Origin of the sequence: Acidipila rosea, from assembly GCF_004339725.1 — a bacterium.
In the GTDB taxonomy this organism is placed as follows: domain Bacteria; phylum Acidobacteriota; class Terriglobia; order Terriglobales; family Acidobacteriaceae; genus Acidipila; species Acidipila rosea.
In genome coordinates this window covers 115,343-173,013 of the sequence record NZ_SMGK01000004.1, presented here as the reverse complement: position 1 = coordinate 173,013, position 57,671 = coordinate 115,343, and the positions used below count along the sequence as shown (strand labels likewise).

Below are 57,671 nucleotides of genomic sequence, written 5' to 3'. Positions count from 1 at the left end.
GAATGGTGACAATTGGCGACTGGACGGGACTGGGATGCGGTGAATGGTTGGACAATAATTACTACTCGGATGGGGCACCCCCCTCCTGAATGGTGATTTCATTCACGATTCTCTGCACAAAAACGACGCGGAAATTGATGTGGCTGGCGAGATCCGGAAGGAATTCGGTAATGAGATTGCCAATGGGATCGGTAGCGAGAGCGAGACCGATTCGTGTTCCGCTGGCGCTCCAGCCGTTCTCACGGTAAGGCACGTAGGCATCGCTGACGGCTTCTTCCGCGATAGAACCAACGATCGTTGCGTAATTGAACATAGGCGCACCGTGGTCGCCCTGGGTCCAGGCAATCTGCGTGATCGCATGGAAGAAGCGTCGGCGATACGAGGCATTCGGCATGCGGTGATAATGCGGATCCTGATGCATGAGGGAGGGAATAAGTGCGGTGCCGAAGAATTCACCCGTCGCATTCTGCGTAAAAGCGACGCCACTCAGCTTCCCCCAGCCTTCAAATCCCGGCCCGTATACGGAGTGAGGGTTGGAAGCCGCGGTGATCGCGGAGGTTCCGACGATGGTCAACAGGTTGAAGGGATCGATCGTGTCTCTGCCGGCAAGCTCGAACTTCTCACGAGCCGTAGGTGGGGCTGAGCGCTGGGACTGAAGAAAGGTCGCAAAGGGATGTAGATCCGACTGGCAGCACATCCTGGTTTCAGCGTCGGCCGATTGATAGGGCTGGCAATGAGGGGGCGCTGACGGTACGGTGGCCGTGCGCTGGTGCGGTGTGGCGGGAAAGGACATCTGCCCCCCGCCGTCGAAAGGAGTCATTGCGACGATTGTTTCGTGCATCTCCCATTGCGGCAAGGGAGCGTCAGGCAGCCCTTCCTGCGCATTTAATCGCAGTGGCGCGATGGCGATCATGGATAACCAAATCACGCCCCCGATCGAAAACCTGACTCGAATCGATTCGTCCCCCCAGGTACAGAATGATAACTAATACCATGCTTTGTAAAAGCAGCGCCGGACCTTCAGGAATTAGCGGGGCGTCTTAGGTTCGCCGATCACCGCGCCCGCCTTACGCTCATGGAATTTGTGTAGAACGTCAGGGATAAATTCCAGAAACAAGTTATTCCCGGCCGAGCCTAAAAGAGAAAGCGCGGTGCCCCGAAAGACCGTGCCGCCGTTCGTATCCTGATGGGGATAGTATGTCATCGTGAGCCCCATGGCGAGCAGGTGACCAGTTATGTTGGCGTAATTGATACCGGATCTTCCCGAATCCCGCTGCGAAACAAAAGCGCGGGAAGCGGCGTATAGGCCTCGGGCAGCATACCCGCCATAGGCCTTACGGAAGTATCGAGGATCTTCCCGGAGCAGGGCAGGCATCAGCCCGTCAGAAAGAAAGCGCATGCTGGCCTGGCGAAGGGCGGCTGCTCCCAGCCGCTCTCCGAAGCCGGCTTCGTCGCTCCCATAGTGGGGAGCGTTATCCCAGCCCTGGGAGGTGCCAGCTGACACGAAGAGAGGAATGAGGGATGCAGTGCGGAAATTCTCATGCAACTGGAAGATGAACTTGTCCCTGAAGTCGAGCCTTCGATAAGGAACTTCTGGCTCAACGACCTGAGACCAGACACGCTTTGAGGGCGGTACAGTTGTGGATGGGGCAGCCGGACTGCCCGGCAGCTGGGCCGCACCGGGCAGGGCGATATACAGAATCATCACTGACAGGGAAACTCTAAAGCGGCCAAGCAATCTACGCATCGCTTGTTTGGATGCATACAGGGCTTCTGTCTCGGAGAACGCTATCGTGGGAACTGAAGGCGGAAACAGAAAAGCCCACCGGATGGTGGGCTTTTCTTCATGATAATGCCGGCGATCACCTAATCTCCCACACACTTACGCGTGCAGTACCATCGGCCCAGCGAGGCTTAACTTCCGTGTTCGGGATGGGAACGGGTGGGACCCTCGCAGTATGGTCACCGGCAAACTTGGGAGGCGCTTGGCAGGATGTTCCCCGCAGCCAGGTTTGTCAACGAGCGGTTTCTCTCGGACATAAAACGGCAAACTGGCGCCACACAACCTAATCTTTCACAACGAAATCGATTGGGAATATTACTTTCTATTACGAGGCTTGTTGAATGTCCTTGGCAGCAATTGCTGCGCAGAATTAATTCTATGGACAAGCCGAACGGGCGATTAGTACTGGTAAGCTACACGCATTACTGCGCTTCCACCTCCAGCCTATCAACCAGGTGGTCTTCCTGGACCCTTCATTTCCCTTATGGGTTGGGAGATCTCATCTTAGAGCGTGCTTCCCGCTTATATGCATTCAGCGGTTATCACAACCGAACTTCGCTACCCAGCCGTGCCATTGGCATGACAACTGGAACACAAGAGGTTCGTCCATCCCGGTCCTCTCGTACTAAGGACAGCCCTCTTCAAATCTCCTACGCCCACAGCAGATAGGGACCGAACTGTCTCGCGACGTTCTGAACCCAGCTCACGTACCGCTTTAATAGGCGAACAGCCTAACCCTTGGAACCTTCTACAGCTCCAGGATGCGATGAGCCGACATCGAGGTGCCAAACCGAAGCGTCGATATGAACTCTTGGCTTCGATCAGCCTGTTATCCCCGGCGTACCTTTTATCCGTTGAGCGATGGCCCTTCCATACAGAACCACCGGATCACTAAGGCCTGCTTTCGCATCTGCTCGACTTGTAGGTCTCACAGTTAACCACACTTATGCCTTTGCACTCGACGGCTGATTTCCAAACAGCCTGAGTGTAGCTTCGCGCGCCTCCGTTACAATTTAGGAGGCGACCGCCCCAGTCAAACTACCCGCCTTACTATGTCCCTCTCCCGGATCACGGGAGGAGGTTAGAATCACAACACTCACAGGGTGGTATCTCACCGGTGGCTCCACCAAGCCCAAGAGCCTGGTATCAAAGCCTCCCACCTATCCTGCGCAGTAAGAGTCATAATTCATAGTAAAGGTGTAGTAAAGGTGCACGGGGTCTTTCCGTCTAGCTGCGGGTAACCGGCATCTTCACCGGTACTACAAGTTCGCCGAGCAACTCGTTAAGACAGTCGTACGATCGTTACTCCATTCGTGCAGGTCGGAACTTACCCGACAAGGAATTTCGCTACCTTAGGACCGTTATAGTTACGGCCGCCGTTCACCGGGGCTTCAGTTCAAAGCTTCGGGCTTGCGCCCTAACCTCTCCCTTTAACCTTCCGGCACCGGGCAGGAGTCAGCCCCTATACGTCGTTTTCGACTTAGCAGAGACCTGTGTTTTTGTTAAACAGTCGCCGTACGCGTTTCACTGCGGCCCACCAGAGGTGGGCGACCCTTCTCCCGAAGTTACGGGTCTAATTTGCCGAGTTCCTTAACAAGCTTTCACTCGAGCGCCTTTGGATATTCTCCTCGTCTACCTGTGTCGGTTTGTGGTACGGTTCCCAACGCCTCTCCTTAGAGGATTTTCTTGGCAGCGTGAACTCAGCAGCTTTCGGCCATTCGGCCTACTGTTTTACGTCTCACTGTTAAGCTCGCCCGGATTTGCCTGAGCGAACCAGCTTACACGTATCAAACCCTATAGCCATAGAGGGTCCTGCTTATCCTTCTGCGTCTCCCCATCGTCAAACGAAGGTTGGGAGGTCCGGAATATTAACCGGATGTCCATCAGCTACGCCTTTCGGCCTCACCTTAGGGACCGCCTAACCCTGAGCGGATTAACCTTCCTCAGGAAACCTTAGACTTTCGGCGTGAATGGTTCTCACATTCATTATCGCTACTTATGCCGGCAGGGTCTCTTCGCAACGCTCCACCAGTCTTCTCAGTCTGGCTTCATCGCTGTTGAGAATGCTCTCCTACCACGCACACCATAGGTGTGCATCCGCTGCTTCGGTATACAGTTTTAGCCCCGTTGTATTGTCGGCACCGGACCGCTTGACCAGTGAGCTATTACGCTTTCTTTAAAGGATGGCTGCTTCTAAGCCAACCTCCTGGCTGTCTGGGCGTTCCGACTTCCTTTCCCACTTAACTGTAATTTTGGGACCTTAGCAGGCGGTCTGGGCTGTTTCCCTCTCGACTGTGAAGCTTAGCCCCCACAGTCTGACTCCCGGGCTGGTTGTCACTGGCATTCGAAGTTTGGTTGGATTCAGTAAGCCGGAAAGCCCCCTAGTCCATCCAGTTCTCTACCACCAATGCAAATCACCCGAGGCTAGCCCTAAAGCTATTTCGGAGAGAACGAGCTATCACGGAATTTGATTAGCCTTTCACCCCTACCCTCAGCTCATCCGAGCTTTTTTCAACAAACACCGGTTCGGTCCTCCAGTGAGTGTTACCTCACCTTCAACCTGGCCAAGGGTAGATCATCCCGCTTCGCGTCTATTCCTGCCAACTAAAACGCCCTATTCAGACTCGCTTTCGCTTCGGCTCGCTTACGCTTAACCTTGCTGACAAGAATAACTAGCCGGCTCATTATGCAATAGGCACGCGGTCAGACATTCCCTTGCGGGCATAGTCCTCCCACTGCTTGTAGGCACACGGTTTCAGGTACTTTTCACTCCCCTAACAGGGGTGCTTTTCGCCTTTCCCTCACGGTACTGGTTCACTATCGGTCAGAAACGAGTATTTAGCCTTACGGGATGGTCCCCGTGGATTCAAGCAGGGTTTCACGTGCCCCGCCTTACTCAGGTATCTGCTTCGAGTCTGGATCGCTTTCGTCTACGCGTCTGTCACGCTCTATGGATCCCCCTTCCAGAGGATTCGACTAACGACCAGATTGGTAACTCTACTGTTGCAGACCCTACAACCCCCGATACACCTAGATGCAACGGGTTTGGGCTATTCCGAGTTCGCTCGCCACTACTATCGGAATCGAGGTTTCTTTCTTTTCCTTCAGGTACTGAGATGGTTCACTTCCCTGAGTTCGCTCATTCCTACCTATGTATTCAGTAGGATGTACTATGGTTTTGCCATAGTGGGTTTCCCCATTCGGAAATCTCCGGATCAACGCCTGTGTGCGGCTTCCCGAAGCTTATCGCAGCTTGCCACGTCCTTCATCGCCTGTTTCTGCCAAGGCATTCACCGTGCGCCCTTAGTAGCTTGACCATAGAATTAACTCCACGCAGGAGTTAACCTAATGTATTGCCGCCTCATGCAGTCTCGAAAGACTGCAAAGATTATTCTAAAGACACTCAACCAAACAACCTCCGACACTGTTCTCATCTCTGAGTCCAGGGCCGGGCATTGCTCAGCCTTGTAATATATTTACCCAATCGATTTCGTTGTCAAACATCCAGACATTGGCTTAGCCAATGTTCGCCGTCAGGCGAGTTGAACCTTGCAAGACTTTCGCCTTGCATTGCCCAAAGGTCGATATCTGCAGATTGCAGATGCCCACCTTCAGGCAATCTCATGTAGGAAGTGGTGGAGCTGACCGGGATCGAACCGGTGACCCCCTGCTTGCAAAGCAGGTGCTCTCCCAGCTGAGCTACAGCCCCATCGTGCTGCTGCAGTGTGGTGGGCCTGGGTAGATTCGAACTACCGACCTCACCCTTATCAGGGGTGCGCTCTAACCAACTGAGCTACAGGCCCGGCATCTCATTGCTGCCCAGAGTCATTATCTCACGCTGAGCCCGACTGCTCATCTTCAAACACTACGAGAAGTTTCGAGGACCAGGTTGAACATGCAGCGAGGCTACGCCTCGCATGACCATCGCGATTAATACTAAAGAAGCAGAGATGGCTTGATTCAGGCTCTCTTAACCAGGCCGAGGCCCGATTAAGAGGTACATGGAAACATTTCTTATACCCTACCGTTTCCGGTAGTCCGCAATCGCGGAAGTATAAAAAAGCCATGAAGTTCTCTCTTAGAAAGGAGGTGATCCAGCCGCAGGTTCTCCTACGGCTACCTTGTTACGACTTCACCCCAATCATGAATTACACCTTGGACGGCTGCCTCCTTGCGGTTGGCTCACCGGCTTCTAGTACAACCCACTTTCGTGATGTGACGGGCGGTGTGTACAAGGCCCGGGAACGTATTCACCGCGGCGTTCTGATCCGCGATTACTAGCGATTCCAGCTTCATACAGTCGAGTTGCAGACTGTAATCCGAACTGAGGCCGGCTTTTTCCGATTAGCTCCCCCTCACGGGTTTGCGACGGTTTGTACCGGCCATTGTAGCACGTGTGTAGCCCTGGACATAAAGGCCATGAGGACTTGACGTCATCCCCGCCTTCCTCCCCGTTATCCGAGGCGGTCTCACCAGAGTGCTCAACTAAATGGTAGCAACTGGTAATAAGGGTTGCGCTCGTTGCGGGACTTAACCCAACATCTCACGACACGAGCTGACGACAGCCATGCAGCACCTATATAGCGGCCTATTGCTAGGCGCCGATGTTTCCACCGGATTCCACTACATTTCGAGCCCAGGTAAGGTTCTTCGCGTTGCGTCGAATTAAACCACATGCTCCACCGCTTGTGCGGGCCCCCGTCAATTCCTTTGAGTTTCAGCCTTGCGACCGTACTCCCCAGGCGGATCGCTTAACGCGTTAGCTTCGGCACGGCGGGATTGGGTACCCGTCACACCAAGCGATCATCGTTTAGGGCTAGGACTACCAGGGTATCTAATCCTGTTTGCTCCCCTAGCTTTCGTGCATCAGCGTCAGTTATGGTCCAGTGAGCCGCTTTCGCCACAGGTGTTCCTTCCGATATCTACGCATTTCACCGCTACACCGGAAATTCCACTCACCTCTCCCATACTCAAGCCCGGCAGTTTCTCGTGCAGACTTCGAGTTGAGCCCGAAGATTTCACACAAGACTTACCAAACCGCCTACGCACCCTTTACGCCCAATAATTCCGAACAACGCTCGCCCCCCTCGTATTACCGCGGCTGCTGGCACGAAGTTAGCCGGGGCTTCTTCTTCCGGTACCGTCATTATCGTCCCGGTCGAAAGGAGTTTACGTCCCAAGAGACTTCATCCTCCACGCGGCGTTGCTGCGTCAGGGTTTCCCCCATTGCGCAAAATTCCCCACTGCTGCCTCCCGTAGGAGTCTGGACCGTGTTTCAGTTCCAGTGTGTCCGTGCGCCCTCTCAGGCCGGATATCGATCACAGTCTTGGTAGGCCATTACCCTACCAACTAACTAATCGACCGCGACCCCCTCCTTAAGCGAATTGCTCCTTTGACCCGTAGGTATTATGCGGTATTAGCCTCGGTTTCCCGAAGTTATCCCCCACTCAAGGGTAGGTTAGTCACGTGTTACTCACCCGTGCGCCACTGTACTCAGGACCGAAGTCCCTTTCTCGTTCGACTTGCATGTGTTAGGCACGCCGCCAGCGTTGATTCTGAGCCAGGATCAAACTCTCGTTTGAAACCTGTTGATGACCCTTATCGACGGAGGTCGAAAGGGTTCATCGACCTCGCAGCGCTCGAAAGGCTGCGAAGTTTAAAAATAGTGAGAATGATCAAACCAAACTTCTTTGATTTCTCACGACTGGCATGTTCAACCTGATTGTCAAAGATCCTTAACGGTGACCGCCTAAGCGGGCCGCTTTTGGATCGGGAACGCAGCATTGTTGCTGCGTGTCCTCGAACTTGTTGCACTGCATTCAGCCATCCGCTTTCGCGTTTCGACCGTTTTTAGCGCACTTCCCAACATTATCTGTTCCGCTTCATCTTGTCAACCCCTTTATTTCTTTTCTTTTTCAGGGCGTTGACCGCGAAGCGATTCGAACATGCTGACCGCCACCTTTAGTGGCTCACCAGATATTGGAGCGCGATGCAGTACCAAACTTTTAAAGATCAATCGGAACCGTAAAGCTCCGACGGCCATAAGGCCTGAAGAGGTCTAAACCTCTTATTAAGATCAATGAATTGTTCGCGCTGGAAGGACTTACCTTCTGGGGCCTTTGGGGGCCCGTCGAACATCTTTCTGCTTTAATCAGACTGACAATGCAGTCGGCGCAGAATTCACTGCTTCTTAGTTCTACTTCTTAACTCGTTGTGGCTTTAGCGTTTAGTGGCTGACTTATTGACTCAGCGTCACTGTCCCGCGTCCACAAGATGAATATTAGCAACCTCTGACCAACCTTGCAACTGTTGAAAACCGCGTCCAGCTGTTGAAAAGGTTGCCAGCGAATCAATCACTTCAAAAATTGCAAGTGTACTGCTGTTTCACTGGTGGCGGCGGACAGAATCGAACTGTCGACCTACGGGTTATGAGTCCGTCGCTCTAACCATCTGAGCTACGCCGCCTGTTTCACGATTCTACTATCGAAGGCGGAAAATGTGTTCGCCTGTGGACGTGGAAAATGCAACGATGGCAGGTTCTTCATAAGGCAGCTGGTGTTTCACTTCTACCCTGGGGGCGACTGCCTACAAGGCTGGGCTGCCGATGAATTGCGGAGAGGGGAAATGGGCGCGTCGCTCCTGACTTGCTGTCCATATCTCAAAGTGACATGTTCGCGTGGAGAATTTGCTCATCTTTGCGCCTTTAGGGGCCGAAATTAACTGGTCAGGGAGAAAGAGCTGCCGTATACTCGCTTCCAACGAGGGTTTCGCCCTCGTGGAGAGTGCGTCTTCCGCAGTCAGACTCATCCGCTGACGCTCGACGTTCCGCCATCTGAGACTTCAGCCTGGCGTGCTGTGGTACGCGTGCTTCGAAGTCAGGCAGACGCCTTCAGCTGTGTTCTCTTCCCATCGTTATGCCGTATCTGTCAGGACCCTCTCCTGCTGTTCTCCCGTGTCCCCATCTGCAGTTCCTGCTGGAAGCAACTACCCACACAAACTGAACCATTATGCAGACTATGCGGCGATGCGTTGCAGGGGATTCCGGACGACGCGCTTTGCCGTAATTGCACAATGGCGCCTCCGGAGTTCAGCCGGGCGGTGGCACATGGGGTCTACCGCACGCATCTGCGGGCGATGATTCACCTGCTGAAGTACGACGGAATGCGCCGCTTGGCTGAGCCGCTGGGCAGACTGCTGGCAGCGCAGGTGGCCGCCATGGAGGGATTGCCCGCGGAGATGACGGTGATTCCCGTTCCCCTGTTCGCAAGAAAGTATCGGCAACGGGGATTTAACCAGGCCGAGGTGCTTGCGCGTGCGCTGATCCGGTTGCTGCGGGAGAGCAGACCGGAGTGCAGCTTGCGGCTTGCGGTGAACGCGCTGGAGAGACGGCGCGAAACTGAGAGCCATGCGGGGCTCAACCCGTCCCAGCGCCGGCGCAATGTGCGCGGCGCTTTTTTTGTACCGAAACCGGACGGGATTCGCGACCGGCACATTCTGCTTGTGGACGACATTTACACGACGGGGGCAACGGCGCGGGCCTGTTCGCAGGCGCTGCGGAAGGCGGGTGCGAAGTCGGTGACGGTTGCGACGGTAGCGCGGGCGCAGCTGCAACTGGATGCACTGGCTCCGCACGGCGAGGAATCCCGAATGGAAGAGGATGTGGCGAGATGGGACTCGCCGGCGACCGGAGAGAACGGATTTGCTGCAATGGGGGCGATCTCTGAACGGGAGTCAGATGGACGGGGATTAGACGGGACATGAATTGAACCGGACAGAGTTAGACAGCGGCGGAAGTTGCGCCGCTGGCATGCTGATTGGGCTCGGGCGGCAGCACAGATTGAACGAGGGGGAACGAAATGTCACTGGGGAAAGCCATGATCCACGCACGCAAGCAGAAGTCGCTCGCTAAATGTCACGCGCTCGCCCAGGAGGAGCCACGAGTTGTCTCGGGCGCGACGATGCAGATGCCGGTGCTGGTGCTGAACGCATCCTATGAGCCGATCAACATATGCGGGGCTCGGCGGGCCCTGGTACTGGTGCTCAAAGGCGTAGCGCGAACCGAGGAGGAGCAGGGCTCGACGCTGCACGCGGCACGGGTTCGCATGCCGCTGCCTTCGGTGATCCGGCTGCTGGAGTACCGGCGCATTCCGCATCAGACGAGGGCGCTTTCACGGAAGAATATCCTGCTGCGCGACCGCAACTCCTGCCAGTACTGCGGGGTGGTGCTGCATGCCAATGAGTTGACGCTCGACCATGTGATTCCCCGCTCGCGGGGAGGCCTGTCTACTTGGGAAAACCTGGTGGCATGCTGCCATGCGTGTAACCGGCGCAAGGGAAACCAGCTGCTGCATGAGCTGGAAGACATGAAACTGATGCGCGAGCCGAGGCCTTTTTCGCTCCACACGAGCCGCCACATTATGCGGATGATCGGCCACTCCGACCCGCACTGGCGGAAGTACCTCTACTACTAGGGCCGTGTGGAGATGACTAAAGAAAGCGCCTGAGGCCGGCGCGGTCGGCGTGGGCGGCGATGGCCGCATTGATGTCGAGCGCGAGTTGCAGGGCGCGGGCTCCATCGTGGGCGGTGACTGCGGGGATGGTGCGGTCGCAGACGGACTGAAGGAAGGACTCTATTTCGAGACGGAGCGGCTCGCCGGGGATGACGGCGGGCTTTTCTATTTTGAGGGCCGGGCTGGCTACCGGTTCCGGCGAGACGTCGATCAGCAGGAGATCCTGACGCGCGTAATCGATGGACACATACTGATGCGGCTGAAAGAAGCGAAGCTTGCGGACGCGCTCCGTGCTGACGCGGCTGGCGGTGAAGTTGGCAACACAGCCGGACTCGAACTCGATGCGCACATTTGCGATATCAGACTTCTGAGAGAGCACGGGCAGACCCACTGCATGGATGCTCTGCACCGGAGACTGAACGAAGCTGAGCACGATATCGAGATCGTGGATCATGAGATCGAGCACAACATCGACATCGAGGGAACGGGGACTGAAGATGCTGAGGCGATGCGCCTCAAAAAACATGGGGTGGTTGAGAAAAGGCCGGATGGCGGTTACGGCAGGATTGAAACGTTCAAGGTGACCAGGCTGCAGGATTCGCTGATGAGCCTTCGCCAAAAGAACAAGCTCGGAAGCCTCCTCTGCTGTAGCCGCAATGGGCTTCTCGACGAGCACGTCGACGCCGGAGAGAAGCAGCGCCTGAGCGACTGCATGATGAGCCGATGTGGGCACGCAAACGGACGCGGCGTCGAGATGTTGTGTGACGTGGAGGCACTCGGCCACAGAACCAAAGACCGGAACCTGCCACTCGAGATGCAGAGCATCCGCTGCGGAAGGGTTTGACTCCACGATCGCCGCAAGAGTGATGGGCGCACCGGAACGCATGAGTTCACGGTAGATGCGGAGATGGTTCTGACCAAAGGCGCCAGCCCCGCAGACTGCAACGTTGAGATGGCGCGTGAGGTGCAAAGGGCAGGAGCGCTAGCGCGCTTCTCCTTTGCCCTCGATGGTGCGCAGACAGCGGGAGTAAAGATCCAGCAACTGAGTGACGTGCTCTTCCGGCCGGGGCGCAGCCGCAGCGGTGAAGCCTGTCGAAGGCGTAGTGGCACGTCCCATGCCTGCTGTGGCAGAGACGAACTTGAGCAGATCGAGAGCGATATCTTCATTCCGGCGCGCTGCGGAAGTTGCAGGGTTTGATGGCTGTTCCATAGGCTTCCTCCGCTGAGATGCTAACAGAGTCGGGGGTCCCGTTGCAGGACAAGTCACAGCTCGGACACGGCGGCACAGACACGTCCGATGATGTGAACCGACAAGGGCTCAGCAGGCGAGAGAGGAATGGCCCTGAGTTCTGCATCGACCGCATGGGGACGAAGGATGAGAAGCCCGGGAGCCATAGCGAGATGAGCGAAGACGACCTCAGTACCTGCGTTAACCGCGTATACGAAGGGCGGAGATTGCCTGCGGGGACGGAGCGAGATGTCGTAACGGTCGAGGATGAGAAGACTCCCGGAAGGAAGCAGCGGCTGCATAGGAATGGACTGTTCAAGGCTGATGCGTACGGCGGCAAGGCGCTGCCAGTTTTTTCGCTGAGAGGGTTTGAGCCTGGGCAGGCTGCGCAGCATGGTTGAGGGCAGGTGGATCGACTCAAGGATGGAGCTAGTGGAGAAACGGGCAGATTGCCGAGCGACGCTCTGCGGTACTAAAGGCACCGAGACTCCTCCAACGGAGGGCTGAGAAAGACGAGCGGGGCTGTCAAGCGGAGAGAGAAAGTCTGCAAGCTGGATCAGTTGCGCGGCGATTACGAGATCGAGCGCGCGCAGACTTAGGTTGCGCTTGCGATTCAGGAAGTTGGAAATATGCGCGGGCCTAAGGCCTGTCTGGCGGGCGAGAAGTGTGCCGGTGAGCACACCGCGTTCAATTCGGCGCCCGATTTCCTGCCTGATGCTTTCATGAAGCTGCTCAAAGGTCATATGTGGAAATGTGTCTTTGAGCTATACACCGTGAAGGTGAAGTTAGCTCACGGAAAGCAGGGTATATCTCTTTCCGGTATTTCATTGTCCTCTTTCAGGGCAGATACCGGCGCAGTCGCACCCACAAAGACAGATCGTTGACCCGTTGGATTAGGCGCGGTTAGAGTCAGTCACACTTTCGCGTTGACAGGATGGATAACGCACGTAACTGCATGCAAAGCGAAGAAGCTTTGCAGGTTCCTGCGTGCCGGTCAACGCGAAGGAGCTACATCAAACGGTTGTCATTTTGCCGTAGTAGCTCGATGTGCTGCTGCCTTTGAAAGGAAAAACGATGGAATATATAAGCCTGACGCTAAAGGTTTGTGAAGGGTGCGGAAGTCTGTGGATTCGCACCTTCGATAGAACATCCGTCTACTGCGCCGGATGCACAAAGAAACTCAGCGCGTTCCCTGCTCCACTAAGCCGGCGCAAGCGGGGACGGCGTCGGAAGCATGCAGGCTGCAGCATTCAATCACAGGGAGGAAGCCGATGAGCGCAGCACTGACACTGCCGATGGTATGGGCGAATGGTTCGACATGGAGGAAGGAAGAGGAAACAGACAAGGAACCACTGAGCACGGTGGCCTTCTACCGGCGGCATACGGAGGTGCTGCTGCGGCGGTACATGCAGATCTCGATGCTAATGGGGAGGGTGCCATCGATGATCGGCAGCGGTGTATTCCGGGGACGAGTTTCAAGCTACAGGGTGAGGAGCTTTGAAGACGCGGTGATCTTTGTATATGACGTAGAGAAATGCCTGAAGAGGCTGGATGCTCCGATGCTTGAACTTATTACCCGGATTGCACTGCAGGAATATACACAGTCAGAGGCGGCAGGACTGACAGGGCAGAGTCTGCGCAGCGTGGTCAGGAAATATTCGCAGGCCCTGGATCAACTGACGGCGATCTTTCTCGAGCTGGAGATATTGCAGATTGACGGGCGCCGAGGAAGGGGTTGCCGATAGCTGAAAGCTATAGATACAAGCTGCTGAAACTAAACCGAGTTAGAACCAAGTTAGAGAGTGGCGTAGTTATTCTGGAAGAATTGCTAGTCTAAGAACAAGAGTTGATGTGGTGATTGCAGAGGGAACCCATGAGCGGGTTCCCTTTTTTTTCGGGCTAAGCCAGTGAAGAAGGTATCCAAGTTGAAGGATGAGGGTGGCGTTCCGAGGACAGGCAGGACGCGGGTGCGCAGGCAGAAGAGGCCTGATGCGGAAGTCTACAGTGCCGAAGGAGAGAGCGAACCGGTAGACCTGAAAGATTTCCGGAGCTTAACTGAAGAGGCGTTGAGAAAGAAGTTTCGAAAGATCCTGGGTGCACTTGCAGAAGAGGCGCAAAAGGGGAGCTTGAAGCATACGGAGTGGCTGCTAGATTTTGCAGGCGTGGACTTTGGGGAGCTTGCAGGCGGGGAGATGCAAAAGAAGATGAGCCTGGCCGAGCTGCTGCTGCAGGAGATCAAGAAGGACGATGTTGATGGAAAGGCATGAGCCGCACGAGATGAGCAGGTGAGCGGAAAAGCCTGTGCCGCAGAGGGACACAGGCGAAGATGCTGTTGTGGATGCAGAAGACGGATGAGCGAGGGCGGACCAGATGAAGGGAGATTTGCTGCGTGCGAGGGTCTAAACGGGTGATGTGGGCTTTGCTGCTGGCGGGATGCTGGTTGGCGGCCGCGGGGCAGGTGGCGACGACCACTGTGCAGGGCACTGTTTACCGGGCAGATGGAACGGCGGCAAGCGGCACCCTCCTGGTGAGCTGGCCACAGTTCACTACAGCGGCAAACCAGGCGGTAGCGGCGGGAAGTACGACAGTGGCGATAGGGCAGGACGGGTTTGTATCGCTGCAGCTGGCTGCCAACACAGGCGCTTCGCCTGCAGGCAGCTATTACACGGCGGTCTACCACCTGAAGGACGGGACGGTGAGCCGTGAGTACTGGGTGGTTCCTGCAGCGGGAACGGCATCGATTGCCAGCGTGAGGGCTCGACTGGAACCAGCTACAGTGGCGGTGCAATCGGCAACGAAGCAGTATGTCGATACAGCAGTGTCGTCTATTACGGGAAACTACCTGCAGGTGAGCGGAGGCACGATGGGCGGCCCCCTGGTGCTGGGGGGCGATCCTACGGCTGCAAACCAGGCAGCTACGAAACACTACATCGACGGCGCGATTGCCGGTACGGTGCAGAAGGGCGGCGACACGATGAGCGGGCCGCTCAAGACGCCGGACGCAGTGAACAAGCTGCCACGCGTGGATGTACGGCATACGGACTTTGCCGGAGGCGCCGATCCGACTGGACAGAAGGATTCGACAGCAGCCTTTCAGGCGGCTATCGCTTACGCGATCTCTGCACAACAGGCGAGCGGAACGCTGAGTTATCCCGTGGTCTATTGCGCCCCCGGACGCTACCTCATCAATGGGACGCTGCGACTTCCTGACACGCTTCACCTGATTGGAGACGGAAGGAATGCGTGCCGCCTGGTGGAGACCAATGCTACGGCTAACCTGATCACGGTTTACCCACCAAGCAGCGGGCTGCTCGGAGGCTCATCGCTGGGAAGCATCGAGGGGCTGAGTCTTGAAGGCTCGGGGCACACAACGACAGGCACACTGCTCGAGGTGGACGACTCACCGCAGTTCTCGGTGAGCAACCTGAAGCTCTACAACAACGGCGGCCGCGGACTGGTACTGAACGGGTCGAGCGAGCGCTTCTCGTCAGTGAACCTGAATGTTGAGTTTATCCGCTGGCCGATTACGCTCTCGAGCGATGAGAACGAAAGCTACTTTTTCAACACACAGGTTCCCTATCCGGGGCAGGTGAATGAACCGCAGACGGCCTATACGTCTTACTGCTACAGCATCAATTGCGTGAACGGCGTTTTCCCAGCTGCGAACGCAGGCCCGGGTGGCGCCGCTACACCGATTACGCCTGATCCGCATCCTGCGATTTATGTGGGCGATGCAGTGAATGTCAGGTTTATAGGCGGATCGTTGAAGCCGTTGAAATATGTAGGTGGGTTTCAGCTCTTCAGTACGAGCGTGTCAGATATCTCCAGCTTTTACTGCGAAGGCTATCCGGTCTATCCGTATGACAACTCCCCACGCTTGAACGCCTGTGTCACGGTGGGAGGCGCGGCACGCCACACAACGCTGACAGCGGCCCTGAGCGGGAGTGGAAGTTCCGTTCCGTTGAGCGACGTGTCGTGGATGCCGGAGTATTACGGCGATCCCACGGACGCTACGGCGTTCGGCTCGAATACAGAGTACGTAATTCTGCCGGCAGACTACCTCTCAGGCTCGACGGCGGCCTCGACAGCGGCGCCGGGCATACAGCGGGGGCAATACGAGATTGTCTCGGTGAGTGGCTTTGCCGGGGATGGGAAGGTGTATTTCTCCGGGCGCAATCAAAGCGGATCGACAGCTCCGGCAAATACGCAGTGGCCGGCGGGATCGGTTATCGAGCAGATCCCCGGCCCTTATGGGGCCTATGGCACGGTGACGCTCGATGAGGACCACATCAATGCTATTCAGCCTCCGAGCACCGGATATACGGACAACTGCGACCAGACAGGGACGAAAACCTGCGCTGAGCTGATCTTTGGATTCGAGCCGGATGGACTTTTTTACGATCCCCTGGGCGGCGCCAACCCGGTTACGAATCAGCTGAACACCTTCGTGAATATGGACGGGGATGAGATGTTCAGCGGGAGCTACGCGCACATGGGGGAGATTGCACTCCACGGCTTCGGAAGCTACGTGATCAAGGGCAATGGAAAGATTGGGAATGGAGAGACTGCCGAAGTGACCGCGTCGAGTGGCACGGCTCTCAATCTGGGCAATATCACGGGCGGCTCCCATATGACTGCGCCTACCTATGCAAACGGAGTGACGGCGCAGGCAAGCGTACGAATCCCCAGCGCGAATGCGACGTGGATCACCAAGAATGGCGGGGCGAGCTTCTATCGGGGCGAGTCATTGCTTTATTCGCAGGGCGGTGGATATAACAACGTGCTCTATGGTTCGCAGTTCGCAAATCAGTATTGCTGGTTCGATGTGCCGAGCACGGGCACACAGCCGGGGATGCGATTCTGCCTGAATGGCGGCCCGAAGAACGGCAGCAACCAGGGACTGGAATATGACCAGTGGAATGGTTCGAAGTGGGTGAGCGCGTTCAACGTGATCGACCAAGGAACGGTAAAGATAAATGGCGGGCTGGCAACCTCCACGGTACTCAACACGGCAGCAAGTCTGACGCTGGGCGACAGCAATAAGACGGTGCTGGCGAATGCGTCGAGCGGTGCGCAGACATTGACGCTGACGGACTGCAGTGGAACGTTCAGCGACGGCGGGGCGCGAACCGGGCAGGAGTTCACGGTAGTGAAGACCGACGGGAGCGCCAACGCGGTGACGGTAAAAGCAGTGGGGACGCAGACGATCAGCTATGGCGGAACGGCGGCGGCAAGCATGACGATCGGATCCCCCGGCGCGAGGACGATGGTGTGCGGCCCGGACCACAACTGGTACGCCTACTGAGCTGAGGCCCGGATCTCGGAAGCGAGATCCGGGTAGCCTCACTTGAACTGAGATGGAGAGCAGAGCCGGTGAGGAGAAATGGGAAGCACAGCTGGACGGCGGCGCTGGATCGCGATGAGTTAATCAAGCTGGGAAGGGTGCTGGAGGAAAGGCCGGCGATGCTGGCCGGCAGGAGCACGGCAGAGTTTCTGGCAGAGGCGCTGCTGCGGGTGAGGAGTCGACATGGGGAGATCGTTCCCCTGGTCGCGAATCGGGCACAGACGGAATTTGAGCGACGGCGGGGCAACGCCAACGTGGTGTTGAAGGCGCGGCAGATGGGAATCAGCACCTGGGTGGCGGGACGGTTTTTTCTGAAGACGATCACCCAGCCGGGAACGCTTACGTTGCAGGTGGCGCACACGCAGGAAGCGGCGGAGGCCATCTTCAAGATGGTGCATCGGTTTGCTGCGATGCTGCCGGAGCCGCTGCGCGGCGGGGCATTGAAGACTAGACGGGCGAATGTACGACAGATTGTTTTTTCAAAGCTGGACAGCGAATTTCGCGTGGTGAGCGCGGGCGATGAGAATGCAGGACGAGGGCTGACGGTGAGGAACCTGCACTGCTCCGAAGTGGCGCGCTGGCCGGGAGATGCGGCGGCAGTGCTGCAGGGTTTGCGGGCGGCGATGCCGCCGGATGGCGAACTGGTGATGGAGTCCACCCCGCGGGGAGCGAGCGGATGCTTCTGGCAGGAGTGGCAGGAGGCAGAGGCAGCAGGCACGGTACGGTACGGCACTTTTTCCCCTGGTGGTGGGAGTGCAGCTATACGGCGATGGGTGTGGATGAAAGCTCCCTGACAGAGGCCGAGCAGGCGCTGATGGAGACGCATGGGTTGACCCTGGGGCAGATCGGCTTCAGGCGCCGGCTGCAGGCGAGTTTTCGAGGGATGACGAAGCAGGAGTATGCGGAAGATGCAACGGAGTGCTTCCTGGCGAGCGGGAATTGCCTGTTTGAAGTTGCGGCTATCGATAAGCGGATCAAAGAGCTGCCCTTGAAGATAGCGGAGCGCATGGGGGGACGGCTCCAGGTGTGGTATCCGCCGCTGCCGGGGAAGAAGTATGTGGTGGCGGTGGATCCGGCGGGCGGAGGAACGGAGGGAGATTTCGCCGCAGCGCAGGTGTTGGATATCGAAACTGGGTTGCAGTGTGCGGAGCTGCAGGCGCACCTGCGTCCGCTGGAAATGGCGGAGGAAAGCAGGAAGCTGGCGATGGAATATAACCAGGGCTGGCTGGTGATTGAGCGGAACAACCATGGCGCGGGAGTGCTGGCGCACCTGGGCGGCTATGCGAAGGTCTTTCACCAGAATGGCGCGGAAGGATGGTTGACGACCTCGAGTTCGCGGATGCGCATGCTGTCGGTGTTGGGGGCGGCTCTGGTGGAAGAGCCGGAGATATTCTCAAGCGAACGACTGCTGAAGGAGTGCAGAGGCTTTGTACGGCTGGCGAACGGACGGACGGAGGCGCAGGTGGGCTCACACGATGATTGCGTGCTGGCGATGGCGATCGGACTGGCCGCGCGGGAGCAACTGCGGGGGAAGAACTGCTGAGAGGAAGTTTCTGAAGCGGGCATCGCGGTTAGAATGCGGGAAGCTGTTCTGGTGAGGGTGCGAGTTGGCGGTGCTGGCAGTGCAGGCAATCCGGCGGATGCGGGGCGGAGCGCAGGGACACCTGATGCTGGGCGCAGATGGCGAAGCCTACGTGGTGAAGTTCCAGAACAATCCGCAGCATATTCGAGTGCTGGCGAATGAGCTGATGGCCACGAAGCTGGCTCGCGCGCTGGGACTGACGGCGCCGGAGTGCGACGTGGTGGAAGTGACGGAGTGGCTAATCGAGAATACCGCAGAGCTGAGCGTGGAGCATGGACGCGAGCGACAGAGATGCGTCGCCGGGCTGCAGTTCGGATCGCGACTGGTGGGCGGCCTGATGCCGGGGCAGACGATGGATTATCTGCCGGAGGAGCAGCTGCGCGAAGTGAAAAACCTGGGCGAGTTTGCGGGGATGCTGGCGCTCGACAAGTGGACCTGTAACTCGAATGGACGGCAGGCGGTCTTTCACAAGAGGCCGCGGGAGAAGCGGTACCAGGCGGCCTTCATCGACCAGGGCTATTGCTTCAATGCCGGGGAGTGGAAGTATGTGGACGCGCCGCTGCGGGGAGTCTATGCGCGGAACCTGGTTTATGAAGGCATCACCGGCTGGGATAGCTTTGAACCCTGGCTGAGCAGGCTGGAGGAGTTCGATCCTGGGATCATCTGGGGGATCGCCGAAACGGTTCCCCCTGAGTGGTACGGAGGCGACCCGAGCGCGATAGAACGGCTGGTTGAGGGATTGATGGTCAGGCGCGGCCGGGTGCGGGAGCTGATTGGTGAATTTCGGGAATCATCGCGGCAGCCGTTTCCTAAATGGGGGAAGGCTCAGGAAAATGTTGTGAAGGGTGGGTTCGGGTTGCCGGGATGGGCCGATGATGTAAGTGGACCGGTGATGTAGTTCGATAGGCCGGAAGTGCAGGTGAGGGCGATTGGCTGAGCGAAGACAGTGCGAGTTCTTCCTAGTGCGGTACGTGCCGGACATGGTGAAGAACGAATTCGTCAACATCGGGGTGCTGCTGCGAGAGGCAGGACAGCCGGAGAGCACGGTCGTGCGCTTTACGCGGGACTGGGGGCGGGTGCGGTGCATCGACCCTGACGCGGATATAGCGATGCTGGAGGCAATCGAGTCAGAGGTGCGGCAGAGGCTGGCGCTGCATGGGCAGGAGCCGGTGCCGGTAATGAAGGTGATCGAAGATTCCTTTTCGAATTCGCTGCAGGTAACCGATGCAAAGGGCTGCCTGGCAGAGTCGGTGATCGCCGAACTGGAGTCGCTAATGCGGCTCTATGTGGAACCGCAGAAGCGGGAACGAAAGGCGCAGAAGAGCGGACGCCAGCTGATCCACACTGCGATGCGGACACAGTTTGAACGAGCGGGCGTGTGGGACCTGATGAGGAAGCGGATCGCGGCCTCGGCGTACACGCGGCCGGGGGATACGCTGCGCATCGACTGCGGCTATCGGCCCAATGGGGTGATCCGTATGTTTCACGCCGTGTCCCTCGAAGGGGATGCAGAGATGGCCAAGGTACTGGCTTTCAGCGTGGCGCAGATCCGCGAAGGGGTGAAGCGGGTGGAGGGAGCGGCGCTGGAGCTGACCGCTGTCGTGGAGCCGGTCACGGCCCTACGCGAAGCTGAGGATGAAGAACGGATGGCGCAGTATGCGTTCGCGAAGGACACGATGGAGTCGCGGGAGATCCGCGTATTGACGACCAGCGATCTGGGGCGGGTGGCCGAGACAGCGCGGCGGGAGTTGAGAGTGTGAACTGAGCTGTCCCTGGGCATGGGGAGATGAAAGTAGCGGCTGCCCTTTTGAAGACAGCCGACAGTTCGCAAAGGATTTGGTGGAGAGGCATGGCGTTCAAGCGCCATGCCTCTTGTTTTTGAAGGGGGAGACGGTGGGGGATTCGTTGAAGGAGTCGTTGCAGGGGATGTGGCGTGGATTACGGGGGATTGAGGCAGCGGCAGTCTCCGATGTGCCTTCGGCACAGAGGAAGACGCTGGCGCTGCCGGCGATCCTAGGACCTTACCAATACCAGTCGGCGACGAAGGCCCTGCCCAAGCCTACGCCGGCGAACCTGAGGAAGTTCGCGGAAACTCCTGTGGTGCGGCGGGCAATCAACTACATCAAGGAGCGGGTGGCGGGGCTGGACTGGCAGGTGCGGCTCAAGCGAGACTGCCCGGCGGCGGATTTTCCTGACGCCCAGGTGCGGATGCAGGCCTTGCGATACACGCTGGAGGAGCCGAACACGAGCGACTCGTTCCGGACGCTGATCGAGCAGATGCTTGAGGATGCGCTGGTGGGCGGCGCGGGCGTGCTGGAGATGGAGTTAACCGGCGACGAGAACAAGCCGGTGGACCTGTGGCCGGTGGATGCGGCCACAATCCAGATCGATCCTCGATGGGATGGCAAGCCTGATTCGGCGCGGTATGCGCAGGCGACAGGAATGGCTGGGACGGGTGCGGCAATTTCGCTGCGTGACGATCAGCTTGTCTACCTGAGGATGAATCCGCGGACACATACGCCCTTTGGACTGGGCCCGCTGGAGGTGGCATTCGAGACAGTGAACAGCTTTCTCGGAGCACACCGGTTTGCCGCGAAGCTGGCGAGCAACTCAGTGGTGCAGTATGCGCTGTGGCTAAACGAGACGACCCCTTCGCAGCAGGAGCGGCTTATTCGCTGGTGGCAGGACGAGATCGAGGGCACGGGACGAGTGCCGCTGCTGAGCTGCGAGAACAAGCCGGAGGTGCTGAAGTTCGGCGCGGGAACCGATGCCGATCTGCGGCTGGCGTGGCAGGAGTTCCTGGTGGTGATGATCGGGAACGCCTTTGCGCTGCCGCCTCTGTTGCTGGGGCTGACCAAGGAAGTGAACCGGACGACAGCAGCGGAACTGGCCGATGACGCCTTTCGCGGGGCGGTGATGCCGGTGGCCAAGCTGGTGGCTGAACACATAACGCGGGATATCTTTGCCAAGAAGCTTGGCTGGAGGGAGTTCGAATTTGTCTTCAACGAACTGGAGGCTCCGGATGAGGTGGCCGAGATGCAGATCCAGACGGAGCTGTTGAAGGCAGGAGTGCTGACGGTGAATGAGGTGCGGGCGATGCGGGGGATGGCGCCGCTTGAGAGTGCTCAAGTAGCAGGTTGAGAGTCCTCTGGCGGTGGAAGACGGATCGCGCAGAGGAGCACGGAGCGGGAGGTTGGATGAGATTAAGAGCGATGGCGGTGACGATGCCGGTGGTGGACGGGCATCCGAACCGATTGCCGTTTGAAGGCGTGCTGACGCGGGTAGACGAGCCGAGCAATCGTGCACCCGCGGGAGCCAGGGGACATCGAGTGATCCTGACGCGGTCGGCTGCGTTGGCGGCCCTGCCCTCTCTGCTGGGGATGGGCGTGGACTACAAGCCGGGCTGGGATGGGCACGATGCGCGACGCAAATGCGGAATCATCACCGAGGCAAACGTGGTGGGTAGTGAGCTGCAGGTGAGCGGCTATGTATTCGCGCGCGATTTTCCTGAAATCGAGCGCGAGATGGCGCAGGAGCCGTTCGCAAACATGGGAATGTCCTACGAACTGGCGGATGCGCATGTGGAAGATATGAGGGCCGAGGTGTGGAAGCTGACCAAGGCTACCTTCACGGGAGCAGCGATTCTGCTGCGGGAGAAGGCCGCGTACAGAAGCACATCGTTCCAGCTGATGAACAAAAAGTGCAGGGCGCTGGGACGGGCGGCTCATCGTCCGGCACGGCTGACAGCCGCCGAACGGGTTGGATTTGCAAGTGGATTGAAAAGAAAGGAAGCGCAATGCGGATAGAAGCATCGGAGGAAATGCTGATGGACAGCGTCGAGCGATTGAACGCAGCAGTGGGGCTGCTGGAGAAAACAGTCCTGTGGATGGAGGAGCGCGAGGCTTCGATGACCGGCGAGGTGAAGAAGATCTCGGCCGCGATTGAGAGCGAGCGACCGCGTATCGAAGAGGAATTGAGGCAGAAGCTGGAAGCCGCGGAGCAACAGATCGCGGAGTTGAAGGCCCAGGCTGCCGCTCCTGCTGCGCGCGCTGTATCGGCGAGACAGACCATCCCTTCGACGACAGCGCAACTGCTGGCGAAGCAGGGCATTTCTACCCTGGACTCTGTCGAGGCCGGGGCGCTGGATGCGGCGCTGAACGGGCTGAGCATCGAACAGCGGATTGCGGTGAAGTCACAGCTGATGCGAGCGGGAGTGCTGGTTTAGAGGCGAACGTTCCCCTTTGAAGAGGAAGCTTTCGCGAGGGTGAGAGCCCTGAAGATCCCCATCAATATGCGCCAGACAAGAGCGCGTGTTGATGGGGATACGTTTTTGGCGTTGCATTCAACCGCCTGCACGCAGGCAGAGAGAAGCTATGAGCGCAAATTTTTACGACATCCATGCAGCAGCAGATTTCATCGGGCCAGGCGCAATCGAGGTTCCCTTCTATCAGACGGAGATCACCGATATTGTCCGCCGTCGCGGCATCTTTGGGCAGCGTATTCGGCAGGTGCCGGCGACGGGACATCCTTCACGCTTCTTTGAAGAGACGGCAATTCCCTCCCCCGGTACGGCAGGCTTCGTCGATCCTCGCAACATCGTCGCGCCGGTGGTGGGGCCGACGCGCGTGGAACGCAGCGTGCCGCTCAAAGCGGTGGTTGCGCAGCTGAACTACAACCTCTTCGACATCGAACTGGGCACGCAGCAGAAGCAGTTTGCATACCTGCAGGCGAAGGACCTTGTGGACACGGTCGAAGGCGTGATGCGTACGCACGATGTGGCGCTGTGGAACGGCAATGATACGTCGCTGTCTGCACCGACCACAACGCAGTACTACGGCGCAGCGGGCCAGATTGCCGCGGGCGGCAACACGGTGACGATCGGCACGAGCGCAAGCATTGTCGACGGGCTCAAATCGACCGTAGCGCAGATGGTCGCGAGCAGCGGCTATGCGGTGAGGCCAACGGCGATCTATGCCAACCCTGTGCTGCTTGACCTGATCGACCGGGAGATGAAGACCGACTTCAACGTGGTGCTGAGCACGAAGGAGATCACCGCCGGCTTCACGGTGAAGACACTCTCGACACAGGCGGGCGATCTGCCGCTGATTCCTGACTGGGCGCTGAGTTACACCGGCACTCCGGGATCGGGTTCGGCGGTATTGCCGGCTTATATCGTGACGGAAGACATGATCGAGTATCACTGGCTGAGCGATCCTTCTCCGCGCGTCTTTCAGCTCGGCGTACCGGGCTCGCTTGCCTCACAGTATGTGGCGGTGAAGTTTGGCGGGGTGGTGGTGAAGGGCGCGAACTATGCGCACTACCAGGTGCTGGTCGACCGCTAGAGCAAAGTAAGCAGGGCCAGCCGCGCAACCACGGGCTGGCCCTGTTGGTTTGAATGCGCGGAAGTTCTCGAGGACGCAGGCAGCAGCGCCAGAGAACATCCGCGATTAGCAGAGAGAGATCGGAAGAACGCATGGGATATCTGGACCCAACACAATATGCAGCCTACGGGCTTTCCGCGGACACGACGGATGACTGGATTACTGTTGCGTCGGCGCTGATCGATAACTATTGCCAACGCAGCAGCCTGAACCCTACGCAGTACACCGAGAGGCTGAGGCTGGTGGAGGGTTCACAGACAGCGCGCTTAAGCTATCTGCCGCTGCTGCCGATTGCACCATCGGCTCTGCCGCTGGTGAGCATCCAGGCGCGATACACAAAGCCGCGCCGTGGTGAGCTGATCTATCCGTTGCAGGAAGAGGTGCTGTGGGCCTTTTCGCTGCCCGGATCATGGACGACTGTGGATGTAACGACCGTTGACTTTGTGCCGGAGACGGGCGAGCTGGTCTTCCCGTTGAACATCATGGGGTTGCCCTACAACGAGGTGGAAGTCACCTATACAGCAGGGCTGAGCGTGATTCCTAGTGGGGTGCTGGCGGCCTGCGCAATGATCGTGAAAAATGCGCAGTCGACACCAGGGCTGAATGTGAAGTCGAGCCGACTGGACACAATGCAGGTGCAGTATTTCTCCAATTCACTGATCGACGCAGGTGCAGCGACGCTGCTGCGGCCTTATGTATCGCGGAGGCTGGGATGAGCGATCTCAGTGTAAGGAATACGCAGGCCAGCCCACGACGGCTGGCCGACTCTTTGCTGCGGGCTGCAGGCGCGCAGGGCGCCGCACTGCTGATGCCGCCTTTGACCGGCGATAGTACGGACGCGGGGCAGGTGGGGGTCAACGCACCGGAGTTTCAGCAGCTGCCGCTAGCTCCTGCAGTTTTCCGCGCAGTGCGGGCAACGATGCAGGAGGCGCAGCAGGACCGCTATGAGCTGATGATCTCCGGCTCGGCTGTAGCGACGCAGGTAATGGCGATGCAGCTGAGCTCCGGCGAAGCACTCTTTCAGATGGCGGCGGGAGTGATCGTGAACAGCGCCTTGTTTGTGATCGAGGCTGTTTCTGTCTCAGAGGTATTGGGTCAGGTTTATTTGTATCGCCTGCTGTTACGAGAAGCGCAAAAGCAGCTTACGCAGTTATAGGAGAGCGCGATGGAGAATGCGAAGGACACGTTCTATATCACGCTGCGAAACCGGCTCGCGGCTGTGAATCCGCAGCGCGTGATGGTGCTTCGCGGCGTGCAGCGGCCGGGAATTCTGGTGGAAGAGGCAGAAGCACCAGCGGCACAGCTGCCGGGAGATGTATTTGTGCTGCGATGGACAGCGATGAGTGCAGACACGCAATTTCCTGCAACGATGATGGAGATGGTGTGCGAGGTCCTCTACGCGACGAGCGGAACCGTCAACAATGCAGGGCTGGATCGCGGGCGATTGCTGGCCGAGATGGATGCGGAACTGCTGGCGATGCTGAGCCCTAACTCCGTACAGAAGATGAACTACAGCGTGACGCCGGCGGCAGCGATGAACACCATGGTGTTCTGGTCTGAACCAGCCTTTCAGCCAGTAACCACTCTCCGAGATCGACTTACGCGAATCGCCAAAGTGACGGTCTGGGCCTATCAGGAACAAGGTGAGCTATGAGTACGAACGCAATTTTTACATCGACGCCACCGATTACGCGAAGAGTGCGAGCCTACTTTGCACCGGTGAATCGCGCGGCTGCTCAGCCAACGATTTTCGATCCATCCCTGAGTGGCGACTTCGACCTCGACGCACCACCCTCTCCGTGGATCGACCTGGGCTGGATCGAGAACTTCACGCGAAAGACAGCGAGCAAGATTACGCCGCTGAACCTGGGCAGCCCGGGCATGGCGCAAGTACAGGTTCGTGATGTAGTTGGCGCAACGGTGGCATGTCGGTTCAAGACGTGGGGGAAGCTCTCGATGGCGCTCGCGGCTGCGTCAGAGCATATGAATCTAATTATTCCGGCGGCGAATGGAACGGCGAATGGCTCCGGCTCCAAGGGACTCGCAGCAGTAAGTCTACAGTCCGGATCGACCGCGACCTTTCTTGCGATGACGCCGACCGATGCAGCCACCTTTGCCCCCGGCGCGCTAGTGGCGATCGATGAGGACTACACAGGGCAGACGGGTTTCGTCGGCAGCGGGGTGAGCGCGGCCTATGTGCAGAGCTCCGCGAGCGTGAACAACGACCCCGACTATCTGAGGCGGGTGACCTTCAACGTAGCGCGTGTGGCCTCGGTAAGCTCCTCTGGCCTGCAACTTTCGCAGCCTCTGATCGCGGGCGCGCCAGCTGCTGGAATGAAGGTGCAGACGCTGGCAGGATTTGTCGATCGTGAAGGGGGAAGCTTCTTCCAGGAATGGTCTGCGTTGTTCGTAATGCCGGGCGAACAGGGCGAGCGAATCTGCTTCCACTATCCCCGACTGCAGGCGATGGCGGGGCCGCAGGAGATGGTTGAGAAGCTTTTGCTTCCTGTCGAACGGGTGGCGCTCGATGCTGCTTTTCGCGCGCTCCCGGTTACGGACTTGAACGACGGGCAGCAGGTGGTTTGCTTCCGAAGCTTCCTGCCGGCAGCGGCCATGCCTGCTTGAGGAAGAGCCAGCAGGCATGGCCGGAGTAGCGCTTCCGTAGGCGACGAAATAAAGAGCAGGAGATGCGGTGAAGATCACAATCGATAATTTCGATGGCAAAGGTGCGGTTGATTATTCGGCTGCGGTGCTACTGGCGAAGCCACTTCGGATCGCGCGGACGCTGAATAAGCCGACTGTATGCAGCTTTGGAGTGGTGACGGCGGAGAGTACGCTTGCAACTCCTGCGCGGAATGGCAGGGTTGTGATCGCGGACGATACAGGGAGAACGGTCTTCACTGGCTATGTAGCGACAGAGCCGACGATCGAACTGGCCGGCATGGGAACAGCCGGCAATGTGTACCAGGCATGGGTCCAGACCATCAGCGACGACCTGCTGCTGGATATGCAGACTGTGCCCCGCACCTTTGCCTCGGCAGGACAGAGTGCTGGAGTGATTGCCGCGCAACTGACCGCTCGCGTTGATCCAGTGCGGGTGGGAACAGGCGCGGTCAACTCGGCCGCCTCTGTCGGGAGATTTCTGCCTGTGGAGGGACAAAGCTGGTCGCAGACGATAGGTCTTCTTTCCTCCATGACGAGAAGCGCCTATCGCGTCATGGAAAGCAGCTTGAGTCTGTCTCTGGTCGGAGAGACTGTCCACGCTTTATCAGAGGTGGAGGGAACGCTCCAGGTGAAGGCGCTCGAAGCGTCCATGGTCCGCGCGCTGGCCAACGATGTAACTGTATGCGGAGCGCTTGAACCCTGCGCTTATGTAACCGAGTTTTTTCAGGGCGATGGAACTACGGTGCTGTTCGAGCTCACAGAGGATCCATTTGCACCGACAACTGCGAAGAGCAAACCGCTCATCGATCTTTTTCTAGAGCCCGCGATTGATACGCAGATCTGGCAACTGAAAGATGCCGGCGGGCATCTTTCGCTCACCTCTACAGGACTGACCTGCACCGGCGGCGATGGCATTGACGGAGACACAACCCTGACGGCAATCGATCAGATTGAGCTGGGCGGCCAGTTGATTATCGAGGCTGCGGGCGTGCAGCTAAACTCCGGCAGCGAAGGTCTTATCAACGCCCTATTCGACGGCATACCCAGCATGGCGAACTGTTTCGCCGGGTTCAATGTAACGCAGGTGGGGGGCGCCAACACTCTCACTCCGGTGATCGGCGGCGTGAGCAGTGGAAGTTCCTTCACTCCGATGGCAGGACGCATTTATACCTTGCGGCTGCGGCTGTACGGGACAGAGATGCAGCGCGTGATGGAGTCCTACTACTCGGTGGGGGATAGCGGAGTTATGTCCTACGGCGGCAATGACACAGCCTGCGGCGTAAAACTGGTATTTGAAATCCAGGACATGACCAGCGGCGTCGCCGGAGCTGTGAGCGTGCTGTATGACGGCAGCGTGGCTGCAGCGCCTCCTGTTGCAACCTATGGCCTCGTGGACAGCTTGAATCTCTTCTGCAGCATTAGGAGCGTGACCCTCATGCAGGAGGGTCCAGTGTGGGTGACGAGCACCCCCTCGGGAGGGAGCGCACGCACGCGGAGGATCGGAACGACGGCCCAGTCTGCCGAATGCAGAATTGAGCGGACGGGAAAGCTGCGCTTTTATCCAGCAAGCGTCCCGCAGGCTGGTGAGTTGATCGCCGTCTGCTACCGCACGAAGCACCGCGCGGTAGCGCGACTGGCAAGCGCGAGCAGCATCGTCCAGCAAGGCTCAAACACTGCGCTGCCAGCAGTTGCGCAGTGGGCGGGCAGTGTGACCAGCCCTGCTGCACGAAGCTCAGCAGATTGCGAAAATGCAGCGCTCGCCCTGCTGAATGCCGCCACGAGCAGAGCCGCGGCATGGAAAGGCACTTATACGGGCTGGAATGTCGATCTTCAGACCGATGTCTGGCCGGGAGATGTGCTGGCAGTGAATGCAATCTCTTCAGGGTTGAACGCGAACCTGGTGGTGCGCTCGGTTCTGATTGAGATTGCGGAAGGTGCACCGGAACTGACAAAGTACACGATCAGCTTTGCCAACGACTGGGCTGAAGACCTGGGGCTGAAGTTATCAAGCCACGTGCCGCCGGACGCATGGCTGCCACAACAGGCGGCAACAGCGGTGACCTCGCTCGAGAATCTAAATACGCTTGCAGTGACCTCGGTGAGCACCACCGCAATCAACATCAGTGCTGGTGTCAATGCTCCGAGCGGCGGAGGGTTTGAAGTCAGGAGGCGCGACTGGTGCTTTGCGCCGGGCACCGACTCTGACCTGGTGCTCCGTTCGCCGGTAAGCAACTTCGTGATCCCTCGCGAGGCTGCGATGGAGCAGTACTACATCAGGATGTATGACGGAGCGAATCCGCCGAACTATTCACGCTTTTCGAGCGCGATTTTTGTAAATGTACCGCTCTAGCAATGGTCACGGCTGCAGCAACTTCACAAAAAAAGAGGAAAGCTATGCCCTGGTGGAATGGAATCGGGTCCACTCACAACTTCTGGGTGGGCGCGGCGGCATTGTGGGTGTTCTCTGCCGCCGTAAGCGCGATGAATGCACCGAATATGCAATCAAGCCAGTTTTACGGATGGCTCTACCGCTTCACCCATCTGCTGGCTGCAAATCTGGACAAGTTCTTTGGGCCCAGAATAACTGACTAACAGGTACAAAACAGGAGAAGAACAGTGGCCAATATTTTGATGAATATCGAACACGGCATTGAAGTAGGAGCAGAGGACATGTTGAAGTTCCTCAGCGGAGCCCAGGCTGCAATCACCCGAACCGAGCCCCAGGTCGTGGCAGGCCTGGGCGTGCTGCTGGGAGCTGTGGCAAAAGGCGTGGGCGATGTGAGCCTGGCCGCTGCCGACCCGCTCAACCTAGTGCTCGATATCAATACCGTCCGCGATCTGAAGGCAGTCTGGCCAGCAATGGTGAGCTTTGCAAAGTCAGTTGGCATCAAGCTGTAGCTATAATCCGATAATGACTCAAACCCCGCTGGTAGGCGTGGTCATGGGCAGCAAAAGCGACTACGAAGTGCTTCAGGCTGCGGTTGACCTGCTGAAAGAACTCGCCATCCCGTTTGAAGCACGGATCGTCTCAGCCCATCGCACTCCGGACTGGCTTTTTCAGTACGCAGAGGAAGCGGAGCAGCGCGGCCTGCGCGTAATCATTGCAGGCGCTGGGGGCGCCGCGCACCTTCCCGGAATGCTGGCGGCCAAGACACTGGTCCCCGTGCTGGGCGTGCCGGTGCCTGCGACGATGCTGAACGGCATCGATTCCCTGCTGTCGATCGTGCAAATGCCGAAAGGGGTGCCGGTGGGAACTTTGGCCATTGGAAAGCCGGGGGCGGCGAATGCGGCGCTCTTTGCGGCGGAAATACTGGCAGCGCATGATGCGGATCTGCGGGTGCGGCTGCGCGAATGGCGCGCAGCCCGCACGCAGGAAGTGATGGCGGCGGAGCTTCCCTTATGAGCGCGATTCTGCCGGGCGCAACGATCGGAATCCTGGGAGGCGGCCAACTAGGACGCATGATGGCGATGGCTGCCCGCTCGCTCGGGTATCGCATTCATGTAATGGACCCGGATCCCTCGTGTCCGGCGCGGTTTGTGGTGGATGCCTGTTTTGAGGGGTCGTGGGATGACGCACGGGCAGCCGCGGATCTTGCCCGGGGCAGCGATGTAGTGACCCTTGAAATCGAGCAGATTTCGCTCGACTGCCTGAGAGCGGCGGAGCGTTTCGCTCCGGTCCGGCCCGGGATCGAAATGATGCGGATCATTCAGAATCGGATCCTGCAAAAGAATTGGCTTCGCGATGAAGGATTTCCAATCGGAGAGTATCGAGCGATTCAGGATGAGACCGAAGTCGCTCCATCCCTCGCCGCCCTCGGAGGCAAATGTTTCGTAAAGAGTGCTTCGGGTGGCTACGACGGTCGCAGCCAGGTCAAAACCGGCTTCGACGAGCAGACTCCTGACGTATGGAAGCTGCTTGGAGGCCGGCCCTGTATTGCCGAAAAGGCGCTCGACCTCGATCAGGAAATCTCAGTGATGGTGGCCCGCAGCCCGCGAGGCGAAACGAAGAGTTTCCCCTCGGCGAGAAACCACCACGAAAATCAGATCCTCGTCTGGAGCGTGATTCCCTCCGCGGTGCCACAGGAAATCGAACAAAAAGCCCAGCAGATCGCCTGCGCAATCGCGGATCGTTTCGAACTGGAAGGGCTGCTGGCCGTTGAACTCTTCCTTACCCGCAGCGGCGAACTGCTGGTGAACGAGCTGGCGCCCCGGCCGCACAACAGCTACCATGCAAGCGAACGAGCGTGCGTCACAAGCCAGTTTGAACAGGCGATACGCGCGGTTTGCGATTTGCCTCTCGGCGATGTTGCCGTCGTGCAGCCCGCAGCCATCTCGAACCTGCTGGGCGATCTCTGGCTTGGGCACGAACCGCGCTTCGATCAGGCATTGACTGTACCTGGCGTAACGCTGCATCTCTACGAAAAGCACACGCCACGGAAGGGCCGGAAGATGGGTCACCTCTCCGCGATTGGCGCTACTCCCGATGAGGCGGTGGCCCGGGTGCTCGAAGCGCAGGCCCTGCTCTAGCAGCTGCCCGCCTGTTGCTCTACTGCACGAGGACTGGCTTGCCTTTTTCACCGATCACCACATGGCCCATCGGCTTGTGGTGGTCGTGGGTGAAGAGCACGAGCCACTTCTCGGGAATCGCGCGCGCATAGAATCGCTTCCGCTCCTCGATACAGCGCAAGGGGTCAAGGTCGTATCCCATCACCCAGGTGATGTCGAGATGCGCACTGGTGGGAATCAGGTCTGAAATGTAGCAGGCGCGCTGGCCGCCGGAGTCGAGATTGATCGCCATCATCTGCGATGTATGCCCCGGATAGCCTTCGACGGAGACGCCGGGCACAATCTGCTTTACCTCGCCCGCCCTAATCTCCAGCAACTCCATCTGGCCGCTCTCAACCAGCGGATCATAGTTTGCGCTGATGTAGCTGACGGCATCGCGCTCCAACTGCAGATGCCCATGGTCCACCTCTCCACGATGCGCGAAATAGCGAGCATTGGGAAAGGTCGGCACCACTTTCCCTTCTGAGGTGAGGGTGGTATTCCAACCGCAGTGATCAAAGTGAAGGTGGGAGTTGATGACAATATCCACCTCTTCCGGATTGATGCCAGCGGCGGCGAAGGCGCGAGGCAACTGCTCCTTCGCCCCGAAGATCGCGCGCATTTTATCGCCGAGCTTGTTGCCAAGGCCGGTTTCGATCACCACCGTATGCTTCCCGGTGCGGACGACCACGGTATTGGTTCCGAGCAGGATGCGGTTCTGTTCATCTGCCGGCGCGCGCTTCTCCCACATGGGCTTCGGCACCACGCCGAACATAGCTCCCCCGTCAAGGTAGTAGTGTCCGTCGCTCAAGACGGTCAACTCGAACTCGCCCAGCGTTGCCCGTGCGCGGATCGGCTCGGCTGTATCTGCTCGCTCCGCCGGGTGACTCATGGATGCTGCTCCTGCGGGACCTTCAAATAAGTCTCAAACTGCGCAAGGATTCGCGCGTAGAGGTGAGTCCTTGCCACAGGACCTGCGATGGAGTGGGTCTTGCGCGGGTATACCTGAAAGTCGTAAGGGATCTGGGCATCGATCAACTTCTGAATGAACTGAATGGAGTTCTCGATGTGCACATTATCATCGCCTGTTCCATGCACGAGCAGCAGATGCCCTTTCAGTGCTTTCGCGGTCTCCTGCACCGAGGCTGCGCGGTATACGTCAGGATTATCCGCTGGCAGGCCGAGGTATCGCTCCGTATAGATGGAATCGTAGTTGCGAAAGTCGGTGACAGGAGCGACAGAGACACCGGCCTTGAAACGGTCCGAGTGGGTCATCGCATTCAAAGTGAATGTCCCTCCCCAACTCCAGCCCCACCAGCCCAACCTGTTTTTATCAAGCTGCGGAAACTGTGCCAGCGTCTGGTCGATCGAGGCCAGCTGGTCAGCAAGTTGAACTGCCCCAAAATCGTGATAGGCGGCTTGCTCGAAGTCGCGCCCCCGCCCTGCCATGCCGCGATTATCTACATGAAGCACAGCATATCCATGTTCCGCCAGCAGCACGTCGAACAGGTATCCATTGCCGCCCCAGTGATTGCGTTCTGCTCCAACGCCCGGGCCGCCATATGGATTGACAATGAGCGGAACACTGGCAGGTGCTGTTGCGTGCGGCGGCAACGTCAGGGTTGCATAGAGTGTGGTTTTTCCATCCGCAGCTTTGAGCGTCAACAATTCCGGCTTGATCAGTTCATGGCCATGAATAGCCTTCGAATGCCAAACCGGCACACACTTCTTTGCTTCAATACAGAGGCTGGTTTCGGGCGGAGACATCATCGACGACGCCTTGTCTACATATTCGCCGCCATGGGGTGCAAAGACCGGCTCATGAACGCCTGGCTCCGTTGAAAGCTGGTGCTTGTCTGTGCCATCGAGTTTCACCGACCATACCTGCTGCTCGCGTGAATCCCCTTCGCTTGACAGGTAGTAGATGGTTTTCGCGGCAGGATCAACAGACTTGATTGAGAAAACTTCATAATCGCCGGACTCCACCTGATTGGCTGGTCGGGCAGGCGCGGAGAGTGGCTTCGACGCGTCGAAGGTGTACCGATAAATGTGGCGGTATCCATCCTGCCAGCTGGTGATAAGAAATTCGCCGGGAACGTCGAAGTTGACGTCATACGTCAGGGTGAAGAACTTAGGATCGGTCTGGGCAAGGGCTAGTTTCACGTCACCGGTGTAAACATCCGCGAAGTAGATGTTCATCTTCTTGTGATCCCGCGCAAGCGTTTCAACCCATGCGGTGCGCGCGTTGATCCAACCAAAGCGAGGAATATAGTCATTTCCTGCGCTGAGCGGAATCTTGAGCCAGAAGGTCTTGCCGCCGTTGATGCCAACGACGCCTACTTTCACTGCCGGATTAGGATCGCCGGGCTGCGGGTAGCGTTGCTGATCGACCGCGGCATGGGTAGGAATCCAATCGACCAAGGGATAGCGCGGCACGGCCGTCTCATCCATCTGGAGATACAGGATTCCCTTGGAGTCCGGCGACCAATAGTAGTTGCTGCGCGTATTCAACTCTTCCAGATAGACCCAGTCGATGCCTCCGTCCATGATCGAAGGAGAATGGCTGTTGGTCAGGAGCAGAGGCGGCGTATGGCCATCGGGCGTCAGGAGATAAATGTTGTTGTCATGGAGGTAGGAGATGTACTGACCATTGGGCGAAAATTTGGGATCATCTCCGCTGCCCTGCAAGCTATTGCCAACCTGTATGCCTGCTCCCACGCGCGTGTCATAGAGCCACAACTGCCCGTTGGTGTCGAACAGAATGTGCCTCGCATCCGGCGCCCACTGAAAATCCTTTTCATCGTAGCGGCCCCGATGGTCCTTGTCCTTTTCGCTGAGCGCAGCATTCGTGATGGAGCCGAGCTTGACCCGGCTGATCATCTTGGACACGTGACCGTCGGTTGCGTCGATCTGCATCATGTCGCCGTCGCTGGTCAGGAAGGTAGCTCGCCTCGCATCGGGCGACCACTGAATCCCCGAGGGAGCCTCGCCGGTAACGCTTTCGCCGCCGAAAATGTCCTGCACTGTCCAGGGTTTATTTTTCTCCGCATGAGAGGCAGGCACAGCAAAAAAGGTGGTGGCGAGCAATGCCAGGACAGTGAGACTTGATCGGTGCAAAATGCAGTTCCCCTTCAGGAGTGGGCTGGGCAATGGGAAAAGTTTACTCCATGGCCATGCTGACGACTCAGAAGACCCGCATACCAGCTCCGATGCTAGACTTGCCTCTTGGATACGATGGAGAACTCTCTCGCCAATTTATTCCGCCTGCAGGAGATCGACTCCGAGGCGGCCGAGCTCACCGCTTCGATTGCCGCCCTCCCGCGCCACCTGGCCGCTGTAGAGGAAAAGCTGCGAACTGCCCGGGCGACAGTTACCGCGATTCAGGACTCGCTCAAAGCGGAGGATGCCCAGCGACGCCGCATTGAAAGCGACGTCAAGGACCAGCAACAGAAGATCATCCGCTTCCGCAATCAGAGCAGCAGCGTCAAGAACAACGAGCAATTTCATGCGCTGCAGCACGAGATCGCGTTTGCCGAGAAAGAAATCAGCAGCCTGGAAGACAGCGAAATCGCGAGCATGGAACGATCCGAGGCGCTCGAGTCCAAACTGACGGAATCGCAGCAGGAACTGAAGGCGCAGACCGCACTGGTTGAGCAGGAAAAAGAAGCTGCCAAGGAAACGACCGCAACCAATCAGACCAGGCTCAAGGAGCTTGCTGTACGCCGCGCGGAGCTGCGACAGATTCTCGACGCGGGACTGCTCTCGACCTACGACCGGGTAGCCTCCTCGCGCGGAAGCGGAGTCGCACGGGCCCAGGGCCAGCGGTGCTTTGGCTGCCAGATGTTTCTGCGCCCCCAGATGTGGAACCAGGTGCGCAGCGGCGCAATCGCCACCTGTGAAAGCTGCGGCCGACTGCTTTACTTCAACCCTGCGCTCGAGCCTGCTCCGGAACCGGCAGCACCCGTAAAAGCAAAGAAGAAAAAGGCTGAAGCTGAAGAAGAATAACCGCGCTGGACTGAAACATCAGAAGACCCGTTCGGCCCTCCGCAGGCTGCCTGCCGATCCAACGCCGGCAAGGGTGAAGCTGTAGAGGTATTGCGTATCGTTGCGCACCGGTCCAAGGGAGTAGCGCCGGACTTCAAAGTTCAGCCCGCAACAGTCCCAGTTGTATCCCGCCTGGAAGGCTCCGTACTGGAGCTGGTTCAGCACAAAATCATAGCCGCCATAGCCACCCGCGCTCAGGCCGAGCTTGGTTGGGTTGCCATAGGTAGCCGACCAGCGAAAGAGGTTATAGTCGGTCGTGACGGGAGCAACCGTCAGTGTCGTGACGGTGGTTGGCTGGGTAGCCGTGACACCCTCCGGCGCATTCAGGTGTGAATCACCCACCGTGACGTTATAGTTTCCAAGCTTGTATCCGGCAAAGACGTTGCTGGTCGTGATGCGGCCCAGATCCTTGTCGTAGTCGATGTCCCACTCGAAGTCAGTCGCATCCGTTGTGCGCAACTTGAGCTGCGAGACAACCGGGGAGATGCTGCGAGGTCCGGTGAGAAAGGCAACGCCTGTGAGGTCGAGCGTAGTGGAGAGCACGTTCCGCGTACCCGGCGTGACCGCGCCACCAAAGTTCGTATTGAGGAAGTATTTCTGCGAGAGCTTCCAGGAGAGCCAGTCGATGGTGCCGCCGCCGCACTGGGTGTCTGGGCCGAGGGCCTCATCTCCCTTGCATGGCCGCGGGTGCAGGTGCCGCCGGAAGAGTCTCTGCGTCAGGGAATAGTCCACCTCGTTGGTATCGCTCACAACATCGACGTCGTCGAAGCGCAGCACGGAGTTGAAATTCCCGATCCCTGAAACGTAGCGGTATTCCACGTCGGGCTCAATGGTATGGCGCAGGTCGCCGCCGAAGAGACGCCGCAGCCAGGGCGCATCGAAGTCGCGTTCCATGGCAGGCGGGTGCAGATCCACATCTGCTTCCCAGTCTTTGCGGTTCAGGCTCGCCTGCCGCACCGTCGGCACAACTCCGAGGGGACCGGGATTCTGGCTCCGGCCATAGAAGGTGTCGCGCAAAGCGATCTGTGGGTGCAGTGTCCAGCCTCCCGATGAAAGCGGCATGGCGAGATGCGGATACAGGTCCACGCGAGGCACATCGCGCACCCTGAATACCTGGGTAAAGGCTGCATTCGCCGGCTCGGATCGAGAGACAGCCGCAATCGAGCTGCGCATTCCGGCGACAAACGGTGTCCGCCCCATTGGCTGGTCCACCGCGTCGAAACGAAGTGAAGGCAGGTGCAGAATGCGGATCTCATCCCCCAGCTGTACGCTGCTCTGAAAGCTCTGGTAACGGTCAAAGCGCAGACTCTCCGCCAGAGCGCGATTGAAATGCGTCACAAACGCCTGCGACTTGACCTCGGAGTCGATCGCCAACGCGTAATTCTCTTCAAATGCCTGCCTGTAAACATAGGAGCTGAGATACTCGATATCGGTAATGGCCCGGGTAGAGGAGTTCAGATCGCGACGTCCGTCCAGCAGCAGATCGACGCCACCCTGGTTGATGTTTCCCGGCTGCAGCCCGCGATCCAGCAGGCTGTGGAAATTGACTTTGAAGAAGTTCTGCGCTCTGCCCCGGTAGCGAAATTGCCCCAGGGGCCCCCAGCCGCGCTTGGAGAAATACTCCGTCCCAATGGTTAAATCCGCGCTGCGCCCGAGAACGAAGTAGGCTTCCTCCCCGAGGATGAGTCCCCGCTGCGTATCGTTCCCGGTGATCGGCAGGAGCAAACCGGACTGGCGGCTCTCTCCATCGACCGGATGGCTGGCGTAAGGCAGATAAAAAATGGGTATGCCAAGAAGCTTGAAGATCGTATTTTTGGCGCTCGCCTTACCGTCCTGCAGGTTGATCTCATGGGAGAGCATCAGCCAGTCCGGATCGGGAAGCCTGCAGGAGGTCATCGTGCCGGCGATGACCTGGTAGCGCTGGGGACCCAGTTTGATCACTTCCCGACCTGTAATGGCAAGAGGGTTGGGAGCCATATAGACGGTCTTGTTACGAGGATTTCTGGAGGCTCCCAGCGTCCCCACCACATCGTAGTAGTGACCTGTCTGCTTATTCAGGTTCATGACGCCCCGGCTGGCGATGATGTGCTCATTGTCGGGGCCTCCATCGAGCATAAGATGGCCGTCCGCGGTCACTTCGCCGGTCGCCTGGTTGTAAGTAGCCCGGTCGGCATGCACGACATAACTGCGATAGTGGATCACCACGGCGCCGTTCAGCGTGTAGAGATCGCCCTGCTTGCGCTGGACCCGGGCTTCAATCTTGACGGGCACCCCTGATTGAGCAGCCGGCGCCGGCGTAGCCACGGCAACGCCCGAGATCGCGCTCGGGTCGTCAGGCAGCTCTGTCGCGCCATCCGCTCCGCCCCTCTGCGACTCGCCAGTTTGCCCCAAATCATGAGGGGGAAACTGCTTTGTCAATGCCTGAGGGCAGAGCCGTGGATGACACAGGACGAGCAGCATGGTACATAAAAGAAAGCGGGCTCTCATCACCTGGGGCATTCACAGAATAGCAAAGCCTCGGAGCGCTGATCGGCCCTCTGCTCTGGTCAGCAAAATCGTTCTCTCGCGCAGCAATGGCCGTATGCCAATGCACAGGAGAGTCGTATGTCCGCAACCTCCTCGCCCTTTCAAAACCGCGCCGCCACCAGGCTGCGCGAAACAAACGAGGCTCATCCGTGAACACTGCTACCTCCAGCCTGCCAGTAGAAGAGACGACAGCTACCCCCGGCCATCGCCTCCCGTCATGGAAAGACGAGCTCAACGCGCGCCTGGCCGCCCACCGCAATCGCCGGGACGTCGTTCAGGGAGAGCAGCCCAATCTGCCCGGAATGGAAAATACAGGCGCCAGGCAGCCGCGAGCCAACCGGCCCCAGTCTGTCGCCGCACGCGTGGCGGAGCGCTATTCGAAAGCGCCGAGCTATGAGGAGATGCTGGCAGCAGCCCGTGCAGCCGAGGCCGCGGCAGCCGCAGCCGAGCAGGCCCGAGCCGCTGCACAGGTGATTCTCGCTGGAATGGACCATGCCGCCGAGGAGCAGGAGCCCGCGCACGACATCACAGCCTATACGGAACAATCAGGGGCGGCTGTCGCAGAGGCTCCCACCCAATCCTACTCAGCCAGCTACCACCAGCCGTTGCCGCAACGGCGAGAAGATGCGGCGACGCCGAACCGTGGACAGAGGGTTAGCGAGCTCTCCTCGACCGATCCTGATCCCTTTGGGGAGGCCCTTATCGCCCCACCGCAACCGCTTCCTGCCAAGCTCATCGAGTTTCCGCGGGAACTGATTGCCAGCCGCAAGGCGCGTCCCCGCCGCGACGAGGGTCCGCTGCTCGAAGATGCCTCGCAACTCCGCATCTTCGAGGTAGAGGCAGGGGAATCAGCGCCCGTGAACGCCTCCCAGCATGCACTTCCCGAAAGCGCTGCGCCCGATTGGCACTCCATTCGTCTCGATGCGCGCACTGAGGAGTCTGGCAATGCGGAGAAGGTGCGGGTATCGACACCCGCAACAGCCTTTGATCTGCCGCTCAAGACCGCGCCCCTTGCCGACCGACTGATGGCCGGCATCGTGGATGTGGCACTCGTGCTGTTTGCTTTTCTGCTGTTTGTCCTGATCTTTGCGGCCTGCACCACGCACCCCCCGGTGGGCAAACCCGCGCTCTTCGGTGCCGGGGCGGCGCTGGCCGGACTGTTCGTGCTCTACCAGTGGCTCTTCTTCACCTACGCGGAAGCCACGCCCGGGATGCGCTACGCCAAGATTGCGCTCTGCACCTTTGACGACGAAAACCCCTGCAAACGCGCACTGCACCACCGAATGGCAGCACTGCTGCTGGCCGCTCTGCCGCTCGGGCTTGGCTTCGTCTGGTCATTTTTTGACGAGGATCGGCTCTCCTGGCACGACCGGATGACCCGCACCTATCAGCGCAGCTATCGCTGACGCCTGGGTAGCTGAAGTCCGTGAATCAGGCCCGCACCTCAAGCTGCATGCGCCGGGTAACGCCCTCGATCATCGAGGTCACCAGGGCGAGCGGCAGCCCGACCACGTTGAAATAGCAGCCGTGAATACGTGGAATCCACTTCGCGGCTCTTCCCTGGATGGCATAGGCGCCGGCCTTGTCCATGGGTTCGCCGCTGGCGATATATTCTGCTATCTCTTCGTCTGCCAGGGTAAGCATGGTCACATAGGTGATCTCGACCGCTGACTCAACATGATCGCCTGAAAGCAGGCAGACACCGGTGACAACCTGGTGCGTGGCGCCGGAGAGCTGGCGCAGCATGGACGCGGCGTCGGACCCATCCACCGGCTTGCCCAGCACCGCTCCCTGCGGCGTCACGACCGCTGTATCTGCGCCCAGCACGATCAACTCCTGCTGGCCACCTCGCCGGGCATGGACTGCCTGCGCCTTTTCACCGGCCAGCCGCCGCACAAAAGCGGACGGATCTTCGCCCGTCCGCGGCTCTTCCGGCACCGCTGATGCGTCTACTTCAAATACATAACCTGCCTGCGCGAGGAGTTCCCTGCGCCGCGGCGACTGCGAAGCGAGTACGAGCATAAGCTTTGATTATCCCAAAGGTCCTGCGTTCGGCGCATCAGCCGGTGAGATAATCTGAAGATAACCCGAGGTGCATGTTTGTTCCATAACCGCCTGATGATGAGTTGCCTGCTGGTGGCCGTAGCAGCAGGCTGCGGACGCGCACAGCGCGCCCCAGATAACGCCCGCATCAACCGCAAAATTGAGATCCAAGTGCGCCAGCAGCTGGATGTGCCCGCAGACTGGAGCATGACGGTAGGCGCTCGCCAGAAGAGCGATATCCCCGGCTTTGACAATGTGCCGATCACCTTCTTCTCCCTGTCGCAGCCCAACAAGAAGCAGACCATCGACTTCCTGCTGTCGACCGATGGCAATACTCTTGCGCGCATGTCGAAGTGGGATATCAGCAAAGACCTGACCCAGGTCGCCTCGACCTCCGGGCGTCCTTTCCGCGGCAATCCGGCGGCTAAGGTCACCATCGTCAACTTCGATGACCTGGAATGCCCCTTCTGCGCGAAGATGCACGCCGAGCTCTTTCCGGAGACCATCGACCACTACAAGGGCCTCATCAAGATCGTCTATAAGGACTACCCCCTGGTCGAGATCCATCCCTGGGCCATGCGTGCCGCCGTTGATGCCAACTGCCTCGCGGCTCAGAACGGCGAAGCATACTGGAGCTACGTTGACTACCTCCACACGCATGGGCAGGACGTAAGCGGTCCGGACCGCGATCCCGCCAAATCCGCTGCAACCCTCGACAAACTGGCACGCGAGCAGGGCCAGAAGAGCAAGCTCGATGTAGCAACCCTCGACGCCTGCCTGAAGAAACAGGACGACAGCGTCGTCCAGGCGTCCATGAAGGAAGGGGAAGCACTGGGCGTAGACGGCACACCCACCCTGTTCGTCAACGGCGAGCGGCTCTCAGGCGCGCTGCCGGTCGAGCGCGTGTGGATGGTCATCGATCGGGCGCTTAAGGCAGAAGGAATCACGCCTCCGCCGGCGCCGGGCGAAGGCACTCCCAGCCAGCCAACGCAGCCAGGACAGGCGAAGTGACGCCTGCGGTCTCAGCAATTATCCTGAAAGAATGGCAATATCCGGGTGGATGCGTCCTGCAGGCTGGCATGGGCGGTCCACAGCGGTTGCGGGCATTCAGGCCCGCGCAGGGATTCAGACAACGGGTTAGGCATTAGCGGCTGAGAGCACATTTCAACTGCTGCAGGACTTCGGCGGCAGTCTCGAAAATCAGGCTCTTGAAAGAATCAGCAGCAGATCCGAAGGAGAGCATTTTTGCAACACTCATATCGCGCTTTCAGAAAGTACTCGCAACACCTTGCCATTGTTCTTCTCTCGGTGGTTTCGATGGCAGCTATCGACGGCTGCAAGCACTCCCATGGTCCGGACGTTATCGCCACCGTCAATGGTCACCCCATCCAGCGTGCAGAGATGGAGACTCTCTATCAGAACAACGTGGGCCAGCAGCAGCAGGCTCCCCCCTCGAGCGACCAGGCTGCCATCGTGCGCCTGAATATCGTGCGCCAGTTGATTGATGAAGAGATACTGATGCAGCGCGCGGCCAAGCTCAACCTGACCGCTACGAACGACGAGGTCGACGCGAAGATCAACGAGATCAAAGCGCCTTACACCCAGGATCAGTTCAACAAGAGGCTGGCCGAAAAGCACCTGACTCTAGACGATCTCAAGCGCGAGATCCGCCGTGCGAAGACAGAGGAAAAGCTCTTCAATAAGGAGCTGAACTCCAAGATCAACGTCACCGACGCCGACATCTCCAGCTACTACAACAGCCACAAGGCGGAGTTTAACCTGCTCGAGCCGCAATACCACCTGGCACAGATTGTCGTCACCTCGGTTCCGGCCGCCCCCCAGCAGGCGGGCAATCTGCAGAACAGCAAGGCCGGCAATGACGCCGAGGCCAGGAAAAAGATCGAGACGCTGCACAACCGCCTGGAAAGCGGCGAGGACTTTGGACTGCTCGCCTCCAACTTCTCAGAGCGCCCGGACACGGCCTCGAACGGGGGCGATATGGGATTTGCCTCCGAGTCACAGCTCCGCTCCGATCCGCAGATTTATGCGGCGATCGGAAAGCTGAAGGCCGGGCAGATCACTGACGTTCTGCCTGTGTATGACAACGCGCACCGGCAGGTCGGCTACGCCATCTACAAGTTGATCGACAAGGAAGAGGCCGGGCAACGCGAGCTGAGCGACCCGCGTGTCCAGCAGGCGATCCGTCAACAGCTCAGCGATGCGCGTTCCCAGTTGCTCAAGAACGCGTACCTCGAGATGCTGCGCGATCAGGCCCATGTTGAAAACTTCTACGCGGAAGAGATCTTCCAGAACGCAGGCAAATGAAAACCATCCGTTACGGAATCATTGGCTTCGGGCACCATGCGATCAAGCGCATGGTGCCCGGTTTTCTTGGTGCTGAGCGCTCACAGCTTGCGGCACTCTACCGGCGCAACCCGGCGAAAGCGGCCGCCAACGCGAAGGACTACAGCATTCCGCGCGTGTTCAACACGGCAGAGGAGCTCTGCGCCTCCCCGGAGATCGACGCCGTCTTCATCGCCTCACCTGACTCACTGCACCTCGCCGATGTGCTCACCGCAGCTCGCCACGGCAAGCATGTACTCTGCGAAAAGCCTCTGGCTATGAACGCGCGGGAAGTCCAAGAGATGCTCGCAGCGGCTCAGAGTGCGGGGATTCGCTTCGGTGTCGCCCAGAATATGCGGTACTACCGCAGCCTGGATCTGGTCGCCAAGCAGCTGGCGGATGGCATCGTCGGCAAGCCGGTTATGGCGCACGCCCAGTTCTGCTATGAGGCGGAAGCCAGCCCACGCACCTGGATTTATGACCCAACCCTGGCATGCGGCGGCCCGATCGGGGATGTAGGTATTCACTGCATCGACGCTCTGCGCTATGTGCTGGAGACCAAGGTCGCCACCGTCTCAATGCTCGCCTTGAAGGATCGTCACTCAGGCGCACTCGAATCGAAAGCAGTCCTGGGCCTCACCTTCACCTCTGGCGTCATGGGAGCGGTGACCGTCACCACTCGCGCGGCTTACCGCACACTGGTCGAAATCGTAGGGGAATCGGGAGTGATCACCGTCGAGAACGGTTTGACGGTCGATCAACCCATCGACGTCATCGTGCGCCAGGATGGCCGTGTCGTCTCGCAGGCAGAGGTATCGAATGCAGATGCCTACAGCCGGATGCTGGACAGCTTTTCGGACGAGATCAACGGTACCGGTCAGTATCGCGCCCCCGCCACTGACGGACTGCACAATCAGCGCATCCTCGATGCCGCGTATCAGAGCTGGCGCACCGGCGCAACGCAGAACATTTCCTAGCGACACAGTTCCCGTAAGGGGGAATTTCTTCCCCCTTACGGGCCTTAAAGTACGCGCGCTGCCTGCTGCGCGAAGTACGTGACGATGAATCCTGCTCCGGCACGACGGATCGACACCAGCGACTCCAGCATCGCCCGCTCAGGCTCAAGCCATCCCTTGGCAAATGCCGCCTGCATCATGGAGTACTCACCGGAAACCTGATAGGCACCAATCGGCACATCGAACCGCTCACGCGCCGCGCGAACTACATCCAGATACGGCATGGCAGGCTTCATCAGTACCATGTCGGCGCCCTCCGAGATATCCATCTCGATCTCGCGCATAGCCTCACGCAGGTTCGCTCCGTCCATCTGATAGCTGCGCCGGTCGCCAAACTGCGGCGCTGAATCCGCCGCTTCCCGGAATGGCCCATAGAAAGCCGAGGCAAACTTCGCAGCGTAGGACATGATCGGCGTATTCTCGTAACCCTCTTCATCCAGCTCATCGCGGATCGCCGCCACGCGCCCATCCATCATGTCGCTCGGCGCCACGATATCCGCGCCTGCAGCGGCCAGAGAGACGGCCGTTTTAGAGATCAGGCTGACCGATTTATCATTCTCGATCTCATAGCTATCCCGGGTCTTTTTCACCACGCCGCAGTGCCCGTGCGAGGTGTATTCGCACAAACACACATCCGCAATCAGCAGAAGGCCCTTCGCAGCCTTCTTCAGTTCACGCAGAGACTGCTGCACAATGCCGTCTTCAGCCCACGCGCCTGAGGCCTGCTCATCTTTTTCCGCAGGAAGACCAAAGAGCAGGAGGCCGCCCAACCCGAGCTTTTTAGCGGATTCAGCTTCCTTCAGTGCTTCGTCGATGGAAAGATTGAACACACCCGGCATCGAGCCGATCTCCCGGCGCACGTTCTCACCAGGACAGATAAAGAGCGGCTGAATCAGCGCCGATGGCTCAAGCCTGGTTTCGCGAACCAGCGAGCGCATCGCCTCTGATTGCCGCAACCGCCGCATGCGGGTAACTGGATATTCCATGTCTCCAGTTTACGGCACTGCCATCTCGTCGTATTCCTGCTGAGCGGGCGCCGGTACCAGCACCCAAAGCGTATAAATTGCGAGTATTGTTCCCGTAATTGGCTTCACCAGCGTCAGGAAGGCCGTCACGATTGCCAGCGTGCGAGCCCAGGATGCCCGGCGTAGAAGGCCATATCCCGTTGCGGCAGCAAGCCCGGCCCGGGCAAACACGATGGCCGTCAGCAGGGGCGGCAGCCACATCATGTGCGGAAAGCCGTAGTAGCCACGTCCTGGACCCCAGTATCCGCTCCAGTGATGGCCCCACCCGCCGAGCGCTCCCGTCAAAAAAGGCAACGCGATCAGCCACCCAAGAACGCTCCACGCTCCCCACACAAGCCAGAGAATGCCCATCGTCTGAATATTCCGGTGCACCCTCCCGTTGCTGCCCTGCATTACCGGCATGCCCACGGGAGGTAAAGGCGTCACGGGTCTGCCGCATCGCATGCAAACTGCTTCCCCCGGCTGGATATTCTGTCCGCAACCGCTGCAGTACATGGCTGGCCTCCGATTCTTCCTTTAATGGACTACGCAGTACCCTGTGGCACGGTTCCATTTACGATTGAAACTGTGCAGCTCCGCCGTGAAATCCCGTCGTTGGTCAGTGATTGTAGTCCCGCCACACTCGAATGGGGACGATTTCTCGATCTCCTTGCGAACTTCTGCCATTCGCCGGTAGGCCGGGCCTGGGCACTGGCGCTCGCGCCCTCCACTGATCGGGACTGGCTCGCGCGCGAGCACACCCTGGTTGGCGAAATGCGGCTACTCATCGCCCTGGTTGCACTGCCCCCGCTCAACGCGCTCTTCGATCCCGCGGAGCTGCTGGCGAAATCCCGCATTGAAGGCGCAGCACTTGAGGCGGACGAACTTCGCCGCCTGCTTGATCTTGCCGACATCATCGCAGCATGGACTGCGCTGCTCCGTACGCCTCCTGATGCGTTGGACGGCCGCCTGGCCGCCCTCACAGCCATCACGGAACAGCTCTTCGCCTCAGATCTGCGGCCCATGGTTGCGAGCATCCGTGCCAAGCTGCTACCTGACGGCACCCTCACCGATGACGCTTCGCCTGAGCTCCGCCGGATTCGCCGCGAAATGGAGCGCCAGCAGCGCGCGATTGAAGACAGCCTCCGCTCCGCGCTGCGCCGCCTCTCCGCTGGCGGCAGCACTCAGGATGATGTCATCACTATCCGCGGCGAGCGCTTCGTCATACCGGTAAAGAGCGAGAGCAAGCGGCGCGTCCAGGGCGTTGTGCATGGAGCCAGCTCCAGCGGTCAGACTGTGTACGTCGAGCCGCTCGAAACCATTGAGCTCAACAATGACCTGGTCCGCCTTCTTGAAGAAGAGCAGTCCGAGATTCATCGCATCTTTCTCGCCATGACGCGGCAGATCGCCGCTCAATCGCCACTGCTTGAGGCTGGCGCAGCCGTGCTGGCCGAGGTGGAAACTCTCGCCGCCCGCGCCCGCTTCTCCAATCAGTTTGATTGCGTACGCCCCCTCTTCACGCCTGTTTCAGAGCCGGAGCTGCGCCTCACCAACGCCCGCCATCCGCTGCTGGAAAAGCGCCTGCGCGTGAGCGGCGGCAGTATCGTCCCTCTCTCATTGGCTCTCACCAGCCACGCCCGGCAGCTCATCATCAGCGGTCCTAACACTGGCGGCAAAACGGTCGGCCTCAAGACCGCAGGTCTGCTCGCAATCATGGCCCAGTCCGGCATCCCCGTTCCCGCTGAAGAAGCCGTCTTCCCTGTCTTCGACGCATTTCTCGCCGACATCGGAGACGCGCAGTCGATCGAACGCGATCTCTCCACCTTCTCCTCGCACATAGTCAATCTGAACCGCATCGCTCAGGCTGCTGATGGACGCTCGCTCGTTCTACTCGATGAGCTGGGCTCTGCCACCGACCCGGAAGAGGGCGCTGCGCTTGCAGTCGCCATTGCAGAGCATTTTCTAAACGCACACACGTGGTCCATCATCTCCACGCACCACACGTCGCTCAAAATCTATGCCGAAAACACCGAGGGAGTGCTCAACGCCGCCGTCGGTTTTGATGAGCAGACGCTTGCGCCGACCTATCAGCTTCGCCTCGGCGTGCCTGGCGCTTCAGCAGGTATCAACATCGCTGCGCGCCTGGGCCTTGCCCCGGACATCATCACCTCTGCCCGCAGCCGCCTCAGCACCCAGACGCAGGACATTGGCCGCTTTCTCGACAGTCTCCACGCGCAGATCGAAGCCGTCACGGCCGAGCGCGCTGCTCTCAAACTGCGCGAACAGGAGATCGCTCGAGAACGTCTCCGTCTGGAAACGGAGGGGCTCAAGGAATGGCGGGTCAAGGTGCGCGAAATGGAGCAGCAACTGGCTTCCCTGCTCAAGGATTTCGAATATCAGGCCCGGGAGACGGTCAAGGCCATCGACGATCGCGCCGCGCAGCAGAAGCTATCGAAAGAAGCCGAGCGACGCATCTCGCGTCTGCGCCGCGAATTTTCTGACAGCTTCAACTCCACCGTTGTTGCGCAGCATACCGGAGCTGACAAGAACGACCGCAACGCACAGCCGCACATCGTGAAGCATGTCACCACCGGCGACACCGTCAAGCTGCGCAACCTCGGTCGCACCGGCATCATCCAGCGCCTGATTGACGCCAACACCTTTGAAGTGGCCGTCGGGCCTATGAAGATGCGCATAGCCCGCGATGAAATCGCAGAAGTGATACACCAGACACCTATCCAGGCTGCTCGCGGCCGCGGCATCACCGTCGCAGTCGCTGAGCCGGACGCGAATCTCAGCTCCGAGATCAACGTCATCGGACGCACCGCCGACGAAGCAACCGCAGAAGTTGAACGCTTCCTCGACCAGGCCTTTCTCGCCGGGCTGCCCCATATCCGCATCGTCCACGGAACCGGCATGGGAGTGCTGCGCCGCACGCTTCGCGCGTGGCTGGAGCGGCATCCGCATGTCGCCTCAGTCAGCGAACCCGCACAGAACCAGGGCGGGGCCGGCGCCACCGTGGTCGAGCTTCGCAACTGACCGGCAAATCGGCCAGGAATCGGGTCTCAGGCCGCAAATAGATTTTCCTCCACTGGCAACGGAATGCCACCGCGTTGAACTCTTAGTTATCAGTCATCAAGTCAGGGCAGGGTATGCGGTGGCAGTCGGCGTGGCTTTTTCTGCCGCGCATCTTCTCCCTTGCAATCAAGCGCTGATGGCGGCCTATAGCTGCCGCTTAGAAAAGGAGCCTTCCCCCAATGAGCCCGAGTTTGCAGAAGACCGATCAAAATAACCAGAGACTAGCGGTAATGTTAGGCTGCGGCCTGGCCCTCTATGGCCTCTCTCGCCGCTCAAAAACAGGCATCGCAATTGCCGCCGCAGGAGCAGCAGTCGCTCTCGCCGGGCGGCAGACCGGCCCCAAAACGTATTCTGCCCACGCGAGTTTCACCATCAACTGCTCCCCTGAGGATGCTTATCGGTTCTGGCGTGACCTGGAGAATCTTCCCTTGTTCATGCATCATCTGGAGTCCGTCAGAGTTACCGGCGATCTTTCAGACTGGGTGGCACTGGGCCCGATGAATACACGGGTCCACTGGGCCGCTGAGATCGTAGACGATCAAGAGAATCAATCGATTGCGTGGCGTTCTCTTCCCGGTTCTGACCTCAGCAACAGCGGATCTGTCTCATTCCACCCCGGCACAGGAGGCCGTGGCACGATCATCGCAGCCACGATGGTTTATACCTCGCCAGGAGGCGCTCTTGGCCGCACCGCGGCTCTCCTGATGGGAAGACATCCGGAATTCGCCCTGCGCGAAGATCTGCGCCGTTTTAAATCGCTCTTGGAGACAGGCGAGATTCCAACGACCAAGGGCCAATCGCACGGTCCCCGGGGGATCCATGGTCAGGCCTCGCAGGTTCTATTGAGAGAAAAACAGAATATGCCAGCGCCTCCCCTGGAACATGAGGATGAATCCCATTCCAACCTGGTGCTACGCCGCTCCGCATAGCCAAACCGATACCTGCTTAAGGAGTTGATCATGAAAGCTGTCTGCTGGATGGGCAAAGAGAATATCCAGGTGCACGACGTGCCTGATCCCCGCATCCTGAATCCGCGCGACGCCATTGTGCGCGTCACCCGAACCGCGATTTGCGGATCTGACCTGCACCTTTATGACGGTTATGTGCCCACGCTGGAGCAAGGAGACATTCTCGGCCATGAATTTATGGGCGAGGTTGTTGAAATTGGCCCCGGCATCGACAAAAAGAAGCTGAAGGTCGGCGATCGGGTTGTCGTCCCCTTTACCATCGCCTGCGGTCATTGCTTTTCCTGCGAGGAGAAGCTGTGGTCCCTTTGCGATAATTCGAATCCTAATGCCTGGTTCGCGGAGAAGATGATGGGCTACTCGCCTTCTGGCCTCTTCGGTTATACCCACATGCTGGGAGGCTATGCAGGAGGCCAGGCGCAATACGCCCGCGTACCTTTTGCCGATGTCGGCCCTATCAAAATCCCAGACGGGCTCAGTGACGATCAGGTGCTGTTCCTCTCCGACATCTTCCCCACCGGCTATATGGCCGCGGAAAACTGCAACATCAAGTCTGGAGATACAGTCGCCATCTGGGGATGCGGCCCTGTCGGGCAATTCGCCATCCGGAGTGCCTTCATGCTCGGTGCGGGCAGGGTCATTGCCATCGACCATGTTCAGGATCGCCTCGCTCTCGCCTCCGCGGCGGGCGCGGAGACACTGAACTTTGAGGAAGTGAATACCCTGGATGCGCTTAGAGACCTGACTGGTAACCGCGGACCCGACTCCTGTATGGATGCAGTTGGCATGGAAGCATTCGGACACGGAGCGCTCTATCTCTATGACCGTATCAAGCAGGCCCTGCGCATGGAAACAGACAGGCCGGTAGTGATTCGCGAATGTATCCAGGCCTGTAAAAAGGGAGGGACAGTATCCATCCCCGGCGTCTATGCCGGCTTTGACGATACGATTCCCCTCGGCGCCCTCATGAATAAAGCCCTAACTCTCAAAACCGGGCAGACCCACATGATGCGTTACATGGCGCCGCTGCTTAAACGCATTCAGGCCGGCGAGATCGACCCAAGCTTCGTCATCAGTCATCGCCTGCCGCTCGCTGATGCCCCGGAAGCATACAAGATTTTCCGCGATAAGGAGGATCATTGCACCAAGGTTGTGCTCGACCCCTGGGCGGAGGGCGCGGTCGCTGCCTGAACAACTTGGAAAGCGTGAAGCAGGAGGAACGGCCGTGCAAACTGCGCGGCCTTCCCTTTTTCCACAAGAGCCCTGCTCGCGCGGGATATCTATGCGGGCGTTATCAACACCGGAAGGCCATGTCTGCCGTCTAAAAATATAGGAAATTGGTGGAGCTAAACGGGATCGAACCGTTGACCTCCTCGTTGCGAACGAGGCGCTCTCCCAGCTGAGCTATAGCCCCACATCAGGTGGGCACAACCTTTACAGTTTAGCAGCCGATCCGCGATTGGGAAAGCTCTCTTCAGAGTCTGCCAATCGGGCCCCGCGAATGGCGGTCGATATCCTCTGCAATATTTCGTCCGCCTGCGAACGAGGCGCCTGGCCTTGGGCAAGATCGGCAGAGCCTCCGCCGCGTAGACCTGATTCTGCCAATGCCGCCTTGAGAACATCGCCACAGTGGAATTCCATGCCGCTGCTGCGCGACAGCACGATTACCGCTGGCTCCTGCTGTGTAGCCGCGAAAAGAGCAACCGTCTGAGGCACGGATGCCGCAAGCCGCGAGGCGAGGAGCTTGACGTAAGCAGCTTCGCGATCGGGGAAAATTCGCCGGACCTCACGTATCCCCCTGTGTATCTGCTCCTCGACTGCGAGTCTGGCCGCCTGATAACCGGCAAGTTCTTCCAGGATCTTTTCGCTTCTCTTCTGAGCAGCTTTCACCTCGGAAAGCACACGTTCGGCAGCCTCCGGCACCTGGTTCCGGGATACAGAAAGAGCCGACGCTGTGCGACTCAATGCGCCGTAATCCTGCCGTGCCGACTTAACCGCCCGCAGGCCACACACAAACTCAACACGGAGGCCCTGCCTCACGCGCTCAACAGAGCGCAGGTGCAGGCCGCCGATTTGCCCCGTGGCGTGCACGTGGGTCCCACCACATGCATTGAGGTCATAGTCCGCGATCTCGATCAGGCGGATTGTTCCCTCAATAGGCGGAAGCTTGCGGAGAATTCCGGCGGCAAGTTTTGCTTCTGCGTCCGCACGCGAAACCTGGGTCACCGTCACAGAACGATCCTCGGCGATTAATTCATTCGCGATCCGCTCCACACGCTCCAGACTGTGGTGTGCCAAGGTCTCTGTTGCAAGGTCAATCGTAGAAACTTCTTCTCCAAGGTGGAAAGAGACCGTCATCGCCCGCAGTTCATGGGCAAAGACGGCGGACAGCAGGTGTTGCCCGCTGTGTTGCTGCATGTGATCGAGACGGCGTGGCCAATCGATCGTGCCGGCGATCTCGGTTCCGGCGAGCAGAGGTTTGAGGGTCGTGTGCCAGACTTCTCCCTGCTCATCTTCTTCCACAGCATCAACCCCCACCTCAAGCAGGGTGCCGCTGCGCGAAGCCGCAGTCAGCATCCCTGTGTCGTAGGGCTGCCCACCACTTGTCGGATAGAAGGCTGAACGATCCAGCGCTATTTGCCACACTGACTGCGCTGCTGTCTGGGAATGTAACCTCACATCCCTCACCTGCGCCTTAAATGTCTTCAGAAAAGAGTCGTGGTAGTAGAGCCGTTCGGTCATGGATGGGTCACGCGGATTCCCTCCAGTTTACCGCGTCACGCCGCCGAACCGAGCGGGATATCCTCTACAAGCTGCTTCACAGTCGGCTTTTTACCGCCCAGCAACAACATTCCGGCAGCGATCTCCGCAGCACCGATGGCACGTGTCAGAGCTGGACGCTCGTCCAGATAGCGCATCAGACCCTGCCAGGCGGCGGGCCCTGTATGCCATGCGTACACGTCCCGATGGGGACGCACCAAGGCCGCAACCCCATCGCCGATCAACATCATGCCAGACAGATACTTCATTTTGGACAGGTTCATTTTTCTCCCTCACTGCATAGGAGCCTGAACACCGCTGATTCGTTGCTCCCGTTATCATGGCATCATCCTCCTTAGGAGCATCGAGTGAAGAATGTACCCCGGAATCTGAAATCCTATTTTGTCTGTCTGCTCCGCAAGGGAGAACGGTGGAACGATATCGCCGGCGCCGAGGAGCTTGGCGCACAACATCTTGCGTTCATGCGCGAACAGATTGAGGCGCGGCATTTCCTTTTTGCCGGACCCGTTACGGATGAAAACCCTATACGCGGCGTCACCGTAATCGAGGCCGCCTCTCTTGAAGAAGCCAAAGAGCTTGTATCGCAGGACCCGTCTATCCTGGCAGCGCGTCTGTCCGCGGAGATCCTGCCTGTATATTTTCCTTCTCTCGACGCAGTCCGGGTTGAATTCTAACCCTGACTGCTCGAATACAGCACGCAGCCTGACCTTTTTGTTCCTGACGGCATCTCACCGCGTGAAAGGAACTAATCCATGGCAGAAAGCATTGATCACGAGAAGGTAAAGGCAACACTGGAGAAGCTGGTCGATTTTCTCCGCGACAGCCACCAGGGCTTCACCGAGATAGGGAACCATATCAAGGACGAATCAGCGCGCCTGTACTTCATGAAAGAGACGCAGGTACGCGCTAACTTCGCAGGCGAGCTCGAAAATGAATTACACCGCCTTGGCGTGAAAGATGTGCATCAAAGCGGAATGTTATCGGGGAAGGTGCATCGCGCCTGGGGCGAATTGAAGGCCAACCTCGGCGGTGGCGACCATGCCTTGCTGGCCACAGCCGAACAGGGTGAAGATGCCGCAAAGAAAGCCTACCAGGAGGCGCTCAAAGAACACCTCCCGGCAGACATTCGGGAGATACTGACCCGGCAGCAGACGCACATTCAGACGGCGCATGATACTGTGAAGGCGCTCAGGGACAACAAAGCCGCCTAGTGGTGGCGGCTGGAACAGAAACCGAATTCACACAAGAAAGCGCGCCGGGCGGCTTGTAACCACCGGCGCGCTTTTCTCTCTTTTAGAGTGCGTTCATGTTGTGCAGGAACTCGCTGTTATTGCGAGTCTTTCCAAGTTTGTCGACCAGCAGTTCCATCGCTTCAGTCGGCGAAAGAGGATTCAGCACCTTTCGAAGCACCCAGATACGGCTCAGGTCCTCCTTCGGGATCAGCAGCTCTTCTTTACGGGTGCCCGAGCGCTGGATATCGATGGCCGGGAAGACGCGCTTGTCGACCAGTTTGCGATCGAGAATCACTTCCATGTTGCCCGTGCCCTTGAACTCCTCGAAGATGACCTCATCCATGCGCGAGCCAGTGTCCACCAGCGCCGTGGCGATAATCGTCAGCGAACCGCCTTCCTCGATGTTGCGGGCCGCGCCGAAGAAGCGCTTCGGGCGCTGCAGAGCATTGGAGTCGACGCCGCCCGACAGCACCTTGCCCGAAGGCGGAACAATCGTGTTGTAAGCGCGGGCGAGACGAGTGATTGAGTCGAGCAGGATGACTACATCGCGCTTGTGTTCGACAAGACGCTTGGCCTTCTCAATAACCATCTCTGCCACCTGAACGTGACGCGCTGCCGGCTCATCAAAGGTCGAGCTGATAACCTCGCCCTTCACCGAACGCTGCATATCCGTGACTTCTTCCGGGCGCTCATCGATCAGCAGCACAATCAGCACAACTTCAGGATGGTTGGAAGTGATCGAATTCGCAATCGACTGCAGCAGCATCGTCTTACCGGTGCGCGGCGGAGCTACAATCAAGCCGCGCTGCCCCTTGCCTACCGGGGTCAACAGATCCATCACGCGTCCGCTGATGCTCTCACGGACCGTTTCCATCTTGATCCGCTCCTGCGGATAAAGCGGGGTCAGGTTGTCAAAGAGAATCTTGTTGCGAGTCTCCTCGGGAGATTCGAAGTTGATAGCCTCGATCTTGACCAGGGCAAAGTATTTCTCGCCCTCATGCGGCGGACGAACATTGCCGCTGATCGTATCGCCGGTCTTCAGGTCGAACTTGCGGATCTGCGAAGGGGAGACATAAATGTCATCGGGGCCAGGCAGGTAGTTGTAATCCGGTGAGCGGAGGAAACCGTAGCCATCGGGCAGGATTTCAAGCACACCCTCGGCGAAAATATGACCTTCCTTTTCGCTCTGCGCCTGCAGAATCTTGAAGATGAGGTCCTGTTTGCGAAGGCCGCTGGTGCCGGGAATTTCGAGCGTGCGCGCAATGCGGCTCAGCTCGGTAATATTTTTTTCTTTCAGTTCAGAGATGGTCATTGTCACCTACGGTGGAGAGCTTTGAGTGGAGGGAAGGGCTTTCGGGAGGAAAATTGCCTTGAGTGCAGGTTTTCTTTCGTGTGCCAGTAAATCTGAATTGATTTTTATTATAGAAGAGAAGGCGGCGCAAGGCCGCGCTGCTATTTAAGCGGCGCGGCGCAAGGCCGCGCTGCTATTTAAGCGGCGCGGCGATGCTGCTCAGCGGCTTCAGCAGGAATCAGAGCGTGATGCGATTGGCTTCCTGCCGGGTTCGCGTAACGGAAGCGAACCAGAACTTCGTTAGTCGTATCCTGCAGCCTTGTGTTCGGCTTATGAAGCTTGCGCGTGGCCTTAGAAGCCAACTGGCAAAGCTGGTATCGATTGTTGACGTGGGCAAGCGCCCCAAAAATCAAATCAGACCGCATTTTGGTGTTCTCCTTAATCTTGTCTCGACCGTTCTATTTGCACACAAAGCCTCGCGACCCGGAGGAAGCGGCAATTCAGAAACGCATGGCAGTAAACCGGTCTTCGTAAAAAATCGTCATGTATATAGACGCACGTACAAGTCCGAGGATTGCAAAAAATATCCCCACTGGCCGCATTACCGACCCTGCCCCTTCTAAGCAGCAGACAACTGAGTCAACCAGGCGATGCGCTGGAGTAATCAGGGTCTCTTCGGATCGGAACTGCCTACAACGGCAGGCGCAAAAAGCAATCCTCAAAACAGTTGGGCGAGGGCCGCAATTCGGCTCGGCAATGATGAAATTAAACCTGTGGCGAGAGCAGGTCAACACTTTTTTTCATAGGTGATTACAGTTTTGGTTCCGTGATTTGGAAGGATGCCGAGTGCTATGGAATAGCCTTAAGCCTATGAATCATAATGATTTGCTATAGACCCGCGGTTGCCATTGCAAGCCTTAAATCTATGACATTCCATAGATCTGGCGACGCAGATATGCTTTTCTGCGGCCTAAATTCCTTCCATTGGGGGACTTCCCCTTGCGAAATCGAATAAAGTAAAGAAAGCCGAATATTGGCATGTCAAGGCAGGATCGCGGCGCTGATGGATCTCTCTAAGCTGGAATGCACACTCGGACACAAGTTCGGGCAGCAGCGCCTGCTTATCCAGGCGCTCACCCACAGTTCGCTCGCCCATGAATATGCCAATCGTAATTCTGGTGTAGAGCCTGGCCCCGATCTCTCTGACAACGAGCAGATGGAGTTCCTGGGCGATGCCGTTGTAGGACTGGTCGCGGCGGAGTGGCTCTATCTTAAATTTCCTGATCTGAGTGAAGGGGAGCTTACCCGGCTGCGCGCTGCGCTTGTCAGCAGGCAGCACCTCGGCAAAGTTGCTCAGGTTCTTGAGATTGGCAGCTATTTACGCCTGGGGCGGGGCGAAGAGCGCAGTGGCGGCAGGAAGAAAGGCGCTCTCCTGGCTAACTGTATTGAGGCGATCATCGCTGCTCTTTACCTCGATGGAGGTCTTCCGCCTGCCAGCCGATTCGTCGAGTCCTATGTCATCGCGCCTTATATCGACGGGCTTCGCTCCCAGATGAAGCATGCCAGCACCATCGGCGATTACAAATCAGCTTTACAGGAGTATCTCCAGGCTCAGAAGATTGGCCAGCCCGAATACATAGTCAAAGCGGAAAGCGGTCCGGATCATCGCAAGCGCTTTCTAGTCGCCGTGCAGACATCCACTGAGGGAACGGCAACTATGCTTGCCCGCGGCATAGGCGTGACCAAGAAGAAAGCGGAGCAGGAAGCAGCCCGCCGCGCTTACGACAAGCTGCGTCGGAGCCACCGCAAAGAGGTCGCATTATGAGCACTGTTGACCTACAGGTGGCCTCGGCTACACAACTCCAGCAGCAACACCACCACCATCTCTTCCCTTCTCTCCTTGAGGCGGCGCGATCGCTGGCATCTGTTCTGGTCATCTCTTTGTTCGCACTTACTTTTCTCGTCCAGCCCTTCCGCATCCCTTCCGAATCCATGGAGCGGACCCTGCTGGTCGGCGACTTCCTTCTGGTGAACAAGTCAGTCTACGGGCCGGCTGGGCATTGGGGATGGCTCCTTCCCTACGGCCGAGTGAAGCGTGGGGATGTAGTCGTCTTCCACTTCCCGCTCGACCCTCCGGAGCATGTCGTCAAGCGGGTCATCGGGGTTCCCGGCGACCGTATTCATCTGCGCAACGGCGAGGTCTTCGTGAACGGCAGGCCGATATCCGAACCATACGCCGTCTATGAACAAAGCTACCGGGACAGCTTCCGGGACCAGTTTCCGCTTACCCCTTACAGTGATCCGGGAGTTGACTCGCACTGGTGGCTGGAGATGCGGCGCGACGTGCAGGAAGGGGACCTGATCGTCCCGGCGAATAACTATTTCGTACTCGGCGATAACCGCAACCACAGCCGGGATAGCCGCTACTGGGGCTTTGTGCCGAAAGGGGCAATTGTCGGCCGCCCCCTGGTGGTTTACTTTTCCTTGCGCCAGCAGCCGGCGGATGAGTTGCCTGGGCTGCCCCAGACCCCCTCGAATGATAGACTCGGACACGATAACGATCCTATGAATGGCATCGTAGACTTCGCACGCTGGGACCGCATGTTCCACATCGTGCGTTGAGAATTTTTCGACTGAAGAGAGACATGGTAGAGACCCTCGAAAGGCCGCCCGTCGCACGGCAGCAGACGGATGAAACCCCGCTTGAATTCTTCGCCTCGATTTGTGGCGTCCTCGTGCTGGGGCTCTTCGCACTGACATTCATCTTTCAGAACTTCGAAATCCCCTCTTCGTCCATGGTCCGCACCCTGCTGATAGGCGATCACGTCGTTGTCGACCGGATTACGCTGGCGCCGCCTGCGCATTGGGCTCCCTTCGTTCACTATCGCGATGTCCACCGCGGCGACATCATCGTCTTCTACAAACCAGGTCAGCTCGAGCCGGATGGCACGCATCTCTTCCTCGTCAAGCGCGTGGTGGGCATCCCGGGCGATCACATCCATCTCAGGAGCGGCGTTGTCTACCTGAACGGTAAGGCGCAGAACGAGCCCTACGCGGCCAAACCCAGCGACGACAACTACTCGCCCTATCGTGATGACTTCCCCTCTGTTCCTCCGGCCGAGGCTGGCCCGGATGTGACCGCAACCTGGGGAGTAGATCTGGCAAATCATGTACAGGGTGAAGACCTAGTGGTTCCGCCGGGCAAATATTTCGCCATGGGTGACAATCGCCCCATGAGTCTTGATAGCCGGTACTGGGGCTTTGTACCGCGGGAGAACATTGTCGGCAGGCCGCTCTTCGTCTACTGGTCGTTCATTACGCCGGAAAACCAGATCGACAAGACCTCACTGTCTGACAGGGCAAGCTTCATGGGGCATGTGCTCATCCACTTCTTTGACCAGACGCGCTGGCGGCGGACCCTGCACCTGGTGCGCTGATGAACGGGCCATCTCGACCCGCACCTGTGAAAATGCGTAATGGCAAAGGCTGGCTGCTCTTCTCGCTGCTGGTGTTGCTTCTGCTCGCACTGATCCTGCCACCGCTGATCAACCTCAACCGCTACCAGCGCCGCATTGCCGCGTCCATCAGCAGCAGCCTCGGGCGTCCGGTGGAGATGTCGTCGGTCAAACTGACGCTGCTCCCCCTCCCAGGCCTGGCGATGAGCAATTTCGTAGTTGAGGAAGACCCGGCCTTCGGCGCTGAGCCGACTCTGCGATCTGCCAACGTCACTGCCTACCTGCGGCTTACCTCGCTCTGGAGAGGCAAACTCGAAATAAGCCGCATCAGCCTCGACGAGCCCAGCCTCAACCTGGTGCACACATCAGCCGGCCGTTGGAATATTGGCAGCCTGCTGCTGCAGGCCTCCCACGTTCCCAATGCTCCGACTTCGCAGCGGTACATCGGTTATGCGCCTCGCTTTCCCTACATCGAGGCCAACAACGGTCGGGTCAATTTCAAGGAGGGCCTGGAGAAACGGCCATTCTCCCTCCTCAACGCCGACTTTTCAATGTGGCTTGCAGATCCCGGCCAGTGGCGTCTCCGGGTGGAAGCGCAGCCCGTGCGGACCGATCTTGATCTCGACCTGTCTGACACTGGCCTGCTTAGAATTGAAGGCTCGCTCAAGCGCGCCTCTGCACTCGGCGACATGCCCGTCCATCTGACCGCTACCTGGTCGAAGGCGCCGCTGGGGGAACTTGCTCGCCTGCTGCTAGGGCACGATCTCGGCTGGCGCGGCGACCTCTATACGGAAACCGAAATTACCGGCGATGCGCACGCGCTTCAATTCAAATCGCGCTTGCGGGTGGATGATCT

Annotated in this window: 51 protein-coding genes, 4 tRNA genes, 3 rRNA genes and 1 pseudogene (1 of these 59 cut by a window edge); 37 read left to right on the top strand and 22 right to left on the bottom strand. The window is 58.5% G+C overall.

The window, feature by feature from the left end; genetic code table 11:
* Positions 1-61: 61 nt before the first annotated feature.
* From C7378_RS12905 to C7378_RS12870, 8 genes are all read right to left on the bottom strand, one after another.
* Positions 62-928, bottom strand: a complete 867-nt coding sequence (locus C7378_RS12905; RefSeq protein WP_131997388.1) for a hypothetical protein — start codon at positions 926-928, stop codon at positions 62-64.
* A gap of 99 nt (positions 929-1,027) precedes the next feature.
* Positions 1,028-1,705, bottom strand: a complete 678-nt coding sequence (locus C7378_RS12900; protein ID WP_131997384.1) for a hypothetical protein — start codon at positions 1,703-1,705, stop codon at positions 1,028-1,030.
* 148 nt (positions 1,706-1,853) lie between these two features.
* Positions 1,854-1,970, bottom strand: a 5S ribosomal RNA gene (gene rrf, locus C7378_RS12895).
* A gap of 191 nt (positions 1,971-2,161) precedes the next feature.
* Positions 2,162-5,100 (bottom strand): 23S ribosomal RNA (locus C7378_RS12890).
* Between the two features lie 316 nt (positions 5,101-5,416).
* Positions 5,417-5,492 (bottom strand) — tRNA-Ala (locus C7378_RS12885).
* Positions 5,493-5,509: 17 nt separating this feature from the next.
* Positions 5,510-5,586 (bottom strand) — tRNA-Ile (locus C7378_RS12880).
* Positions 5,587-5,865: 279 nt separating this feature from the next.
* Positions 5,866-7,365, bottom strand: a 16S ribosomal RNA gene (locus C7378_RS12875).
* Together the 16S, 23S and 5S rRNA genes with 2 tRNA genes alongside form the textbook arrangement of a ribosomal RNA operon.
* Before the next feature lie 806 nt (positions 7,366-8,171).
* Positions 8,172-8,248 (bottom strand) — tRNA-Met (locus tag C7378_RS12870).
* A gap of 390 nt (positions 8,249-8,638) precedes the next feature.
* On the opposite strand from C7378_RS12870, the pseudogene C7378_RS18220 reads away from it, so the two are divergent.
* The 3 genes and pseudogenes from C7378_RS18220 to C7378_RS12860 form a co-directional block, all read left to right on the top strand.
* Positions 8,639-8,839: pseudogene (locus C7378_RS18220) on the top strand (double zinc ribbon domain-containing protein); the annotation flags it as partial.
* A gap of 42 nt (positions 8,840-8,881) precedes the next feature.
* Positions 8,882-9,544: a ComF family protein gene (locus C7378_RS12865; protein ID WP_165876803.1), complete on the top strand. Its 663-nt coding sequence runs from the start codon at positions 8,882-8,884 to the stop codon at positions 9,542-9,544.
* 95 nt (positions 9,545-9,639) lie between these two features.
* A complete protein-coding gene (locus C7378_RS12860; protein ID WP_207901430.1) occupies positions 9,640-10,254 on the top strand; it encodes an HNH endonuclease in 615 nt (204 codons plus the stop codon).
* A 16-nt stretch (positions 10,255-10,270) separates the two neighbouring features.
* Here C7378_RS12860 and C7378_RS12855 read toward each other — a convergent pair whose 3' ends face one another.
* The 3 genes from C7378_RS12855 to C7378_RS12845 are packed head-to-tail and all read right to left on the bottom strand — an operon-like array spanning position 10,271 to position 12,264.
* Complete coding sequence (locus C7378_RS12855; RefSeq protein ID WP_131997378.1) at positions 10,271-11,263, bottom strand: Gfo/Idh/MocA family oxidoreductase; 993 nt, start codon at positions 11,261-11,263, stop codon at positions 10,271-10,273.
* 12 nt (positions 11,264-11,275) lie between these two features.
* A complete protein-coding gene (locus C7378_RS12850; RefSeq protein ID WP_131997375.1) occupies positions 11,276-11,503 on the bottom strand; it encodes a hypothetical protein in 228 nt (75 codons plus the stop codon).
* A gap of 53 nt (positions 11,504-11,556) precedes the next feature.
* Positions 11,557-12,264, bottom strand: coding sequence for a hypothetical protein (locus C7378_RS12845; RefSeq protein WP_131997372.1), 708 nt, complete (start codon positions 12,262-12,264; stop codon positions 11,557-11,559).
* A gap of 528 nt (positions 12,265-12,792) precedes the next feature.
* Between C7378_RS12845 and C7378_RS12840 the strand changes: the two genes are divergently transcribed.
* From C7378_RS12840 to purK, 20 genes are all read left to right on the top strand, one after another.
* Complete coding sequence (locus tag C7378_RS12840; protein WP_131997369.1) at positions 12,793-13,266, top strand: hypothetical protein; 474 nt, start codon at positions 12,793-12,795, stop codon at positions 13,264-13,266.
* A 222-nt stretch (positions 13,267-13,488) separates the two neighbouring features.
* Positions 13,489-13,788, top strand: a complete 300-nt coding sequence (locus C7378_RS17735; RefSeq protein ID WP_207901429.1) for a hypothetical protein — start codon at positions 13,489-13,491, stop codon at positions 13,786-13,788.
* A 122-nt stretch (positions 13,789-13,910) separates the two neighbouring features.
* Positions 13,911-16,826: a glycosyl hydrolase family 28-related protein gene (locus C7378_RS12830; RefSeq protein ID WP_207901428.1), complete on the top strand. Its 2,916-nt coding sequence runs from the start codon at positions 13,911-13,913 to the stop codon at positions 16,824-16,826.
* A 68-nt stretch (positions 16,827-16,894) separates the two neighbouring features.
* A complete protein-coding gene (locus C7378_RS18000; RefSeq protein ID WP_243648241.1) occupies positions 16,895-17,659 on the top strand; it encodes a hypothetical protein in 765 nt (254 codons plus the stop codon).
* Entirely contained in the window at positions 17,557-18,408 is an 852-nt protein-coding gene (locus tag C7378_RS17995) for a terminase large subunit (RefSeq protein WP_243648240.1), read from the top strand. Before C7378_RS18000 ends, C7378_RS17995 begins: the two co-directional genes overlap by 103 nt.
* A 70-nt stretch (positions 18,409-18,478) precedes the next feature.
* Positions 18,479-19,345 carry a HipA family kinase gene (locus tag C7378_RS12820; RefSeq protein ID WP_341539153.1) on the top strand — a complete coding sequence of 289 codons (867 nt, stop codon included), beginning with the start codon at positions 18,479-18,481 and terminating at the stop codon, positions 19,343-19,345.
* Between the two features lie 31 nt (positions 19,346-19,376).
* Positions 19,377-20,207 (top strand): DUF3037 domain-containing protein, encoded by an 831-nt coding sequence (locus tag C7378_RS12815; RefSeq protein WP_131997363.1) that lies wholly within the window; start codon positions 19,377-19,379, stop codon positions 20,205-20,207.
* A gap of 166 nt (positions 20,208-20,373) precedes the next feature.
* Positions 20,374-21,588, top strand: a complete 1,215-nt coding sequence (locus C7378_RS12810) for a phage portal protein (RefSeq protein ID WP_131997360.1) — start codon at positions 20,374-20,376, stop codon at positions 21,586-21,588.
* 56 nt (positions 21,589-21,644) lie between these two features.
* Complete coding sequence (locus C7378_RS12805) at positions 21,645-22,253, top strand: hypothetical protein (protein ID WP_243648238.1); 609 nt, start codon at positions 21,645-21,647, stop codon at positions 22,251-22,253.
* A complete protein-coding gene (locus C7378_RS12800; RefSeq protein ID WP_131997357.1) occupies positions 22,244-22,672 on the top strand; it encodes a hypothetical protein in 429 nt (142 codons plus the stop codon). Before C7378_RS12805 ends, C7378_RS12800 begins: the two co-directional genes overlap by 10 nt.
* Before the next feature lie 148 nt (positions 22,673-22,820).
* Complete coding sequence (locus C7378_RS12795) at positions 22,821-23,789, top strand: hypothetical protein (RefSeq protein WP_131997354.1); 969 nt, start codon at positions 22,821-22,823, stop codon at positions 23,787-23,789.
* A 131-nt stretch (positions 23,790-23,920) separates the two neighbouring features.
* Positions 23,921-24,544 (top strand): hypothetical protein, encoded by a 624-nt coding sequence (locus C7378_RS12790; protein ID WP_131997351.1) that lies wholly within the window; start codon positions 23,921-23,923, stop codon positions 24,542-24,544.
* Positions 24,541-24,984: a hypothetical protein gene (locus tag C7378_RS12785; protein ID WP_131997348.1), complete on the top strand. Its 444-nt coding sequence runs from the start codon at positions 24,541-24,543 to the stop codon at positions 24,982-24,984. Before C7378_RS12790 ends, C7378_RS12785 begins: the two co-directional genes overlap by 4 nt.
* A gap of 9 nt (positions 24,985-24,993) precedes the next feature.
* A complete protein-coding gene (locus C7378_RS12780; protein WP_131997345.1) occupies positions 24,994-25,482 on the top strand; it encodes a hypothetical protein in 489 nt (162 codons plus the stop codon).
* Positions 25,479-26,453 carry a hypothetical protein gene (locus C7378_RS12775; protein ID WP_131997342.1) on the top strand — a complete coding sequence of 325 codons (975 nt, stop codon included), beginning with the start codon at positions 25,479-25,481 and terminating at the stop codon, positions 26,451-26,453. Before C7378_RS12780 ends, C7378_RS12775 begins: the two co-directional genes overlap by 4 nt.
* Before the next feature lie 67 nt (positions 26,454-26,520).
* The gene (locus tag C7378_RS12770) at positions 26,521-28,842 is read left to right on the top strand and encodes a hypothetical protein (RefSeq protein WP_131997339.1); all 2,322 of its coding nucleotides are present in this window, start codon (positions 26,521-26,523) and stop codon (positions 28,840-28,842) included.
* A gap of 44 nt (positions 28,843-28,886) precedes the next feature.
* Positions 28,887-29,084 carry a hypothetical protein gene (locus C7378_RS12765; protein ID WP_131997336.1) on the top strand — a complete coding sequence of 66 codons (198 nt, stop codon included), beginning with the start codon at positions 28,887-28,889 and terminating at the stop codon, positions 29,082-29,084.
* Between the two features lie 24 nt (positions 29,085-29,108).
* Complete coding sequence (locus tag C7378_RS12760) at positions 29,109-29,390, top strand: hypothetical protein (RefSeq protein WP_131997333.1); 282 nt, start codon at positions 29,109-29,111, stop codon at positions 29,388-29,390.
* A 13-nt stretch (positions 29,391-29,403) separates the two neighbouring features.
* Positions 29,404-29,895, top strand: a complete 492-nt coding sequence (gene purE / locus C7378_RS12755; RefSeq protein WP_131997330.1) for a 5-(carboxyamino)imidazole ribonucleotide mutase — start codon at positions 29,404-29,406, stop codon at positions 29,893-29,895.
* The gene (purK, locus tag C7378_RS12750) at positions 29,892-31,019 is read left to right on the top strand and encodes a 5-(carboxyamino)imidazole ribonucleotide synthase (RefSeq protein ID WP_131997327.1); all 1,128 of its coding nucleotides are present in this window, start codon (positions 29,892-29,894) and stop codon (positions 31,017-31,019) included. The genes purE and purK overlap by 4 nt, the downstream gene beginning before the upstream one ends.
* Positions 31,020-31,038: 19 nt before the next feature.
* On the opposite strand, the gene C7378_RS12745 is transcribed toward purK, so the two are convergent.
* A complete protein-coding gene (locus C7378_RS12745) occupies positions 31,039-31,929 on the bottom strand; it encodes an MBL fold metallo-hydrolase (protein WP_131997324.1) in 891 nt (296 codons plus the stop codon).
* Positions 31,926-34,154 carry a S9 family peptidase gene (locus C7378_RS12740; RefSeq protein WP_131997321.1) on the bottom strand — a complete coding sequence of 743 codons (2,229 nt, stop codon included), beginning with the start codon at positions 34,152-34,154 and terminating at the stop codon, positions 31,926-31,928. Before C7378_RS12740 ends, C7378_RS12745 begins: the two co-directional genes overlap by 4 nt.
* A 117-nt stretch (positions 34,155-34,271) precedes the next feature.
* Here C7378_RS12740 and C7378_RS12735 point away from each other — a divergent pair, with 117 nt between their 5' ends.
* Positions 34,272-35,042, top strand: a complete 771-nt coding sequence (locus C7378_RS12735) for a zinc ribbon domain-containing protein (RefSeq protein WP_131997318.1) — start codon at positions 34,272-34,274, stop codon at positions 35,040-35,042.
* A gap of 18 nt (positions 35,043-35,060) precedes the next feature.
* Here C7378_RS12735 and C7378_RS12730 read toward each other — a convergent pair whose 3' ends face one another.
* Entirely contained in the window at positions 35,061-37,472 is a 2,412-nt protein-coding gene (locus C7378_RS12730; protein WP_165876801.1) for an LPS-assembly protein LptD, read from the bottom strand.
* 284 nt (positions 37,473-37,756) lie between these two features.
* Here C7378_RS12730 and C7378_RS12725 point away from each other — a divergent pair, with 284 nt between their 5' ends.
* On the top strand, positions 37,757-39,013 hold the full coding sequence (locus tag C7378_RS12725; RefSeq protein WP_165876800.1) for an RDD family protein: 1,257 nt from the start codon (positions 37,757-37,759) through the stop codon (positions 39,011-39,013).
* A gap of 25 nt (positions 39,014-39,038) precedes the next feature.
* Here the strand turns inward: C7378_RS12725 and C7378_RS12720 are convergent, their stop codons facing one another.
* Entirely contained in the window at positions 39,039-39,629 is a 591-nt protein-coding gene (locus C7378_RS12720) for a Maf family protein (protein WP_131997309.1), read from the bottom strand.
* Positions 39,630-39,707: 78 nt separating this feature from the next.
* Between C7378_RS12720 and C7378_RS12715 the strand changes: the two genes are divergently transcribed.
* From C7378_RS12715 to C7378_RS12705, 3 genes are all read left to right on the top strand, one after another.
* Positions 39,708-40,661 carry a DsbA family protein gene (locus C7378_RS12715; protein WP_243648237.1) on the top strand — a complete coding sequence of 318 codons (954 nt, stop codon included), beginning with the start codon at positions 39,708-39,710 and terminating at the stop codon, positions 40,659-40,661.
* A gap of 234 nt (positions 40,662-40,895) precedes the next feature.
* Positions 40,896-41,975 carry a SurA N-terminal domain-containing protein gene (locus tag C7378_RS12710; RefSeq protein ID WP_279388601.1) on the top strand — a complete coding sequence of 360 codons (1,080 nt, stop codon included), beginning with the start codon at positions 40,896-40,898 and terminating at the stop codon, positions 41,973-41,975.
* The gene (locus tag C7378_RS12705; RefSeq protein ID WP_131997306.1) at positions 41,972-42,970 is read left to right on the top strand and encodes a Gfo/Idh/MocA family protein; all 999 of its coding nucleotides are present in this window, start codon (positions 41,972-41,974) and stop codon (positions 42,968-42,970) included. Before C7378_RS12710 ends, C7378_RS12705 begins: the two co-directional genes overlap by 4 nt.
* A 44-nt stretch (positions 42,971-43,014) precedes the next feature.
* On the opposite strand, the gene hemB is transcribed toward C7378_RS12705, so the two are convergent.
* Both hemB and C7378_RS12695 read right to left on the bottom strand, forming a co-directional pair.
* Positions 43,015-43,995 carry a porphobilinogen synthase gene (gene hemB, locus C7378_RS12700; RefSeq protein WP_131997303.1) on the bottom strand — a complete coding sequence of 327 codons (981 nt, stop codon included), beginning with the start codon at positions 43,993-43,995 and terminating at the stop codon, positions 43,015-43,017.
* 9 nt (positions 43,996-44,004) lie between these two features.
* The gene (locus C7378_RS12695; RefSeq protein WP_131997300.1) at positions 44,005-44,460 is read right to left on the bottom strand and encodes a hypothetical protein; all 456 of its coding nucleotides are present in this window, start codon (positions 44,458-44,460) and stop codon (positions 44,005-44,007) included.
* 93 nt (positions 44,461-44,553) lie between these two features.
* On the opposite strand from C7378_RS12695, the gene C7378_RS12690 reads away from it, so the two are divergent.
* From C7378_RS12690 to C7378_RS12680, 3 genes are all read left to right on the top strand, one after another.
* Positions 44,554-47,052 (top strand): endonuclease MutS2, encoded by a 2,499-nt coding sequence (locus tag C7378_RS12690; protein WP_131997297.1) that lies wholly within the window; start codon positions 44,554-44,556, stop codon positions 47,050-47,052.
* Between the two features lie 218 nt (positions 47,053-47,270).
* The gene (locus C7378_RS12685; protein WP_131997294.1) at positions 47,271-48,020 is read left to right on the top strand and encodes an SRPBCC family protein; all 750 of its coding nucleotides are present in this window, start codon (positions 47,271-47,273) and stop codon (positions 48,018-48,020) included.
* A gap of 30 nt (positions 48,021-48,050) precedes the next feature.
* Positions 48,051-49,247 (top strand): zinc-dependent alcohol dehydrogenase, encoded by a 1,197-nt coding sequence (locus C7378_RS12680; RefSeq protein ID WP_131997291.1) that lies wholly within the window; start codon positions 48,051-48,053, stop codon positions 49,245-49,247.
* Positions 49,248-49,394: 147 nt separating this feature from the next.
* On the opposite strand, the gene C7378_RS12675 is transcribed toward C7378_RS12680, so the two are convergent.
* From C7378_RS12675 to C7378_RS12665, 3 genes are all read right to left on the bottom strand, one after another.
* Positions 49,395-49,470 (bottom strand) — tRNA-Ala (locus tag C7378_RS12675).
* A gap of 20 nt (positions 49,471-49,490) precedes the next feature.
* Positions 49,491-50,798 carry an alanyl-tRNA editing protein gene (locus C7378_RS12670; RefSeq protein ID WP_131997288.1) on the bottom strand — a complete coding sequence of 436 codons (1,308 nt, stop codon included), beginning with the start codon at positions 50,796-50,798 and terminating at the stop codon, positions 49,491-49,493.
* 35 nt (positions 50,799-50,833) lie between these two features.
* Positions 50,834-51,100, bottom strand: coding sequence for a hypothetical protein (locus C7378_RS12665; RefSeq protein ID WP_207901427.1), 267 nt, complete (start codon positions 51,098-51,100; stop codon positions 50,834-50,836).
* 84 nt (positions 51,101-51,184) lie between these two features.
* On the opposite strand from C7378_RS12665, the gene C7378_RS12660 reads away from it, so the two are divergent.
* Both C7378_RS12660 and C7378_RS12655 read left to right on the top strand, forming a co-directional pair.
* Positions 51,185-51,511 (top strand): YciI family protein, encoded by a 327-nt coding sequence (locus tag C7378_RS12660; protein ID WP_131997285.1) that lies wholly within the window; start codon positions 51,185-51,187, stop codon positions 51,509-51,511.
* Positions 51,512-51,589: 78 nt separating this feature from the next.
* Positions 51,590-52,048: a PA2169 family four-helix-bundle protein gene (locus C7378_RS12655; protein WP_131997282.1), complete on the top strand. Its 459-nt coding sequence runs from the start codon at positions 51,590-51,592 to the stop codon at positions 52,046-52,048.
* An 82-nt stretch (positions 52,049-52,130) separates the two neighbouring features.
* Here C7378_RS12655 and rho read toward each other — a convergent pair whose 3' ends face one another.
* Together rho and C7378_RS12645 are read right to left on the bottom strand one after the other, a co-directional pair.
* Positions 52,131-53,381, bottom strand: coding sequence for a transcription termination factor Rho (gene rho / locus C7378_RS12650; protein ID WP_131997279.1), 1,251 nt, complete (start codon positions 53,379-53,381; stop codon positions 52,131-52,133).
* Positions 53,382-53,557: 176 nt separating this feature from the next.
* Entirely contained in the window at positions 53,558-53,785 is a 228-nt protein-coding gene (locus C7378_RS12645; RefSeq protein WP_131997276.1) for a DNA-directed RNA polymerase subunit omega, read from the bottom strand.
* Between the two features lie 638 nt (positions 53,786-54,423).
* On the opposite strand from C7378_RS12645, the gene rnc reads away from it, so the two are divergent.
* The 4 genes in view from rnc to C7378_RS12625 are tightly spaced (at most 32 nt apart) and all read left to right on the top strand, a layout consistent with a single transcriptional unit that may run on beyond the window.
* On the top strand, positions 54,424-55,185 hold the full coding sequence (rnc, locus tag C7378_RS12640; protein ID WP_131997273.1) for a ribonuclease III: 762 nt from the start codon (positions 54,424-54,426) through the stop codon (positions 55,183-55,185).
* The gene (gene lepB / locus C7378_RS12635) at positions 55,182-55,982 is read left to right on the top strand and encodes a signal peptidase I (protein ID WP_131997270.1); all 801 of its coding nucleotides are present in this window, start codon (positions 55,182-55,184) and stop codon (positions 55,980-55,982) included. Before rnc ends, lepB (C7378_RS12635) begins: the two co-directional genes overlap by 4 nt.
* Before the next feature lie 23 nt (positions 55,983-56,005).
* A complete protein-coding gene (lepB, locus tag C7378_RS12630; RefSeq protein WP_131997267.1) occupies positions 56,006-56,797 on the top strand; it encodes a signal peptidase I in 792 nt (263 codons plus the stop codon).
* A gap of 32 nt (positions 56,798-56,829) precedes the next feature.
* Positions 56,830-57,671, top strand: the 5' end (the start) of a protein-coding gene (locus C7378_RS12625; RefSeq protein WP_165876799.1) for an AsmA family protein. The gene runs 1,615 nt beyond the window's last position; 842 of the gene's 2,457 nt are visible here — the first part of the coding sequence; its start codon is at positions 56,830-56,832; the stop codon falls past the right edge of the window.

What these genes read in the sequence shown, in the direction of transcription:
- C7378_RS12900 (WP_131997384.1), bottom strand. Translation starts at nt 1,705, where the DNA reads ATGATTCTGTATATCGCCCTGCCCGGTGCGGCCCAGCTGCCGGGCAGT.
- C7378_RS12860 (WP_207901430.1), top strand. Translation starts at nt 9,640, where the DNA reads ATGTCACTGGGGAAAGCCATGATCCACGCACGCAAGCAGAAGTCGCTC.
- C7378_RS12850 (WP_131997375.1), bottom strand. Translation starts at nt 11,503, where the DNA reads ATGGAACAGCCATCAAACCCTGCAACTTCCGCAGCGCGCCGGAATGAA.
- C7378_RS12845 (WP_131997372.1), bottom strand. Translation starts at nt 12,264, where the DNA reads ATGACCTTTGAGCAGCTTCATGAAAGCATCAGGCAGGAAATCGGGCGC.
- C7378_RS12840 (WP_131997369.1), top strand. Translation starts at nt 12,793, where the DNA reads ATGAGCGCAGCACTGACACTGCCGATGGTATGGGCGAATGGTTCGACA.
- C7378_RS12810 (WP_131997360.1), top strand. Translation starts at nt 20,374, where the DNA reads ATGTGGCGTGGATTACGGGGGATTGAGGCAGCGGCAGTCTCCGATGTG.
- C7378_RS12805 (WP_243648238.1), top strand. Translation starts at nt 21,645, where the DNA reads ATGAGATTAAGAGCGATGGCGGTGACGATGCCGGTGGTGGACGGGCAT.
- C7378_RS12800 (WP_131997357.1), top strand. Translation starts at nt 22,244, where the DNA reads ATGCGGATAGAAGCATCGGAGGAAATGCTGATGGACAGCGTCGAGCGA.
- C7378_RS12795 (WP_131997354.1), top strand. Translation starts at nt 22,821, where the DNA reads ATGAGCGCAAATTTTTACGACATCCATGCAGCAGCAGATTTCATCGGG.
- C7378_RS12790 (WP_131997351.1), top strand. Translation starts at nt 23,921, where the DNA reads ATGGGATATCTGGACCCAACACAATATGCAGCCTACGGGCTTTCCGCG.
- C7378_RS12785 (WP_131997348.1), top strand. Translation starts at nt 24,541, where the DNA reads ATGAGCGATCTCAGTGTAAGGAATACGCAGGCCAGCCCACGACGGCTG.
- C7378_RS12780 (WP_131997345.1), top strand. Translation starts at nt 24,994, where the DNA reads ATGGAGAATGCGAAGGACACGTTCTATATCACGCTGCGAAACCGGCTC.
- C7378_RS12775 (WP_131997342.1), top strand. Translation starts at nt 25,479, where the DNA reads ATGAGTACGAACGCAATTTTTACATCGACGCCACCGATTACGCGAAGA.
- C7378_RS12765 (WP_131997336.1), top strand. Translation starts at nt 28,887, where the DNA reads ATGCCCTGGTGGAATGGAATCGGGTCCACTCACAACTTCTGGGTGGGC.
- purE (WP_131997330.1), top strand. Translation starts at nt 29,404, where the DNA reads ATGACTCAAACCCCGCTGGTAGGCGTGGTCATGGGCAGCAAAAGCGAC.
- purK (WP_131997327.1), top strand. Translation starts at nt 29,892, where the DNA reads ATGAGCGCGATTCTGCCGGGCGCAACGATCGGAATCCTGGGAGGCGGC.
- C7378_RS12745 (WP_131997324.1), bottom strand. Translation starts at nt 31,929, where the DNA reads ATGAGTCACCCGGCGGAGCGAGCAGATACAGCCGAGCCGATCCGCGCA.
- C7378_RS12735 (WP_131997318.1), top strand. Translation starts at nt 34,272, where the DNA reads ATGGAGAACTCTCTCGCCAATTTATTCCGCCTGCAGGAGATCGACTCC.
- C7378_RS12720 (WP_131997309.1), bottom strand. Translation starts at nt 39,629, where the DNA reads ATGCTCGTACTCGCTTCGCAGTCGCCGCGGCGCAGGGAACTCCTCGCG.
- C7378_RS12705 (WP_131997306.1), top strand. Translation starts at nt 41,972, where the DNA reads ATGAAAACCATCCGTTACGGAATCATTGGCTTCGGGCACCATGCGATC.
- hemB (WP_131997303.1), bottom strand. Translation starts at nt 43,995, where the DNA reads ATGGAATATCCAGTTACCCGCATGCGGCGGTTGCGGCAATCAGAGGCG.
- C7378_RS12690 (WP_131997297.1), top strand. Translation starts at nt 44,554, where the DNA reads ATGGACTACGCAGTACCCTGTGGCACGGTTCCATTTACGATTGAAACT.
- C7378_RS12685 (WP_131997294.1), top strand. Translation starts at nt 47,271, where the DNA reads ATGAGCCCGAGTTTGCAGAAGACCGATCAAAATAACCAGAGACTAGCG.
- C7378_RS12680 (WP_131997291.1), top strand. Translation starts at nt 48,051, where the DNA reads ATGAAAGCTGTCTGCTGGATGGGCAAAGAGAATATCCAGGTGCACGAC.
- C7378_RS12670 (WP_131997288.1), bottom strand. Translation starts at nt 50,798, where the DNA reads ATGACCGAACGGCTCTACTACCACGACTCTTTTCTGAAGACATTTAAG.
- C7378_RS12665 (WP_207901427.1), bottom strand. Translation starts at nt 51,100, where the DNA reads ATGAACCTGTCCAAAATGAAGTATCTGTCTGGCATGATGTTGATCGGC.
- C7378_RS12655 (WP_131997282.1), top strand. Translation starts at nt 51,590, where the DNA reads ATGGCAGAAAGCATTGATCACGAGAAGGTAAAGGCAACACTGGAGAAG.
- rho (WP_131997279.1), bottom strand. Translation starts at nt 53,381, where the DNA reads ATGACCATCTCTGAACTGAAAGAAAAAAATATTACCGAGCTGAGCCGC.
- C7378_RS12645 (WP_131997276.1), bottom strand. Translation starts at nt 53,785, where the DNA reads ATGCGGTCTGATTTGATTTTTGGGGCGCTTGCCCACGTCAACAATCGA.
- rnc (WP_131997273.1), top strand. Translation starts at nt 54,424, where the DNA reads ATGGATCTCTCTAAGCTGGAATGCACACTCGGACACAAGTTCGGGCAG.
- lepB (WP_131997270.1), top strand. Translation starts at nt 55,182, where the DNA reads ATGAGCACTGTTGACCTACAGGTGGCCTCGGCTACACAACTCCAGCAG.
- lepB (WP_131997267.1), top strand. Translation starts at nt 56,006, where the DNA reads ATGGTAGAGACCCTCGAAAGGCCGCCCGTCGCACGGCAGCAGACGGAT.